Raw genomic sequence first — 55,085 nt, 5'->3', positions numbered from 1 at the left:
CATCACCAGCGACTTCGACCTCGGCTCCACCATGTCCGGCCTGGTCGGCTCCGCCACGCTGATCGGCATGTTCGTCGGCGGGCTCGTCTTCGGATACGTCACCGACCGCGTCGGCCGGCAGAAGGTCTACCTCTTCGACATCGCCGCCTTCATCGCGCTGTCCGTGGCGCAGTACTTCGCGCCGGACGCCTGGACGCTGACCCTGCTCAGGTTCGCGATGGGCATCGCCATCGGCGCCGACTTCGCGATCGCCGGCACCATCGCCTCCGAGTTCGCGCCACGCAAGTCACGCGGGCCGCTGCTCGTCGTCATGGTCACCATGTGGTCCGTGGGCGCGGCGACCGCCTACGTCGTCGGCTATCTGATGCTGCGCTCCGGCATGGACGACTGGCGCTGGATGCTGGCGAGCAGCGCGATCCCGGCCGCGCTGATCCTGCTGCTGCGCTTCGGCACACCCGAGTCGCCGCGCTGGCTGATGAGCCAGGGGCGGACCGACGAGGCCCGGCAGGTCGTACGCCAGATGCTCGGCCCCGACGCCGACCTGGGCGACCTGGAGGCCGAGACCACCACCCGCACCCGCTACGCCGACATCTTCCAGGGCGTCTATCTGCGCCGCACGATCTTCGTCGGCACCTTCTGGGCCTGTCAGTTGCTGCCCATCTACGCCATCACCACCTACGAGCCGACGATCCTGACCTCGCTCGGACTCGACCACGGCGACACCGCCTACCTCGGCTCGGTGGCGCTGCAGATCTTCTACATCCTGGGCTCGCTGTCCGGGATCCTGTTCATCAACAAGGGCCGCAGACCACTGCTGTTGTGGAGCTTCGCACTGTCCGCAGTACCGCTGCTGGTGCTGTCGATACTCGCCGATCCGGGGCCCGCGGCCGTGATCACGCTGTTCGCGGTGTTCGGCCTCGCGTCGTTCTCCAGCCAGTGCCTCCAGGCGATCTACCCGTCCGAGCTGTTCCCGACCGGCGTGCGCGCCACCGCCAACGGCTTCGCCACCGGCGCCAGCCGTATCGGCGCCGCCGTCGGCACCTGGGGCGCCCCTGTGGTGCTCGGCCACAGCACCCGGCTCGCCATGTTCCTCGGCGCGCTGATCTGCGGCCTGGGCTGGCTGGTGTCGTACCGGCTCGCCCCGGAGACCAGCGGCAAGAGCCTCGCCGAGGCCAGCGGGGACGGGAGCGACGTCCCGCCGGCCGGACTGTCCACCGTGAAGGAGCTTTCGTGAGCCCGTCGCCCTCCTCGGTCCTCGTCATCGGCGGTGGCGTCGTCGGACTGGCCTGCGCGCACCACCTGGGCCGGGCCGGCCTCACCGTCACCGTCCTCGAACGGGACCGCCTCGGCAGCGGGGCCTCCCGCGGCAACGCCGGCGAGATCTGCCCCGACCTCGTCGAACCGCTCGGCGCCCCGGGCGTCGCCGCCAAGGCGCTGACCGGCGTGTTCCGCCCGGACAGCCCCTTGTGGATCAACCCGGTGCCGAGCCTGCCGCTGCTGCGCTTCCTGACCCGGCTCGGGCTGCACAGCACGGCACGGCACCACACCGCCGGGGCCACCGCGCTCGCCGCTCTCGCCGAGGACACCTTCGGGATGTTCGAGGAACTGGAGGCGCTCGGCGTGGACGGCGGGGCCGGGAAGGACGGCTTCCTGTTCGCGTACCCCTCGCAGAAGGAGGCCTCGCACGGGCTGGCGGGCTTCCGCCGGCTCGACGCCCCGCTCGCGCCCGAGGGGGTGCTGCGTGGCGCGGCGCTGGCCGAGGCGGAGCCCGCGCTGGGGACCGCAGCGCGCGCCGGGTTCCTGGTGGAGCGTCAATGGGCCGTGGATCCGGGGCAGTTCGTGGACACGCTGGCCGAGCGGCTGCGGCGGGACGGGGCCGAGCTGGTCGAGGGCGCCCGGGTGACGGCCGTACGGGACGGGGCGGGGCGCGTCGAGGTCCGTACGACCGCGGGGACCTTTGAGGCCGACGCGGTGGTGATCGCCGCGGGCGTCTGGTCGAGGGAGGTGTGCGCCTCGCTCGGCATACGGATCGAGGTCGCCGCCGGGAAGGGCTACAGCTTCTCGGTGCCGGCCGAGACCCTGCCGCGGCGGCTGGTCCATCTGGGCTCGGCGAAGGCCGTGCTGGCACCGCTGGGCGAGGGGGTGCGGGTCGCCGGGACGATGGAGTTCGACCGGGACCCGGACCGCTTTCGGCGGGGCCGCGTGGAGGCGCTGGTGGCGGCCGCGCGGCCGTATCTGCCCGGGGCCGACTGGGAACGCCGGGAGCAGGAGTGGATGGGCCCGCGCCCGATGACCCCCGACGGCCTGCCCCTCATCGGCCCGCTACCGGGCCGCCCCCGCGTCCTGCTCGCCACCGGCCACAACATGCTGGGCCTGATGCTGGCCCCGGCGACGGGACGGCTGGTGGCGGGTCTGCTCACGGGGTCCGCGGACCCGGGCCTCGCGGCGAGGTTCGCACCTGGCAGATGGGTCTGCCGGACCTAGCCGTCCAGGCCGAGCAGCGCCGTCCTCAGGGGCAGCATCGGCTCCTCGGGGATGGCCGGGGGCTCCTCGCCGTGGCCCGTGTGCGTGGGCGGCACCGTACGCAGGCCCCCTATGCCCCTCCATGGCCCACTTGGCGTCGGTCGGCGGCAGCGACAGCGTCATGCGTCGCCCGTCCGCGAGGGTGGCTTCGAGCTTGGCCGGGTCGTCCGCCTGCATGGCAACTCGCTTCCGTCGCACACCGGGAAGATCATGCGTTCGACATGGAAGACGGACGGGCGCACGCGATAGTTCCCGCCGAGCGATCGAGCCACCGAGCCGCCGAGGAATCCATCACGGGCCCCGCGTCGCCCCGGGGCCCGACCGGCCCGCCTCGGGGTCCCGGAACGGCCTGTCTAGGCCCGCTCCTTCAGCGCCTGCTCGATCGTGCGCATCACCTCGTCCAGCGGGGCGTCCGTCCTGGCCACCGTCACCAGCACCTCGCCCTGCGAGGCCACGGACGCCGGTGCCGTGCGGGGCGTGGTCTCCCGGCCCGCCCCGATGCCCGAGCCGAAGGTCCTGCGGACGATCGCGAAGGCGTGGTCGAGCTGTGCCTCCACGTCGCCCTGGCCGCCGGCCCGCAGCCAGCGCCGCAGGACGTGGTTGTGCGCCGTGACCACGGCGGACGCGGCCACCTCCGCGAGCAGCGGGTCGTCGTTGGCGTCGTCGTCATGGGCGTGCTCGTCGAAGTGGCCGAGGAGGTAGCGGGTGAAGAGGCGCTCGTAGCGGGCCACCGACGCGATCTCGGCCTCGCGCAGGGTGGGCACCTCGCGCGTGAGCTTGTAGCGGGCGACCGAGATCTCCGGCCGGGCCGCGTACATCCGCATGACTTCCTTGATGCCACGGCACACCGTGTCGAGCGGGTGCTCATGGGCGGGGGCGGCGTTGAGCACCGCCTCCGCGCGGACCAGCGTGTCGTCGTGGTCGGGGAAGATCGCCTCTTCCTTGGAGCGGAAGTGGCGGAAGAAGGTGCGGCGGGCGACCCCGGCCGCGGCCGCGATCTCGTCGACGGTGGTCGCCTCGTACCCCTTGGTCGCGAACAGCTCCATCGCCGCGGCCGCCAGCTCGCGGCGCATCTTGAGCCGCTGGGCGGCCGCGCGACTGCCTGCGGCACTTTCCGGCGCGTCGGGCGTGGCTGAGGTACGTGAGGACTTGGCGGGCTGGGACATGACCCGAACGTACTGCATGTGCGCAGCTTGATGCGCATGCACGGGGTTTCCCCCGCCCTTGGAGGGCGGGGGAGTGCCGGGTTCCGCAGGCGGGACCGGGCCGTGCCGGACGGCCGGGGCGGAGCTGCCGGGGTCCAGCAGCCCGCCCCATTCCTGACCGTCTCTGAACCAGTCGCCGGGACGTCCCTTACCGCCGGGCATATTCGCGGAAGCCGCGGCCCGTCTTGCGGCCGAGGCAGCCCGCGGCCACCAGGTGCTCCAGGAGCGGCGCCGGAGCCAGCCCCGGGTCGCGGAACTCGCGGTGCAGGACCTTCTCGATCGCGAGGGAGACATCGAGCCCGACGACGTCCAGCAGCTCGAACGGGCCCATCGGGTAGCCGCCGCCCAGCTTCATCGCGGCGTCGATGTCGTCGAGCGTGGCGTAGTGCTCCTGCACCATCTTGATCGCGTTGTTCAGGTACGGGAACAGCAGCGCGTTCACGATGAATCCGGCCCGGTCACCGCAGTCGACGGCGTGCTTCCGGATCGTCCCGCAGACCTCGCGGACCGTGGCGTGGACGTCGTCGGCGGTCAGGACCGTGCGGACGACCTCGACCAGCTTCATCGCCGGCGCCGGGTTGAAGAAGTGCATGCCGATCACGTCCTGCGGACGCGAGGTGGCCCGGGCACAGGCGACGACGGGCAGCGAGGAGGTGGTGGTCGCCAGCACCGCGCCCGGCTTGCACACCTTGTCCAGCGTCGCGAACAGCTGCTGCTTGACCTCCAGGTCCTCGGCGACCGCCTCGACGGCCAGATCGACGTCGGCGAACGCGTCGTAGGAACCCGCCGCGGTGATCCGGTCCAGGGTCTGCGCGGCGGCCTCGGCGGTCATCCGCCCCTTGTCGACAGAGCGAGAAAGGGACTTGCCGATACGGGCCTTCGCGGCCTGTGCCTTCTCCGCGCTGCGGGCCGCCAGCACCACCTCGTACCCGGCCTTGGCGAAGACCTCCACGATGCCGGAGGCCATGGTGCCGGAGCCCGCGACACCCACGGAGCGGACCGTGCGGCCGGGGGTCAGGGCGGCGCCGTCCAGTGGCGTCAGCGCGTCCCGCACGACGGTGGCGCTGCCGGGGGCCTCGTAGGTGTAGAAGCCGCGGCCCGACTTACGGCCCGTCAGGCCCGCCTCGCTGAGCTGCTTGAGGATCGGCGCGGGGGCGTGCAGCCGGTCCCGGGACTCGGCGTACATGGCGTCGAGGACCCGGCGCGCGGTGTCGATGCCGATCAGGTCGAGCAGCGCCAGCGGGCCCATGGGCAGGCCGCAGCCAAGACGCATCGCGGCGTCGATGTCCTCGCGAGAGGCGTACTTCGCCTCGTACATCGCGGCCGCCTGGTTGAGGTAGCCGAACAGCAGCCCGTCGGCGACGAAGCCGGGCCGGTCGCCGACCGCGACGGGCTCCTTGCCGAGGTCGAGGGCGAGGTTGGTGACGGCGGACACGGCCTGCGGCGCGGTCAGCACCGAGGAGACGACCTCGACCAGCCGCATCGCGGGCGCCGGGTTGAAGAAGTGCAGCCCGAGCACCCGCTCGGGACGGGCAGAGTCGGCGGCGAGCCGGGTGACGGACAGGGCGTTGGTGCCGGTCGCCAGGATCGTCTCGGGGCGCACGATCCCGTCCAGCTCACGGAAGATCTGCTGCTTGATCTCGTACGACTCTGGAGCCACCTCGATGACCAGGTCGGCGTCGGCCGCGGCCCGCAGATCGGTGGAGGTGCGGACGCGGGCGAGGATGTCCGCGCGCTCGTCCTCGGTGAGCCGGCCGCGCTCCACGGCACGGGCGGTCGAGGACTCCAGGGCGGCGACGGCCTGGGCGGTCGCGGCCTCGCTGATGTCGATGCCGACGACCTCGCGGCCGGCCTTGGCGAGAACCTCGGCGATGCCGGTGCCCATGGTGCCGAGGCCGACGACGGCGACGGTCTTGAGCGGGGACAGAGGGGTGTCGGACAGGGGAGTGGCCATCGCGGGACTCCAGGAATGAGGGTGACGACTGGGAGCGCGCCCGGCCGCGCACAGGAAGCGCGTCGGGTGCGGAGAAGGAGAATGAGTGCGGGTGTTGCCGGGCTGACTGGCGCACACGCCCGGTGCCGTCACCGAGAGCGCGCACACGCCTCGGGGAACGGCGGATCCGACCGGCCCTGTCCCGGAGCCGAGTCGTACTGAGGTACACGAGGTACCGAACCGACAACACTCGTAGCGGCTGCGTCACCAGGCCGCTGCAAGGAAATCCACGAGTGGGTGACTCGCTCTTATGAGCTTAACCGGTGGGTAACGAGCGCGCCAGACCTCGTCTTTGTGATGTAGGTCCCGCGAAGCGCGCCTCGTTGCATACGCTCGCCCTCATGGACGAAGAGTTGCGATCACTCACGGAGCGTTTACGGCAGGAGGCCGGGGCGTCGGCCTGGTACGACCGTCTCGTGGCGACCGGCGACGTCGATGAGCTGGCCGAGGTGCTCACCGCGCCGGGACAGCCGCTGTGGGCCAGGGAGCTGGCCGCGTTCCGGCTGGGCCTGGCCGGGGACCGGCGGGCCTTCGAGTCCCTCGTCCTGCTGCTGAACCACCGTGACCCCGAGCGCTGCGTCTCCGCCGCCCATGCCCTGGCCCGCCTCGGCGATCCGCGCACCGCCCGCGCGGCCGCCGCCCTCGCCACCAACGAACTCCGCGTCGCCTACGCCCTGCACCCCGTCCGGCTCCTGGTCGAACTGCGCGCCCCCGAGGCCGTCCCCGCCCTGATCACCACCCTGGAGCGCCGCCTGCGCCCGCACGACCCCTACCGCCGGGTGGCCCTCGCCTGTGTGGAGGGCCTCGGCACCCTGGGCGACGCCCGCGCCAGACAGGTCCTCAACGAGTCCCTGGCCCACCCCGCCCTCGCGGAGGCGGCCGTACGGGCCCTGGCACGGATCCCCCGGCAACGGTGACCCGTCAGGCGCCGGGCAGCTCCCGCGCGTACCGCACCTCCGGCACGCCGACCCCGTCCACCTCGAACGGCTCCTCGGCACCGTCCGCCGCGAAGCCCGCCCGCTCGTAGAAGCGCCGCGCGCCGGCGTTGTCCTTGAGGACCCACAGCAGCATCCGGGCATGCCCGGCGGCCGTGCAGCGGAGCACCGACTCCTGGAGCAGGGCGTCGCCGATGCCGCCGCCGTACCGCCCGGGGTCGACATAGATGGCGTACAACTCGGCGTCCCCGGTGCGCACTTCGCCGTCCCGGTACGGGCCGTGGCAGGCCCAGCCCACGATCTCGCCGTCCCGCTCGGCGACGAGGTTCACCACGCTGCCGTCGGCCCGCGAGAAATGGGTGCGGCGGCGCTCGGCCTCCTCGGCCACGTCCAAGGCGTCCAGATAGGACTGCGGTATCAGACCCCGGTAGGCGCTGCGCCAGCCGCCGATCCGGATCTCGGCGACACGGTCGCAGTCGGCCAGGGTCATGGGGCGGATCCGTATGCGGTCGTCGTTCATGAAGGGACCTTAGGCAAGCCGCCCCAGGGCGTGCGCGTCATTAACCGGGCAGTACCGCGTACGCCTCCACCTCCATCAGACACTCCGGCCGCACCAGCCCGGCGACCCACACGGCCGATGCCGCGGGCAGCCGGTCGTCGGGTATGTGCTCGGCGCGGGCCGCGCGGATGGCCGGCATATGGGCTGTGTCCGTGACGAAGTAGGTGAGTTTGACGACGTCGTCGAAGGTCGCCCCGGCCGCGGCCAGACAGCGCCGCAGATTCTCGAAGACCTGGCGGGCCTGGGCCGCCGCGTCACCTTCGCCGACGACCTCGCCGTCCTCGTCGAGGGCGAGCTGGCCGGAGACGGCGACGAAACGGCCCGTGCCGAGCACGACATGGGAGTACTGCGCGGCGGGGGCGACCCCGTCGGGGGCGGGAATCCTGGTCAGCTCACTCATGCGTCCATCGTGGACCATGGCACTGACAACGCCCCCGACGGGCCGCGCCACGCTCGGGCGTTCAGTGCCGGAAGCCGAGCAGCCCGTGCAGTTCGGCGCCGCGCGACGCGGTCGACGCCTTGGTGCTCAGCGGCTTCGGATCGGGCTGCGCCTCGCACACCGCGTCGACCGTGCCCTCGCCGCGCGGCACGGTGCCGTCGGCCAGATACGCCGCGAGGTGCTTGTCCAGGCAGGTGTTCCCGCCCAGCGTGATGGCGTGGTTGCCGCCGCCCCGCTCGACCACCAGGCTGGAGCGGGCCAGCTGCCGATGGACGGTGACGGCGCCCGGATACGGGGTCGCGGCGTCGTCGGTCGCCTGGAACAGCAGTATCGGCGGCACCTTGTCGTTGGCGATGTCCACCGAGCGCAGCGAGTTCGTCGGCCAGAACGCACACGGCGCGTTGTACCAGGCGTTGTTCCAGGTCATGAACGGCGCCTTCACGTACACCGCCCAGTTGTCCCGCCGCCACCGGTCCCAGTCCCGCGACCAGGCGGCGTCCCGGCACTGCACCGCCGTGTAGACGCTGTAGCCGTTGTCGCCGGACGCGTCCACGGCGCCGAAGTTGTCGTACGCCTCGATCAGCGGCTCGGCGTCCTTCTTGTTCGCATACGCCGCGAACGCCTCGGCGAGGTAGGGCCAGTAACCGTTGTAGTAGCCGCCGGGAACGAAGGTGTCCTCCAGCTCGGAGGCGCCCACCTTCCCGCCGGCCGGCTTCTTGGCCAGGGCCGCCCGCATCGCGTACCACTTGGCCTCGACCCGCGCGGGATCGGTGCCGAGCCGGTAGGTCGCGTCGTACTTGGCGACCCAGGCCAGGAAGGCGCGGTGCCGGTCGTCGAAGGCGACGTCCTGGGCGAGGTTGTCCTCGTACCAGACGCCGGTCGGATCGACGACCGAGTCCAGGGCCGCGCGCCGCACCCGCTGCGGGAAGAGCTTGGCGTAGACCGCGCCCAGGTAGGTGCCGTAGGAATAGCCGAAGTAGTTGATCTGCCGGGCGCCGAGTGCCGCGCGGATGCGGTCCATGTCGCGTACGGCGCTGATCGTGTTGATGTACGGCAGTACGTCCGCGTGCTTGCGGGCGCATCCCCGTGCGAAGGACTGGACGCGCTGGAGGTTGGCCCGCTCCAGCCGCGGTGTGCGCGGTACTGAGTCCGGGCGCACCGGGGCGAAGTGGCCCGGCCTGCAGTCGAGGGCGGGCGTGCTCCTGCCGACGCCGCGGGGGTCGAAGCCGATGACGTCGTACTGGGCCGCCACGGACTCGGGCAGCGCGGAGGCGACGAATCCGGCGAGCGTGAGCCCGCTCGCGCCCGGGCCGCCCGGGTTCACCAGCAGGGGGCCCTGGTACTTCTTCGCGGTGTGCGGGACGCGGGACAGCGCGAGGGTGATCTGCCGGCCGTGCGGGGCGTCGTGGTCGAGCGGCACCTTCAGGGACGCGCACTGGAGCGTCGGGTAGTTCTCGGTGCCGCATTTCTTCCAGGCGAGGGGCGCGGCGTGCGTGGCGTTCGCCTGGGCGGGGACGGCCGTGATGGTCCCGGCCACGAGGGCGGCGGCGCCGCACAGCACGGCTGCGCGTTTTCTCATGGGTCCTCCCAGGACGGAGGGATGCGGACCGCGAGAGCCACGGCCCTGGCCGCATCGTCCCGGAAAGGGCGCCCGGAAGGACTCGTTCTGGCAAGACTTGACCCGATTGGGTCGAGGTGTGCGCTCTAACGCGCTTGGTAACGCTCTTAGATGAGCGAGAGTTGCGTAGGTTCGGTCATCGCGGGCTCGGCCGACGGCACCGGCTCGGGTTCGGCGATCCGCCGGGGCATCCCCGCGCGCGTGGGCCCGATCCCGTACTCCTGCGCCAGCTCATGCACCTGACGGGTGATCCGGCGCTGATACCACTTCGGGGCGTAGGCCCCTTCCGCGTACAGCCGCTCATAGCGGCGCACCAGATGCGGGTGCTCACGCCCCAGCCACGCCATGAACCACTCCCGGGCCCCGGGCCGCAGATGCAGCACCAGCGGGGTGACGGACGTCGCCCCGGAGGCGGCGATCGCCCGCACGGTGGCCCGCAGTTGGGCCGGATGGTCGCTCAGGAACGGAATCACCGGTGCCATCAGCACCCCGCACCCGAGGCCGTGCTCACTCAGCGTCCGTACGACGTCCAGGCGCCGCTCCGGGGCCGGCGTACCCGGTTCCACGGTGCGCCACAGCTCCGGGTCGGTGAAGCCCACGGAGACCGAGATGCCGACGTCGGTCACCTCGGCGGCCTGCTTCAGCAGCTCCAGGTCGCGCAGGATCAGCGTGCCCTTGGTGAGGATCGAGTAGGGGTTGGCGTGGTCCCGCAGGGCGGCGAGGATCCCCGGCATCAGCCGGTAGCGGCCCTCCGCCCGCTGATAGCAGTCGACGTTGGTGCCCATCGCTATGTGGTCGCCCTGCCAGCGGCGCGAGGACAGCTGGCGGCGCAGCACGTCCGGGGCGTTCACCTTGACCACGATCTGGGAGTCGAAGCCGAGGCCGGTGTCGAGGTCCAGATAGCTGTGCGTCTTGCGGGCGAAGCAGTACACGCACGCGTGCGTGCAGCCCCGATAGGGATTGACCGTCCATTCGAACGGCATGCGCGAGGCCCCCGGCACCCGGTTCAGGATCGAGCGGGCCCGGATCTCATGGAACGTGATCCCGGCGAACTCGGGCGTGTCGAACGTACGGGTGACCACCGCGTCCGCGCCGAACAGCGCGGAGTCGGCACGGCTGTGGTCGGACTCCAGGGTGAGGTTCTCCCAGCGCATGAGGCCTCCTCGGTAGCACTGCCCACAGAATAGAACACATGTTCCCTTGATCGTGCGTGGAGTGCGCCAGACTTTGTGAGGGGTCCGAGGCTGACTGGTCAGGAAGGGTGTCCAGGCCGTGTCGGCGGTGTGGCGGGAGGTGCACTCAGCGCCTGGTCTCGTACCTGGTCAGCAATAGGCCGTCGGGGAACGTCCGGGTCTCGATCAGGTTCAGGTTCACCCAGTTGTCCAGGGCCGTGAAGAACGGCGTGCCGCCGCCCACCAGGACCGGATGGGTGACGATCGCGTACTCGTCGATCAGCCCGGCCCGCATGGCCGCCGCGGCGAGTGTGGCACCGGCGATGTCCATGGGGCCGCCGTCCTCGGCCTTGAGCCTGGTGATCTCGGTGACCGCGTCGCCGGTGAACAGACGGGCGTTCCAGTCGACCGGGACGGTCTTGGAGGAGAACACCACCTTCGGCATGTCCCGCCAGCGGCCGGCGTACTCGATCGTCGCCGGTGTGGCACCCGGCTGCTTGTCGGCGGTCGGCCAGTGGGAGCTCATCCCCTCCCACAGCTTGCGCCCGTACAGCGCCAGGCCCGTCGCGGCCACCCGGTCGGACCACCACTGGAACAGCTCGTCGCTCGGCACGCTCCAGCCGAGGTCGTCGCCGGGCGCGGCGGTATAGCCGTCCAGGCTCATGTTCATGGCGAAGGTCAGTTTCCGCATCGCGTCAGCCTCCAGTGAGTCGGTATTCGGCGTACAGACCAGCACATCGCGCGAAAGTCATCGGTCAGGCCACACCGAGGTCCGGTCGACCACCACACCGAGCGGATGCTCCGTACGGATTCGATTTCGATCACTGTGCGATCGCTTCGGAGAGCGGAACGGGACCCCGATTTGGGCGGGGTGGGAGCGGAGTGGTTGGCTTGCTCCAGCCCCCGAGAATTCAGGTCCTGGAGGAAGTCAATGGCGCAGGTCGAGGCCACTACGGAGCGGGTCGTCGCGGCGGACGCGGAGAAGGTGTTCGACGCCCTCGCCGACTACACCGGCACCCGGCAGAAGCTGCTGCCCGAGCACTTCAGCGAGTACGAGGTGCGCGAGGGCGGCGACGGCGAGGGCACCCTCGTCCACTGGAAGCTCCAGGCCACCAGCAAGCGCGTGCGCGACTGCCTCCTGGAGGTCAGCGAGCCCACCGACGGTGAGCTCGTCGAGAAGGACCGCAACTCCTCCATGGTCACCACCTGGCGGGTCACCCCGGCGGGCGAGGGCCGGTCCCGGGTCGTCGTCACCACCACCTGGCAGGGCGCCGGCGGCATCGGCGGCTTCTTCGAGAAGACCTTCGCCCCCAAGGGCCTCGGCCGGATCTACGACGCACTGCTCGCCAAGCTCGCCACCGAGGTCGAGAAGTAAGTCCCCGGTGTTCGGGGGTCCTTGGCCCCCTCACCGGTTCGAGTGGAACTCCGCCGTGTCCGGGACGGCGCCGTAACTCGCCGTGCTTGCTCGTAGTTGTCGCTTAATGCGGGAAATGTGAGCAGGTACGGCGAGGGGAGCGGTACGTGGGCGGCACGGCTTTGGTGCAGGACGAGACTCTCGCCGCACCCCCTCCACCGGCACCGCCCCAGGACGCGGAGAGCCAACTGAGCCCGCGCCGGATCCGGTTGGTCTTCTTCGGGCTGATGCTCGCGCTGCTGCTGGCCGCGCTGGAGCAGATGATCGTCGCCACCGCGCTGCCGAAGATCGTCGGCGAGCTGCACGGCCTGGACCGGATGTCCTGGGCGATCACCGCCTACCTCCTCACCGCCACCATCGGCCTGCCGATCTACGGCAAGCTCGGCGACCTCCTCGGCCGCAAGGGTGTCTTCCAGTTCGCGATCGTCGTCTTCGTCGTCGGCTCCGCGCTCGCCGGTCGGGCCGAGACGATGGACCAGCTGATCGCCTACCGCGCCGTCCAGGGCATCGGCGCGGGCGGGCTCATGATCGGCGTCCAGGCGATCATCGCGGACATCGTGCCGCCCCGCGAGCGCGGCCGCTTCATGGGCCTGATCGGCGCCGCGTTCGGCCTCGCCTCCGTCGCCGGGCCCCTGCTCGGCGGCTACTTCACGGACCACCTCTCCTGGCGCTGGTGCTTCTACATCAACGTCCCCTTCGGCCTGGTCACCCTCGCCGTCGTCGCCGTAGTCCTGAAACTGCCGAAGCCCAAGACCAGGGCCCGGCTCGACATCCTCGGCTCCCTGCTCCTGGCCACCGCATCCACCTGCCTGGTCCTGCTCACCAGTTGGGGCGGCACAGAACACGCCTGGGACTCCCGCACGATCCTCGGCCTCGGCGCCGGAGCGGCCGTATCCACCGCCCTCTTCCTCGTCGCCGAGCGCTTCGCCGTCGAACCCCTCATCCCGCTACGGCTGTTCAGGGACTCCGTCTTCAACATCACCGGCCTGGTGGGCCTCGTGATCGGCGTCGCGCTCTTCGGTGCCGCCAGCTATCTGCCGACCTTCCTGCAGATGGTCGACGGGGCCACCGCCACCGAGTCCGGCCTGCTGATGCTCCCGATGATGGGCGGCATCGTCGGCGCCTCCATCGTCTGCGGCCAACTCATCAGCCACACCGGCCACTACCGGATCTACCCCATGCTCGGCAGCGCCCTCTCGGCGCTCGGCATGTGGCTGCTCTCCCGCTTGGAGATCGACACACCCCGGCTGCACTACAGCATCTGGATGGCCGTGCTCGGCACCGGCATCGGCATGGTGATGCCGGTCCTGATCCTCGCCGTGCAGAACTCCGTGCGCCCCGCCGACCTCGGCACCGCCACCAGCGCCAACAACTACTTCCGCCAGATCGGCGGCAGCGTCGGCGCCGCGATCTTCGGCACCCTCTTCGCCGCCCGCCTCACCGACGCGCTGGCCGAACGGCTCCCGGCGCACGCGGGCGCGGACCTGCCCGACCCCGAGTCCATCACCCCGCAGCTCGTCCACACCCTGCCCCCGGCGCTGCGCGACGCCTACATCCAGGCCTACGCCGACGCCATGCCGAGGATCTTCCTGCTCCTCGTGCCGGTGCTCGTGCTCGGCCTGCTCATCGCCTGCTTCCTCAAGGAGGAACCCCTCGTGGCTCACAACGCCCCGGCCCCGGACACGGAACCGGTGCCGCTGAACAGCCCGATCCCCGCGGCCCGTTCACCGCGTACGGCCGAAGTCCCGGTCCGCGGCACCGTGCTGCACCCCGACGGGACCTTCGTGTCCCACGCGGCCCTCACCCTCATCGACGTCGCCGGGCAGCAGGTCGGACGCGGCGGAAGCGGCGGCGACGGACGGTACGCGCTGGCGACGCCCGGCCCGGGGGCGTACGTCATGATCGCCGCGGCGGGCGGCCACCAGCCGCAGGCCGTCACCGTGACCGTCGGGGAGCGCCCCGTCGAACTGGACATCGTCCTCGGCGGCGCCGGACGCCTCGCCGGGAGGGTGCTCACCCCGGACGGCACACCGGTCGACGCGACCGTGACGCTCACCGACATCCAGGGCGAGGTCGTCGCCACCACCCGCAGCGGGTGCGAGGGCGGCTATGTCATCACCGAACTCGTCGCCGGTGAGTACACCCTCGCCGCGAGCACGCCCGCCTTCCGCCCCGCCGCCGTCCCCGTCACCGTCAAGGCGGCCCGCGAGACCCGCCAGGACATCGAACTCGCAGGCGGCGCCCTGCTGCGCGGCACCGTGCGGGCCGGCGGCGGACGCCCCGTCGAGGACGCGCGCGTGACGCTCCTCGACGCGGCGGGCAATGTGATGGACACCCTCACCACCGGACCCGACGGCACCTTCCGTTTCGTCGATCTGTCCACCGGCGAGTACACCGTCATCGCCACCGGTTACCCGCCGGTCGCCACCGTCCTCCAGGTCGCCGGCGGAGGCCGAACGGAACGCGATCTTCAGCTCGGTCACGAGGACTGAGCCGCTCCGACCGCACCCCCGCTGTCCTGCACGGACACCACACGGGCGGACAACTCGGCACCCGCGCGTGCCGTCTTGATCCCGCCCCATCAATTCCCGTATTGCCGCACATCATCACGGCCGGGCGCCGTACGGTGGTGGGGGCGCGCAGATCTTGCGGAGCCTTGGGGAGAGAGGGCCTGGGCCATGGACCGTGGCACCGACAGGGACGGCGCGGAGACGGAACCCGCCGCGTCCGGACGCATCCCGCTCGCCGTGGTCGTCGTGGACCGCGAGGGACTCGTCTCCCACTGGAGCTCCGGCGCACGCCGGTTGTTCGGCGCGTCCAAGGAAGAGGCGCTCGGCCACCCCGCCGTCGATCTGCTGCCCGTCTCCGGGGCGCTGCCCGAGGACGACGACGTGTCGCCGTACGGGGCCTACGGGGCGTACGACGGACTGGGCCACGATCTTGAGACGTCCCTGGACGGACGCCTGTACTACCCGGCGGCCGGGCGCGCCCGTCTCACCGTCCCCGAGCGTGATCGCGTCGACGTGCTCTGGTGGGCCTACCCGCTGACGGGACCCGGCCCGGAGCGGCTGCTCGTGCTCGGCGCCGACGTCGGCCGGCTCCGCCAGGACAGCCATGACGACCCCGGCTTCGAGCGCGTCGCCCCCGCGTTCGCCCTGCACACCGACTTCCCCGGCGCCGAGGAACTCGCCCGCAGGCTCCCCGAGATCCTGCCCAGCATGAGCGTCGAGGAAGGCGCCCGGATCGTCGGCCAGATCCTCGAACTGGGCTATCCCGTGCTGGAGTTCAGCCAGAACGAACGAGTGCCCGTCACCCCCGACTGGGGAGTGCCCCGGCGCGTCGAGCGCAGGGCCCGTCGCGAGCGTGCCGCCAGAGCCGCCGCCGAAGGCCTGCCGTTAGCGGAGGAATACGCCGACGAGGGCGAGGACCTCGAATACGCCGCCGTACGCGAACACCTGGAGTTCCTCAACGAGGTCAGCGGCCAGATCGGCACCTCCCTCGACCTGTCGCGCACCATCATCGAGGTCAGCAAGGCCGTCGTACCCCGCTTCACCGATGTCGCAGGCACCTATCTGCGCGAACAGGTCGTCGCCGGTGAGGGATTCCCCGACGGTGTGCCCGACACCACCACCATGTGGCACCGGGTCGCCGTCGAGCACACCGACGAACCCGGCCGCTGGGACGACGTCGTACCGGTCGGCGAGGCCATGCCCTTCCCGGCGCACACGCCGTTCTTCCAGTGCATGACCAGCGGCGAGCCCGTCCTCGTGCCGCGCATCAGCGAGCAGATGGGCCACGCCATCGCCTCGCAGTTCGAGAAGCGCGACATCCGGCCGCTGATCACGGGCCGCTCCATGCTGGTCGTACCGCTCAAGGCACGCAATGTCGTGCTCGGCTTCATGATCCTGCTGCGGCACCCGGAGCGGGTCGAGTTCAACGACATGGACCGCGTCACCGGCGCCGAACTCGCCGCCCGCGCGGGCCTCGTGCTCGACAACGCGCGTATGTACACCTACCAGGAGAGCGTCGCCGAGACCCTCCAGGACAGCATGCTGCCGCACATACCGCCACGCATGGCGGGCTGCGACATCGCCACCCGCTATCTGCCGGGTACGTTGCTGGGCCGCGTCGGCGGCGACTGGTTCGACTCCGTGAAACTCCCCGGCGCCCGCACCGCCCTCGTCGTCGGCGACGTCATGGGCCACGGCCTCAACTCGGCCGCGATGATGGGCCAGTTGCGGACGGCCGTACAGACCATGGCCGCCCTCGACCTGCCGCCCGCCCAGCTCCTGCGCAACCTCGACGACCTCGCCCAGCGCCTCGGCGACACCTACCTCGCGACCTGTCTGTACGCCGTCTACGACCCCATCGTCGGCGAACTCCACCTCGCCAACGCCGGGCACATCCCGCCCGTCCTGGTCCGCGCCGAGAACGGACGCAGTGAGTTGCTCGACCTGCCCACCGGTGCGCCGATCGGCGTCGGCGGGGTGCCCTTCGAGGCGGTACGCGTGCGTGTGGAGCCCGGCGACCGGATCGTGATGTGCACCGACGGTCTGGTCGAGGTGCGCGGCGAAGACATCGGTGTCGGGCTCGCGACCCTCAGCGAGTCGGCCGCTCACCCGGCGGCGTCCATGGACGACGCCTGCGACAGCGTCATCCGCGCCCTCAACACTCGCGGCGGCCGCAAGGACGACGTGGCCCTGCTGATGGCCCGCCTCAACGGCATCGAGCCGCAGGACGTCGCGGAATGGCGGCTCGGCCTCGACCCCATGGAGGTCGGCCGGGCCCGCGCGGTGGTCCGTGAACAGCTCCACGACTGGGGCCTCGCCAGACTCGCCGACCCCGCCGAGCTGATGGTCAGCGAACTCGTCACCAATGCCGTACGGCACTCCCACAGTCGCCCCGTCGAGCTGCGCCTCGTGCGGGGCGACACGCTGTTGTGCGAGGTGGATGACGACGACCACGAGCTGCCGACCCTGCTCAACGCCGGGCTCGACGACGATGCCGGGCGCGGGCTGCGCGTCGTGAGTACGCTCGCCCGCGAGTGGGGCACGAGCCGGACGAGCGCCGGAAAGACCGTCTGGTTCGAACTCACACTCCCGCGCCGGTGACATCCCCGCCCCCAAAGGGCGTACGACGGCGTAAGAGTGTCGAATGCGGAGTGAAGGTATGCGCCGCGCGCTTGTGGCCGAATCCGGGCCGCGATAGACCGTACTCGCCCGTCAGTTGACGACGGGTCGGCCATCGCTACCTGGGGAGCAGGTCATGAGCGTGACGAGTCGGTACCGGGAGGCCTGGGAGGGCTTCTGGAGTGAGGCCCCCGAGGAACAAGGGGCGGTGTTCTGGGACGCGGAGCCGGCGCTGACCGCCGGACGCCATCTGGCCCTGTTCGAGGCGCACCTGGCAGATCCGGGCCTGCCGCTGGTGGACCTGGGCTGCGGCAACGGCACCCAGACCCGATTCCTCGCCGACCGCTTCACCCGCGTCATCGGCGCCGACCTCTCGGCCGCGGCCCTCGACCACGCCCGTCGCGCCGACCCGGCCGGACAGGCCGCGTACCGGATGTTCGACGCCGTGGAGAAGGCCGAGGCGGAGACGCTGCACGCCGAGCTCGGGGACACCAACATCTATATGCGGGGCGTACTGCACCAGGCCGAGCCCGAGGACCGGCAGCTGATGGTGAACGGCATCGCCACGCTGGTCGGCGAGCGCGGCCGGGCCTTCCTCGTCGAACTCTCCGAGTCCGCCAAGCCGGTACTCCTCGGCCTCGCGCAGAGCCCGTCGGGACCGCCGCCCAAGCTCGCACCGATCTTCCGGCACGGCATCGCCCCCGGCGAGGTCGCCGACGAGGCGGTGCCCGAGTATCTGCACGCGGCGGGGCTGACGGTCCTCGCGAGCGGCGAACTGCCGCTGATCACCACGGAGTACGCGCCGGACGGCACGCGGATCGAGCTGCCGTCGAAGTGGGTGGTGGCGGGGCGGGCGGTGTAGAGACGGCGGTGGCCCTCAGGGCGTCCTGAGGGCCAACTCGCCTTGCTCATCTATTAGTTGGTGCTACGGCCTTTTCGGTACGCCGTCCAGCCCGCGGCGAGCAGCAGCGCCGCGATCGCGGCGACGGAGAACACCGTCACGCCGGTCGAGGCGAGGCTGCCCCCACCGGCGGGGGAGGCTGCTGTGCCGGTGCCGCCCGCTGTATCTGTACCGGCACCGGAGCCCGTGTCGCCGCCTCCCGCGTCGCCGGAACCGCCGCCGTCGCCGTCATCGGTGTCCACCGGGTCCTGTCCGACGAAGCTGACCGGGACCTTGACGTCCTGGGAGCGGTCGCCGGAGAGGGTGTGGTCATTGCGGGTGGCCATGACGCAGGTGGACTTGAAGCAGTCGGTGTACTCGTCCTTGGCGTCCACGGTCAGCTCGACCTCGAAGGAGCCGCCCGCGCCGTACGGGATCGCCAGCTCCTCGCCGTAGTCCGGCGGGTCGGAGGAGATCCACGCGGAGGAGTGCGAGCCGCCGGTCATGTCGACGCCGCCGACGCACGGCGTGGGCAGTTCGCCGTCGCCGTTGTCGACGCAGAGGGCGACGTAGATGCCCTTCTTCGTGTCGTATCCGGTGCCGGTGATCTTCAGGGTCTGGTTCTCGGTGGCGAGGTTGTTGACCGGGGTGACGGTGAGTTTCTGGCCGTTGGGGCCGGTCTCCGTGTTGGAGCCGGAGGGCTTGCCGCCGCTTCCGGGTGTCTGCCCGCCGCCTGCCGCCTCTGTGACCGTCAGGGTGATCGGTGAAGTGCGGGTCGAGCCAAGGGAGTTCGTGAACTCGGCGCGATAGCGGTAACCGTCCTGCGTCGCCTTCGCGGTGAAGGAATACGCGTTCTTCGTCGCGCCGTCCACTGTCGACCAGGTCTGGCCGTCGTCGGGGCTGACCTGCCAGCGCACCGTGGGCTCCGGGGCGCCCTCGGCGGAGGCGACGAGGGTGACCTTGTCGCCGGGTGCGACGGACTGGTCGGTGGGGGACTGGATGACCTTCGGGGAGACACGGCGGTCGAGTTTGACGACCTTGCTCTCGGCCTGGTCGGTGACGTAGACGGAGGTGGCACCGGGGGCGACGGCGACGCCCGCGTAGGCGCCGGCGCGGTTGCCGGGCAGGGCGACGGGTTCGGCCGCCTGCCGTGCGGTGGCGCTGTCGTAGACCTCCAGTGCGCCGACGCCGTCCGCGCCGTCCTCGGCGGTGCCCCAGTCCTCGCGCAGCACGAAGGCCTCGCCGGTGGCCTTGTCGAAGGCCATGGCTGTGGCGCGGTCCTTCCCGGTGAGCTTGGCCAACTGCTTGCCGTCCTTGTCGAGGACGAGGACGTCGTAGGAGCTGCCCACCCAGACGTTGCCGGTCTTCGGGTCGGTCTCTACGAAGTAGACGGCGGCTGAGGGGAGTTCGGCGGTGGCGGTGACGGCGAGCGTGTCCGTGTCGACGCGGTACAGCTTGCCGCCCGCGGCATCCGCCGACCAGGCGACGCCTCGCTCGGTGTCCACGCCGAGGATACCGCCGCCGGGCAGGGTGGCGGTCCTGCGGACCGTGCCGGTGGCGGTCTCGACCTCGGAGAGTACGGCGCCCTGGGCGACCAGTGTCGTGGCGGCATCCGTGCCGGGGCCGACGCCGGTGACCGTGCCGCCGGTCAGCCACACGCCCTTCGCCTCTGTGTCGCCGGCCTTCGCGGTGCCCAGGCCGCGCAGGGGGTAGTGGAAGGCGACGCCGTCACCGGCCAGCGGGGCGGCGATCCAGCGAACCACGCGGGGCGCGAGAGTGCCGCCCGCGCCGGGGGCCTGCTGGACATGGCCGAGAGCCTTGCCGTCCTTCGGGTCGATGGCGTACAGGCCCTGTTCGGCGACGTCCGCCGTGTCGGGGATGTTGTCCGAACCCACGTACAGATTCCCCGAGTCGGGGTGCAGGAGCAGGTCCAGCGGGCGGCCGGCGGTGGTGAACTCGGCGGCCCGCGCGTAGCCGACGGTGCCCGGCGGCACGTCCACACCGTCGCCGCCGTCACCGCCGCCGGGGGCCTGGCCCTCGAAGGTGACGGGGATGCGGACGTCCTGGGAGCGGTCGCCGGGGCTGCGGTGGTCGACGCGGGTGACGACCGAGCAGGTGACCTTGGTGCAGTCGAGGCTCGCGTCCTTGGCCTTGACTGCGATCTCGACGTCGAAGGTGCCGCCGGCGCCCCAGGTGACGGCCAGGTCGCCCGCGTACGGGTCGCCCTCCGGGACGATCCACTGCGAGGCGCTGCCGGTGCCGCTCTGGTCGGCGCCGCCGAGGCACGGGGTGGGCACGCGGTTGTCGCCGTTGTCCTTGCACAGGGCGACGTAGATGGCCTTCGTCGCGTCGTAGCCGGAGCCGGTGACGTGGAGCGTCTCTCCCTCGGGGTCGAGGTTCGCGGAGGCGGAGACGGTGAGTTTCTGGCCGTCCTTGCCGAGGGCGGTCCTCGGGGTGTCGGCGGCCCGCGCGGTCGAGCCGACGGCGACGGAGGCGGCCACGAGCGCGGCGGCGCCCAGGAGCGCCGCCGGTCGTCTGTGCTGCATGGGAGTTCCTCCGGTCACTGGAAGGTGATCGGCACGTGGACGTCGTACTTGCGGTCGTTGCTGTCGAAGTGGTCCGCGCGCGTCACCACCGCGCACTCCACGTCCTGGCCGCAGACGCTGCCGTCGTCGAGGGTGGCCTTGACGAAGATCTGCACGCTGAAGCTGCCGCCCGAGCCGAACTTGGAGCTGTTGGCGAACGTGCCGCCGAAGGTGTTGTTGACCCAGTGCGAGGCGCCGGTGGAGCCGCTCTGGTCGGCGCCGCCCAGGCAGGGGGTCGGCTTGTTCGCGCCCTGCGCCCCGTCGACCACGCAGAGGCTGACGTAGATGCCCTGGCTCGGGTTGTAGCCGGTGCCGGAGACGCTGATGACCTGGCCCGCGGTGGCGGCGGTGGCGGGGGCGGTGAGCGACAGGTTGTACGTCGTGCCGCCGTCGGTGACCGTGCGGGTCGAGGTGGCCGCGGAGGCGGATGTGGCCAGACCGAGGGTCAGGGCGGAGGCGGCCACGACGGTCAGGGCGGCGCGGGTGGCGGTCATGGATCTCATGTGGGGCCTTTCCAGGAGTGGTTGGAGGTTGGATACGGGAGTGGTCAGGGGGCGTCGGCGCGTACGTCGAACTCGGCGACGGCCTTCCGTTCGCCGGTCACCGTGTAGAGCTCGACCGTGTGGGCGCCCTCGGCGGCGCTGTCGTACACCGGGAATTTCTGGGAGATCCGGCCGGTGTCGTCGGCCTGTGCCTGGTACCGGGTGTCCTGGTCGATGGCGACGAGGACGATCTCGCCGGGGGTGAATCCCGAGCCGGTGACGGTCTGTTCGGTGCCGGGGGTGAGGTCGGCGGCGGTGACGGTCGCGGCGGGTTTCTGCGGTTGTTTCGGGGCGACAGGGGCCGGAGAGGGCGTCTCGATGGCGGGCGGCTCCGTGGCGGGCACGCCCTCCGTGGCGACCGTCACATCGAGCAGCCCCAGGTCATCGCCCTCCGCGAACGACTCCCCGCTCCACTGCGACAGCAGCCGCGCGCCGTCGTCCGTGAGGGACGCCCGCAGACCGGTCCAGGTCACCCCGGTCGGTCGTACGACGGGCTCGGTGCCGTTCGTCGTCACCTCGGCGAGTGCGAGCTCGCGTGCCCGGCGGTCGGTGACCGTGCGGGCGTGGAGGGTGGCGTCGCCCTCGTTCAGGCGCAGTCGTAGGCCGCCCAGCGTCAGGGGCGGGATCGAGGAGGTGGACGCGGTGAACCGGGTCGCGCCGCCCAACCCGACGTCCATGGCGCCGGTTTCGGGATCCGCGCTGCCGTCCGTGGCCGGGAACCAGGTGCGGTCCGTGGATTTCCGTACGGCGGGTTCGGTCACGTCGATCGACAGGCCGGGGTCGGTCGTCGTCCAGTTCAAGTAGCCGTCGGAGATCGTGCGCGGGAACGGCTGCTCGTCGACGGCCTGCGCCGCACCGGGGCACAGCAGCGCGGCGAGCAGGGTGCCGCCTGTCACGGCCGCGGCGCCGGGTCTCTTCGTGGTCTTCAAGTCGCCCTCCGGAACGAGAGGTTGGTGAAGTGTCAGCCTGTGTGCGTGGCGGCCCGGCGCCTGCGTGCCCACAGCCAGGTCCCGGTACCGGCCGCGATCAGGCCCGCAGCTGTGACCCCGGCCGTGAGGGCGATGGAGCCGGTGCTGGCGAGGGGGCCGTCGGACGCCTTTTCGTCACCGCCGGTCGTGCTCGCGGCGGCCGTCGCGGTCGGCGTCGCCTTGGAGCCGGAGTCTGCGACCGCGCCCTCGCTCTTGCCGAAGCTCACCGGAACGCGCACCGTCTGGCTCTGATCCCCGCCCCGCGTATGGTCGTTGCGGGTGATGACCGCGCAGGTCACACCGGACTTGGTGCAGTCCGTGTTGGCGTCCTTGGCACGCACCTTCAACTGCACGCTGAACGAGCCTTTGTGGCCGCTGCCTCCGTACGGTTTCGCCAACCCCTCTCCGTACGAGGGCGGGTTGGAGGAGATCCAGGCGGATGCCCCCGACTCACCGGACATGTCCACTCCGCCCACGCAGGGCGTCGGGGTCTTCCCGGCGCCGTTGTCCACGCAGAAGGCGACGTAGACGCCCTTCTCGGTGTTGTAGCCGGAGCCGGTCACGGTCACCGTCTCGCCGCCTGCGGCCAGTCCCGAGGACTTGGAGACGGTGAGTTTCTGGCCCTCGGGGCCCGTCGCCGAGCCACCCGCCGCAGAGGCCGACCCGGTGGCCGACAGCAGCAGGGCCGCGGCGCCCGTGAAGGCGAGCAGCGGTCCAACTCCCCCTCGGTGCAAGCCACTTGCCCACGCCATGGAATACCCCCAGCCATGCGAATTAAGGTAAGCCTAACCTAAACTATTGCCTGCTTGTGTGTCAGGAGAGAGAGGACGGAAAACGCATGCGTGTATCCCGGAGATCCCTTGTCGCCCTGGGGTTGGCGCTCGCGCTGCTCACCGGTGCCTGCGGCGGCGGGAGCGGTGGCTCCTCGGCGGCCGACGCGTCACCCGCCTCCGCGAGCGCGCGGGCCGCCGCGGCCGAGAAGCAGCTCGCGAAGAACACCCTCGTACCGCTCGAAGGCGCGCCGCCCACACCGGAGTTGCCGGTCACCGTCGACTCCTCGGACGGGCGGCAGGTGACCGTCGAGGACGCCTCGCGGATCCTGCCGCTCAACGGCGGTGTCGCCGAGATCGTGTTCACGCTGGGCCTCGGCGACCGGGTCGTCGGCCGGGACATCACCGCCACCTTTGCCGAGGCGAAGAAGCTCCCGCAGGTCACCAAGGCGCACGATGTGAGCGCGGAGAGCGTGCTCTCGCTGCGTCCGACGGTCGTGCTGGCCGACACCGACACCGGCCCCGCCGAGGCCATCGACCAGATCCGCGACGCCGGTGTCCCCGTCGTCGTCCTCGACCCGGCCACCAAGCTGGCCGACGTCACCACCCGCACCACGCGCGTGGCCGAGGCCCTCGGCGTCCCCGAGGCCGGCAAGGCCCTCAACAAGCGCATGAGCGACGAACTCGCCGCCGCCCGCGCCGCCGTGCCCAAGGGCAGCAAGCCCAAGGTCGCCTTCCTGTACATGCGCGGCAGTGCGGCCGTCTATCTGATCGGTGGGAAGGGCTCCGGCGCCGACTCGCTCATCGAGGCCGCGGGGGCGGTGGACGCGGGCAAGGGCGCCGGTCTGGACAAGCCGTTCACGCCGATCACCAGCGAGGCGCTGGTGCGGGCGCGGCCGGATGTGATCCTGATGATGACCAAGGGACTGGAGTCCGTGGGCGGCGTCGACGGCCTGGTGAAGATCCCCGGGATCGCCGAGACCCCGGCCGGGATGGACCGCCGGGTGGTCGACATGGAGGACGGGGTGCTGCTCGGGTACGGGCCGCGGACGCCGTTGGTGATCGACATCCTGGTGGATCGCATCCATCAAAGATGAGACGCCCAGGTCATGGGCATCCGCAACGCGCTCGCCTACCCGGGGGACACGCTCAGCCGTACGGCCGCCATCCACAAGATCCTGGACTCGGGCGCCGGTCCCCTGATCGCCGTACGTCTGAACATCCTCACCCGCAAGAGCCTCGGCGGCCTCCAGACCGACCTCTCCGGCCGCGTCCTGGACGCCTCCGGCGTTCCGATCGCCGGGCTGTACGCCGCCGGTGAGGTCGCCGGCTTCGGCGGGGGCGGCGTCCACGGCTACCGCTCGCTGGAGGGCACCTTCCTCGGCGGCTGCCTCTTCTCCGGCCGCACGGCGGGACGGGCGGCGGCCGCGGCCACCGCGAGCTGAGAGCGGGGCCTCACGGTTCGGTCGGCACACACATCGTCAGGACACCTCGTGGCCGGGTACGAGGGCGGGATCCGCCACCTCCGGGCGCTCCGCCCAGAAGGCCGGTGCCAGCAGGCGCCACGTGACCATGAGGATCACGCCCGCGAGGGTGATGCCGATGCCGATGACCAGCGGCGGGCCGAGCCCGAACCAGGAGACGCCGCTGTAGGAGTTCGCGGGGTCCGACATGTCGCTGATCGACTCGACAAGCAGCCAGACCAGCAGTCCGGCGCCGACCAGTGGGCCGAGGCCGATGAGCAGGAAGTTGTGGACGCTCTCGGTGAGATGGCGGCGGTAGTAGACCGCGCAGGCGGCGCCCGTGAGCGCGTAGTAGAACGCGATCAGCAGCGACAGCGCGGTCAGCGAGTCGAACAGGGCGTTCTCGCTGATCTGGCGCACCACGACGTACCAGGCGATGGCGATGGCGGCCACCCACCACGTGGACACGTCGGGGGTGCGGAACCGGGTGTGGATGTGCCCGAAGTGCGCCGGCAGCGCGTGCCGGCGTGCCATGGACAGCGCGGTGCGCGAGGCGGGGATGATCGTCGTCTGGGTCGAGGCGAGGCCGGAGGTGGAGACCGCCAGCAGGACGACCCAGTCCCAGCCGCCCATGGCCTCGTCGGCGAGCAGCGCGAAGATGAACTCCTCCTCCCCGGCGTTCTCCGCCAGATACGCCGGTCCCGCGTAGGCCACGACCGCGTAGGCGACCGCCACGTACGTCACCAGCAGGATCACCGTCGACCACACGGCCGCCTGGCCGGGAGCGGTGGCGGAGTTCTCGACCTCCTCGGTGAGGTTCACCGCCGATTCCCAGCCCCAGTAGATGAACACGCCCAGCAGCAGACCCGCCGTCAGTTCGGCGCCGCCCGCCCCGAAGGGATCCAGCCAGCTGAACGCCGGATCGACGGAGTCGAGCGAACCGGTCCCGGCGTAGACCCGGTAGATCGCCACCACGGCGAACGCGAGCAGGCAGGCGACCTGCGCGAGGATCAGGATGTTCTGCACCTTGGCCGACACCTCGGTGCCGATGACGCACACGGCCGTCATCACCAGGATGAGCAGCACCGTCAGCGTCTCGCGCACCAGCTCGTTGTCGACCCAGCTGTCGAGGCCGAACGCGAGCAGCGCGAACGTCACCGCGACGTCCGCGAGCGAGCCGACCACCAGGACGCCGGTCATCGTGATGGCCCAGCCGCCGAGCCAGCCGGCCCATGGGCCCATCGCCCGGGTGACCCAGGAGAACGTCGTCCCGCAGTCCTGGTCGACCCGGTTGAGGTAGTAGAACGCCGACGCGATCAGCAGCATCGGGACGAACGAGGCGAGCATGATGCCGGGGGCGTAGACACCGACGAGCGCCACGACCGGGCCGATCGCCGCGGCCAGCGAGTACGCGGGCGAGGTGGAGTTGAGCCCGATGACGAGCGCGTCGACGAACCCGATCGCGTCGGCCTTCAGCCCTTCCGGCGGGCGGGTGTCCTCGGTGGCCTCGGCCATGCTGCCTCACTTCGGTCGTACGTGACCTCATGAAACAGGCAGGCGTGGGGCCCGCCCCGCCTTCGCTGTCCGGTCGCGGGATGTATCACCCGTGTGCCCGGTCAGCCGTCGGCGGGGCTCGGTGCCGTGGCGAGGGCGGCCAGCGCCTCCGCGTCCCGCGGACCGGGCGCCGTGGCGTCCAACAGCCCGTGCGCCCGCAGGAACTGGGCCGCCGCGATGCCCCACGGCAGCCGCAGCCCGGCCTCCGCGAGGAGATCGGTGCGGGCCAGCATCGTCGCCGCGGGGCCGGTGCGGACGCCGGACGGGGTCAGCAGCGCCGCGTCGTCCGCCCAGCGCAGCGCGAGGTCGACGTCATGGGTGGCCATGACGACCGTGGTGCCGCTCGCGCGCAGCCCGCCGAGGGTGGTGAGCAGCCGCTCCTGCCCATCCGGGTCGAGCCCGGCGGTCGGTTCGTCCAGGATCAGCACGCGCGGCCGCATCGCGACGGCCCCGGCGATGGCCGTGCGCTTGCGCTGCCCGTACGACAGCAGATGCGTGGGCCGGTCGGCCAGCGCGGCGATGTCCAGTGCGGTGAGCGCCTCACCGACCCGCGCCCGCACCTCGGCGTCGGCCAGACCGAGGTTGAGCGGGCCGAAGGACACGTCCTGGGCGACGGACGCGGCGAACAGCTGATCGTCGGGATCCTGCACCACCAGCTGCACGGTCGTCCGCAGCCGGGTCAGCCCCTTGCGGTCGTAGGTCACCGGCGCCCCCTCGACCGTCAACCGGCCGTCGCGCGGCTTGAGTCCACCGCTGAGCAGCCGCATCAGCGTGGTCTTACCACTGCCGTTACGCCCCAGCAGCGCCAGCGCCCGCCCCTCACGGACGTCGAAGTCGAGACCACTGAGCACGACGGGGCCGTCCTCGTAGGCGTAGGAGGCGCCGCGCAGGGCGACCAGGGCCGTGGGCTCGCTCATGGCAGGGCCCTTTCCATTACGAGAGTGAGGGCGGCCAGCGTTGCGAGCAGGGCGCAACTCGCGGCCGTGAAGCGGACGGAGACCTTCGCCTCGGGTACCAGGACGCGCAGGGTGCCGTCGTAGCCGCGCCCGGCGAGCCCGGCGTGGAGCCGGGTGGCCCGGTCGAATGAGCGCACGAAGGCGGTCGCGCCGAGTCCGGCCAGTGAGCGCCAGGTCGCGGCGCGGGTGGTGTGCCCCAGCCGGGCCGCCTGGGCGTCCCGCACCCGGCGCATCGAGTCGAGGAGCAGGAAGCTCATGCGGTACGTCACCAGAGCGACGTCCACTACGGGCGCGGGTACGCCCGCCTTCACCAGACGGGGCAGCAGGTCCGACATCGGCGTCGTGAACGCGAACAGCAGCACCCCGAGCGAGGCCGCCGAGGTGCGCAGCAGCAGTTCACCGGCGCGCAGCGGTCCGTCGTCGGCGAGGGACACGAAGCCCTGGGGCCCGCCGACCTGGACCAGCAGCGTGGCCGCGCCGGTCACACAGAAGCCGAGCGGCACGCGATACGCCCGCCACAGCCGCCGCCCGGGCACACCCGCCGGGCCCAGCAGCACGGTCAGCGCGGTGACCAGGACCAGCGCCGCGCCCGGCCAGGGCGGCAGGGAGATCGCGAGCACGGTGAGGCCGAGTCCGAGCACGGCCTTGTCCACGGGGTGACGGCGGCGCCAGCGACTGCTGTGCGCCGCCGCGTCGATCGGCAGCACGCGTCAGACCTTGTCGGCCTTCGGTTCCTCGCCGACCCGCTCCAGCGCCCGCCGCTCGCCCTGCTTCCTGCCCCGGTGCAGCCCGAAGTAGTAGGCGAGGACACCGGCGCCGAGGGCCGCCTGGAGGGAGAACAGGGCCGACTCGATCTCACCGGACGGCGGCTCGTACAGCGGCGAGAACCACGGCTCGTAGTCCGGCTCGATCTCGGTGATCGCCGTCTCCGCCTCACCGTCGGCGCCCGTGAACGGCTCCTCCTTGTGGTCGCCGAGACCGAGCGCGAGCGGCAGCACGGCGAGCGCTACCACGACGAGCAGCAGCAGAATGTTGATCTTGGTGTTCTTCTTCATCGGGCCACCGCCTCGGTCTCGTCGCGCGACCCCTGCCTGCCGAGCAGCACACCCAGCCGGGTCAGTTCCCCCTTGCTCGACTGCACCAGCAGCCGCATCACCAGCACCGTCAGCAGGCCCTCGCTCACCGCGAGCGGGATCTGGGTGATGGCGAAGATGGAGCCGAACTTGCCGAGCGCGCCCATGAATCCGCTGCTCGGGTCGGGGAAGGCGAGCGCCAGCTGGACGCTGGTGACGCAGTAGGTGGACAGGTCGGCGACGAACGCGCCGAAGAAGACGGCGATCATCAGCGGCACGTCGTAGCGCCGCAGGAGCCGATAGATCGCGTATCCGGCCCACGGTCCCACGATCGCCATCGAGAAGGCGTTGGCGCCGAGCGTGGTCAGGCCGCCGTGCGCGAGCAGCAGCGCCTGGAAGAGCAGGGTGATGGTGCCCAGGACCGCCATGATCGGCGGCCGGAACAGGATCGCGCCGAGCCCCGTGCCGGTGGGATGCGAGCAGCTGCCGGTCACCGAGGGCAGCTTCAGCGCGGACAGGACGAAGGTGAAGGCCCCGGACGCGCCGAGCAGCAGCGTGCTCTCGGGATGCTCCCTGACCTCACGGGTGAGTGACCGTACTCCGTGGACGACGAACGGCGCGGACGCGACGCCCCAGGCGACCGCGTGCGCCGGCGGGAGGAAACCCTCGGTTATGTGCATGGCTCAGCAGACCCTCTCCAGCACCTCGTGGATGGTTGACGCGCCTTGGCCGGTCTCCTGGCTGACGGGTACCACACGCCCGAGCTCCGCCTTCCCGGGTCACAAGGACCCAGTGGCTGCCCGCGAGGGCCGGAGCCGGACTTCCCGATTCACAGTGGCGAGGGCCGCACCGGCATCACACCGGATTTCCCGTTCACCAAGGCGTGGTGACAGTAGTGCCCGTACACGCCGGCTGACAAGCACGCCTCGGGGGCGTGAAAGTGGCGTTCGTCCGCTTCGTGGCGGGTCCCCGCGCGGGCGCGTAACGTGAATCACCATGAAGATCCTCATCAGCGCCGACATGGAGGGCGCCACCGGCGTGACCTGGCCCGCCGACGTGCTGCCGGGGACGCCGCAGTGGGAGCGGTGCCGGGGAATGTTCACCTCGGACGTCGACGCCGCGGTGCTGGGGTTCTTCGACGGCGGCGCCGACGACGTCCTCATCAATGAGGCGCACTGGACCATGCGCAATCTGCTGCTCGAACAGCTCGACGAGCGCGCGCAGATGCTCACCGGCCGCCACAAGGCGCTCTCCATGGTCGAGGGCGTGCAGCACGGCGACGTGGATGGCATCGCCTTCGTCGGCTACCACGCGGGCGCCGGCATGGAGGGCGTCCTCGCGCACACCTACCTCGCGAACCAGATCACCGGCGTGTGGCTGAACGACGTACGCGCCAGCGAAGGCCTGCTGAACGCGCACGTCGTCGCCGAGTATGGCGTGCCCGTCGTGCTCGTCACCGGCGACGACGTGGCCTGCGAGGACGCGCTCGGGTACGCGCCCGAGGCGCTGAAGGTCGCCGTCAAGGACCATGTCTCGCGGTACGCCGCCGTGTGCCGTACGCCCGCCAGGACCGCCGCCGACATCCGTGCGGCAGCGAAGGAGGCGGCCCGGCTGGCGGTCCGTCAGGAGCCGGTGAACGGTGGACCGTTCACGGTCGCGGTCGAGTTCGACGCCGAGCATCTCGCGATGGCCGCCACCGTCGTCCCGGGCGTCGAACGTATCGGTGAGCGCAAGGTGGCGTACACCAGCGAGCGGATGTACGAGGGAATCCGTACCTTCAAGGCGGTCACCACGATCGTCTCGGCCGCGGTGGAGGAGCAGTATGGCTGACGAGCAGGCACTGGACGAGGTCGTCACTTTCACGTCCGACCTCATCCGCATCGACACGACCAACCGGGGCGGCGGTGACTGCCAGGAGCGCCCCGCCGCCGAGTACGCCGCAGCGCGGCTCACCGAGGCGGGCCTGGAACCCACCCTGCTGGAGCGCACCAAGGGCCGTACGAACGTCGTCGCCCGTATCGAGGGCACCGACCCTTCGGCGGAGGCGCTGCTGGTGCACGGTCATCTCGACGTCGTACCAGCGCAGGCCGGCGACTGGAGCGTGCACCCCTTCTCCGGGGAGATCCGCGACGGCGTCGTGTGGGGCCGGGGCGCGGTCGACATGAAGAACATGGACGCGATGATCCTGGCCGTCGTCCGGGCCTGGGCACGGGAGGGCGTACGGCCCCGCCGGGACGTCGTGATCGCGTTCACCGCCGACGAGGAGGCCAGCGCCGAGGACGGCTCAGGCTTCCTCGCCGACCGGCACGCGGCGCTGTTCGAGGGCTGCACCGAGGGCATCGGCGAGTCCGGCGCCTTCACGGTCCACGACGGCAGCGGCAGGCAGCTCTATCCGCTGGCGGCCGGGGAGCGCGGCACCGGCTGGGTCAAGCTCACGGCACGCGGACGCGCCGCGCACGGCTCCCGGCCCAACCGGGAGAACGCGGTGACCCGGCTCGCCGCCGCCGTCACCCGCATCGGCGCCCACGAGTGGCCGATCCGCCTGACCCCCACGGTCCGCGCCGCCCTCATCGAACTCGCCGCGCTGTACGGCCTCGACGCCGACCTTGACGACGTCGACGGCCTGCTGGCGAAGCTCGGCCCCACGGCCAAGCTGGTGGAGGCGACCGTCCGCAACAGCGCCAACCCGACCATGCTGGAAGCCGGTTACAAGGTCAACGTCATTCCGGGGGAGGCCGTGGCCTACGTCGACGGCCGCTACCTCCCCGGCTTCGAGGACGAGTTCCGCGCCACCATGGACGCACTCACCGGGCCGGACGTGGACTGGGAGTTCCACCACCACGAGGTGGCGCTCCAGTCGCCGCTCGACTCACCGACGTACGCCCGGATGCGCGCCGCCGTCGAGGAGTTCGCACCCGAGGGCGACGTGGTGCCGTACTGCATGCCCGGCGGCACCGACGCCAAGCAGTTCTCCCGGCTCGGCATCACCGGCTACGGCTTCTCGCCGCTGAGGCTGCCGGAGGGCTACGACTACGGGGCCATGTTCCACGGCGTCGACGAGCGCGTGCCCGTGGAGGCGCTGCGCTTCGGCGTGCGGGTCCTCGACCGGTTCCTGCGCGCGGCCTGAGCGGGGTGGGGAAGACAGTGCGGACCCTGGCGTACGGTTCCTGGTCCTCGCCCATCGACGCGGCCGTCGCCGCCGCGCACGAGGGACTGCCCGAGTACGTGGGCTTCGTCGGCGACGAGGTGTGGTGGATCGAGCCACGGCCCACGGAGGGCGGCCGGCGCACCCTGGTGCGGCGCCGGGACGACGGCCGTGAGGAGCCGGTGCTGCCCGCGCCGTGGAATGTGCGCAGCAGGGTCGTCGAGTACGGCGGACATCCATGGGCCGGTGCGGTGGTCGACGGTCGGCCGCTCGTCGCCTTCGTCGATTTCGCCGATCAGCGGCTCTACTTGTACGAGGAGGGCGGCGAGCCGCGTCCGCTCAGTCCCGTGTCAGAGGTGGGCGGTGGACTGCGGTGGGTGGAGCCGCAGTTGCGCCTCGACCTCGGTGAAGTGTGGTGCGTGCTGGAGGAGTTCATCGGGCCTTCACCGACCGATGTGCGACGGGTCCTGGCCGCCGTACCGCTCGACGGCTCGGCCGCCGACGACCGGGGCGCCGTACGTGAACTCACCGATGGGCGGCACCAGTTCGTCACCGGGGCCCGGATCTCGCCCGATGGGCGGCGGGCGGCGTGGCTCGCCTGGGACCATCCGCGGATGCCGTGGGACGGGACGGAGCTGCTGGTCGCCGATGTCGGTACGGAGGGTGTGTTCGGTGACGTCTCTGTCGTCGCCGGGGGTCCTGACGAGTCGATCGCCCAGGTCGACTGGTCGGCGGACGGGCGGCTGCTGTACACGAGCGACCGCGGCGGCTGGTGGAACCTCTACCGGGACGGCGTACCCCTCTGCCCGCGCGAGGAGGAGTTCGGCGGGCCGCTGTGGAAGCTCGGCCTGCGCTGGTTCGCCCCGCTGCCGGGCGGCCTCGTCGCCGTCGTGCACGGGCGGGGCACGACGGCCCTCGGGATTCTGGACCCCGAGACCGGTGAGATCGTCGACGCTGCGGGACCCTGGACCGAGTTCGCGCCCACGCTCGCGGTGAGCGGGGAGCGTGTCGTGGCCGTCGGGGCCAGTCCGCGCAGCGCCTACGAGGTGGTCGAGCTGGACACGCGGACCGGCCGGACCCGGGTCGTCGGAGCCGCGCACGACGACGCCGTGGACCCCGCCTACTACCCCGAGCCGCAGATCCGCACCTTCACCGGGCCCGCCGGGGACGAGATCCACGCCCACATCTACCCGCCCCACAACCCGGGCTGTGTCGCCCCCGCCGACACCCCGCCGCCGTACGTCGTCCGGGCGCACGGCGGCCCCACCGACCGGGCGCCCCTCGTGCTCGACCTGGCCATCGCCTACTTCACCTCGCGCGGCATCGGCGTCGCGGAGGTCAACTACGGGGGCTCCAGCGGATACGGCCGGGAGTACCGGGACCGGCTGCGCGAGCAGTGGGGCGTGGTCGATGTGGAGGACTGCGCGGCCGTCGCGCTCGCCCTCGCCGACGAGGGCACCGCCGACCGCGACCGGCTCGCCATCCGGGGCGGCAGCGCGGGCGGCTGGACCACGGCCGCGTCCCTCACCACGACCGACGTCTACGCCTGCGGCACGATCCTGTATCCGATCCTCGACCTGGCCGCCTGGGGCACCGGCGAGACCCATGACTTCGAATCGCGCTACCTGGAGTCCCTGGTCGGCCCGCTCGCCGAAGTCCCGGCGCGCTACGCCGAACGCTCGCCCACCGCCCACGCCGACCGCCTCACCGTGCCGTTCCTGCTGCTCCAGGGCCTGGACGACGTGATCTGCCCGCCCGCCCAGTGCGAACGGTTCCTCGCCCGCATCGAGGGGAGCAGGGTGCCGCACGCCTACATCGCCTTCGAGGGGGAGGGCCACGGCTTCAAGCGGGCCGAGACGATGATCCGCGTCCTGGAGTCCGAACTCTCCCTGTACGCCCAGGTGTTCGGGCTCAACCCGCCCGGGATCCCCAAACTGGAGCTCGCCAAGTGAACGATTCCGTCGGGCCGCTCGTCCGTCCGTCCCGACTCGCCCCCGGCGCCCGCGTGGCCGTCGTCGCGCCGAGCGGCCCCGTGCCCGAGGAGCGCCTGGAGGCCGGGCTGGACGTGCTGCGCGGCTGGGACCTCGACCCGGTGATCGCACCCCATGTGCTGGACCGGCACCGGGAACTGGACCACCTCGCGGGCACCGACGCCGACCGCGCCGCCGATCTCCAGCGCGCCTGGTGCGACCCTGCCGTGGCCGCCGTGCTGTGCGCCCGGGGCGGCTATGGGGCCCAGCGCATGGTCGACCTCCTCGACTGGGAGGCGATGCGGGCGGCCGGGCCCAAGGTGTTCGTCGGCTTCAGCGACATCACGGTGCTGCACCAGGCCTTCGCCACGAACCTGGGCCTGGTCACGCTGTACGGCCCGGCGGCGGCCGGGGTCGACTTCATCAAGAACGCCCGCGCGCAGGAGCACCTCAAGGCCACGCTCCTCGACCCGGAGACGGTCCGTGTGATCCCCTCCGACGGCACGGCCATGGTGCCCGGGCGGGCCCGGGGCGTCACCCTCGGGGGCTGTCTGAGCATGCTCACGTCCGATCTCGGCACACCGCACGCCTGGACCGGTGCGCGAGGCGGACTGCTGCTCATCGAGGACGTCGGCGAGCAGCCGTACCGCATCGACCGGATGCTGACGCAACTCCTGCGCGCGGGGTGGCTCGACGGGGTCGCCGGGATCGCGCTCGGGTCCTGGGCGGGGTGCGGTCCGTATGACGCGGTGCGCGCGGTTCTGGTCGACCGGCTGGGTGGTCTTGGCGTGCCCGTGGTGGAGGAGTTCGGCTTCGGGCACTGCGAAGGGGCGTTGACGATGCCCTTCGGCGTGCGGGCCGAACTCGACGCCGAGGCGAGGGAGTTGGCGCTGGACGTGCCCGCGCTGCGCTGAGCGCCCTGCACTGAATTTCCGTCAGGAAACCCTCCTTCACGGTGATTGACCCCGTCTGACACGTGTCACACCATGACAACCGGCCGGTACTTACTGGTCGGTATGCAGGGTCGTCCTCGGTTTCCTTCAGTGCGTGCCTCAGTGTGGAGGTCCTCCGTGTCCCGTCGTGATGCCCGTCGTGTGTCCAGATTCCGAACCCCGCTCGCACTCGCTCTCGGCGCCACGCTCACCGCACCCCTCGCCCTCTCCGCACCGGCCGCAGCCGCCGCGACCGGCGAGTACACCGTCACCGCGCTGAAGTTCACCGTCCAGGCGGGCGGCCGGACCTGCACGGTCGACGCCGATCTGTACCGGCCCGCCGGCGCGGACCGTGCCCACCCCGCCCCCGCCGTCGTCACCACCAACGGCTTCGGCGGCAGCAAGAACGACGGCTCCACCAATGTGGTGGGCGAGGCATTCGCCCGGCGCGGCTATGTCGCCCTCGTCTACTCCGGCCTCGGCTTCGGCAGGACCGGCTGTCTGATCGCGCTCGACGACCCCGCCATCGACGGCGTCGCCGCCTCCCGCCTGATCGACTTCCTGGGCGGCGGACGAGCCGCCGACGACGGCACCAGGGCCGACTACGTCACCCTCGACGCCCCCGGCGACCCGCGCGTCGGCATGGTCGGCGGTTCCTACGGCGGCGCCGTCCAGCTGGCCACGGCCGCCGTCGACCGGCGCCTCGACGCACTGGTGCCGATGATCACCTGGAACGACCTCGCCTACTCCCTCGACCCGAACAACGCCCTCGGTAGCCGCCATGTCCCCGGCGCCTTCAAATGGCAGTGGGCCAACGGCTTCTACCTCATCGGCGAGGGCCAGCCCCTGCTGGAGGCCAACCTCGCCCCCTCCCGCATCAACTCCATCGCCTGTCTGCACTTCGTCACCAAGGCCTGCGACACCATCCGCACCCTCAACTCCGGCCGCTACCCGGCGAAACAGACCGCCGACCTGCTCGCCTACGCCCGCAGCGTCTCCCCGGTGTCCTACCTGCACCGGGTCAAGGCACCCACCCTCCTCGTCCAGGGCCAGGCCGACAGCCTCTTCAACCTCAACGAGGCGACGGCGACGTACCGGACGCTCAAGGCGCAGGGCACCCCGACGAAGATGATCTGGCAGTCCTGGGGCCACAGCGGCGGCCGCACCGACCCGGCCTCCGGCGAACTCAACCTCGGACAGGGCAACTTGGAGACCAGCTACGTCGGCCGCCGCGTCCTCGCCTGGTTCGACCGCTATCTGCGCAAGGAGAGGGTCGACACCGGACCGGCCTTCGCCTACTACCGCGACTGGATCACGGACCCGGACCACACCTACGCCACCGCCGACCGCGTCCCCACGCCCACCCGCACGCTCTACCTCTCCGGCGACGGCAAGCTCGTCGACAACCGCCGCAAGGTGACCCGCGGCAGCCGTACGTACACCAACTGGCTCGTCCCCACCAGCCACTCGGAGAGCTCGCTCGCCGCGCTCATCGGCCTCCCCGACCCGGCGCCGTACGACACCCCGGGCACCCACCTCGGCTGGACAAGCGAGCCGCTCGCCCGCACCACCGACGTCGTCGGCGCGCCCCGGGCCACGCTGCGGGTCGTCTCCCCGAAGGCCGAGCGGACCCAGCACTCCGGGGACGCCGCCGACAAGCTCGTCCTGTTCGCCAAGCTCTACGACATCGCGCCCGACGGCACCCGGACGCTGGTGCACCGGCTGGTGGCACCGGTGCGTGTGCCCGACGTCACGAAGAGTTTCACCGTGACGCTGCCGGGGATCGTGCACCGGTACGAGCAGGGGCACCGGCTGGGCTTCGTGATCGCGGCCAGTGACGACGCGTACTTCGGGAACCGGGGGATCAAGCCGGTGACGGTGGTCAGCTCGCCGCGCGACACGGGTGTGCTCCAGCTCCCGGTGGTCGACTGAGCGCCCCGCCGGGCCGCTCACCGTGCGTGATCGCTCCTTCGGGAGCATGCTTGGTGGTATGACCGCGAAGACGTCGGAGAAGGGGACGCGGGCCGGCGGGAAGCGGGGTGGCCTGGCCGGGGCGATGACCCCTGCCAGGATCACCATGCTGGTGCTCGCCGTCCTCGCCCTGATCTTCATCTTCGAGAACACCCGCGAGACCGAGATCCGGCTGCTGGTCCCCCTGGTGACGATGCCGCTGTGGCTGGCGCTGCTTGCCATGGGCGTCATCGGTGCGCTGTTCGGCGCCTATTTCATGGGCCGGCGGCGGTGACGCGCCGTAGGGTGGCGCAATGCCGCACCCCGTGTCCCGCTATCTCGCCGAAGGCCCCCGCGTAGGCATACGCCACTTCACCCATGAGGACGGTGGCGAGTTCACGGCGCGCGCCCGCGAGAGCAAGGAACTGCACCACCCCTGGCTCTTCCCGCCGGACAGCGCCGCCGCCTACGCCGCCTATGCCGGGCGGCTGATCGAGGATCCGACCAAGGCGGGGTTCCTGGTCTGCGCGAAGGACGACGGCGGGGGGATCGCCGGGTTCATCAACATCAACAACATCGTCGAGGGCGCCTTCCAGAGCGGCGCCCTCGGCTACGGCGCCTTCGCCCACGCGGCCGGGCGCGGCCTGATGCGGGACGGTCTCGGCCTGGTCGTGGGCCACGCCTTCGGACCGATGCGGCTGCACCGGCTGGAGATCAACGTCCAGCCGGCCAACACCGCCTCCATCGCCCTCGCCCGCACCTGCGGCTTCCGCCTGGAGGGCTTCTCGCCGGGCATGCTCTTCATCGACGGGGCCTGGCGCGATCACGAACGGTGGGCGATCACCGCCGAGATGCGGGCTTGAAGTTGATCTTCATGGTGTCGAGGTCCGTGACCGTCGACCTCAGTTCACCGAAGCCGTAGCCCAGCTCCCGCAGCGCGCGCTCGGCCCGGTCCTCGGCGATCGCCCCGGCCATCTCGTCGCCGTCGGCCGCGTCGGAGACCACGACATAGCGCATCGAGAAGTGCTTGAGCGGGGACGGCTCGTAGGTGAGCGATCCCTCCTCGGTGAACCGCATGCTGGTCATGCCGTGCTCCCCGGCCTCGGCGAGCAGCCGTGCCCTGGCCTCGTCGGTGAGCCCGTCCCAGGTGCCCCGGACGATCACCCGGTAGGTGTGCTGCTCGCTCATGTGCCCGCTCCCGTGTATTGCGATTGAGGGTCGACTGTACGTCCGCGAGGATGGAGCGCATGCGGAATATCGTCGTGCTCGACGCCCCCTCCAACCTGGGCCTGCGCCCGCCCGCCCCCGGCACCGTGCCCGGCTGCTACAAGCTGGCCGGGGCCCTGCGGGAGCAGCGGATCGTGCAGCGGTTGCGTGCGCTGGAGGGCGGGGTCGTGGTGCCGCCCCGGTACGACCGGGGGGAGTGGCGGGAAGGGGACGGCGTCTTCAACGCGGCCGCCCTAGCCTCCTACACCCGCAAGCTCGCCGACCGCATCGAGGGGCATGTGCGCGCCGGGGACTTCCCGCTCGTGCTCGGCGGCGACTGCTCGATCAACCTCGGCGCGGCCCTCGCGCTGCGCCGCGTCGGCCGGTACGGGCTGGCCGTGGTGGACGCCTCGCCCGACTTCCGGCACCCGGGCAACTCCGAGCGGGTCGGTGCGGCGGGTGGCGAGGAGGTCGCGCTCGCCACCGGGCGCGGGCAGGAGGACCTGACGGACCTGGAAGGGCTGCGGCCCTATCTGCGGGACGAGGACGTGCGGTACTTCGGCATCCGCGACTGCTTCGAGGAGGAGCGCGCCGAACTCGCCGACCTGAAGATCCCCACGGTGACCGTCGGTGAGCTGCGCGAATGGGGCGCCGAGGCTCTGGCCACCGCCACCCGGCAGACCTTCGAGATTCCGGAGCTGGACGGCTTCTGGGTGCACCTGGACGCCGACGTCCTCGACCCGTCCGTCATGCCCGCCGTGGACAGCCCCGACCCGGACGGCCTCACCCCCGACGAACTGGTCGCGGTGCTACGGCCGTTGCTGGCCTCCGCGCACTGCGTCGGCCTCAACGTCACCATCTACGACCCCGACCTGGACCCGGAGGGCACGGCCGGGGCGCTGCTTACCGACGTCGTGGTGACGGCCCTGGGCTACGCCTGACGGTCCGCGTACTCGTAGATCGCGCCGTCCGGGTGCATCGCGATCAGATTGCGCCCGGCGGGAGTCGCCACCGGCCCGGCGACGATGTGCGCGCCCATCTCGCTGAGCACCTGGCGGGCCTCCTCGACGTCCTTCACGGCGATCGTCGCGGCCACCTTGCGCAGCACCTCCAGCTCGGCCGCGGGGCCGCTCATCAGCAGGAAGCAGCCGACCGCGGCCACCTGCACCCCACCGCGCTCGAAGCGGAGGGCTGTGCCGCCCGCGAGGCGTTCGTAGAAGGGGACCGCGGCCTCCAGGTCATCGACGCACACGCGCAGCGTGGCTCCCAGAATGTCCATGCGGGAAGCCTAGTTGGGCACGGCCGGATACGGAGATCGTTTCACGCGATCCCCGCACTCCCCGTTAGCCCGATGCGGGCAGGGGTACCCGGCGCGCATGGATCGCTTGGATCATCTTGAGCATCTGGACAAGCAACTGGTCGACGAGCTGGCGCAGGTGGCGCGGGAGACCGTGCGCGACGAGCTGCGCCGGCAGCGGCGCCGGGCCGTGCTGTACGCCGGTTCGGGAGCCCTCGCCCTGTACGCGGGCGCGGCCCTCGCACTCGCCCTGGGGCTCGGACTCGCCGTCGGCCTGCCCGACTGGGCGGCGGCGCTGATCACCGCGGTGATCCTCGGTGCGGTGGCGTACCTGCTGCGCGGCGCGGCGCGGCCGACGACGGACGCGGCGGAAACCACCCCGGGCCGCACCCTCGGCGGCACCGCGCCGAGCGCCCCGCCGGGCGGTCTCGGCCTGCCGTACCCGCCGATGCCGCCCGGACCCCCGGAGGCGGGCGCACCCGACACCGCGGGGACGTGGACGCCGCACCCCGACGACATCGACCCCGAACAGCCGCACCACCGGGCGTGACCAGACGCGCCGACCGCGGCCGACGGCCCTGCCGAAGTACGGCGGGGCCGTCGTCGTGACCGAGGCCGGCGGCGGCGTGGGCCGGGGGACGGCCCTCCGCCTTCGCCGCGCGGGGGGACTGGGTCGCCCTGCTCGCCCGGGGGCGCGAGGGCCTCGTCGCGACGGCGGACGACGTGCGGACGGCCGGCGGCGAGGCCCTCGCCGCCGCCGGTGGACATGGCCGACGCCAAGGCCGCCCTCGCCCGCCGCTGAGACCCGCCCGCCGCCGTCAGGCGACCCGGTACCGCTCCATCTCCTCCGTCCGCAGCGTCAGCCCGTGGCCGAGGCCGTGGACCGGGGTGATCGTGCCGCCCGTCGGGTCGAGGGCGCCGGTGAAGAGCAGGTCCTCCAGGCGGACATGGTCGTGGAACCACTCGATGTGCCGCAGGTTGGGGATCGCGGCCGCCGCCGCGGCGTGGGCGTGCGGGGCGCAGTGGGCCGAGACCTCCAGACCGTGGGCCTGGGCGAGGGCGGCGGCGCGCAGGAAGTCCGTCAGACCGCCGCAGCGGGTGGCGTCGATCTGGAGGCAGTCGACCGCGCCCGCGGCGATCATGCGGGCGAAGTACGGCAGGTCGTAGCCGTACTCACCGGCCGTGACATCGCACGGCAGGCTGTCGCGGACCAGTCGCAGCCCTGTGAGGTCGTCCGAGGGAACCGGCTCCTCGAACCAGCCGACGTCGTGCTCGGCGAGCGCGTGGCCGACGCGGACCGCCTGTTTGCGGGTGTAGGCGCCGCCCGCGTCCACGTACAACTCCGCCTCGGAACCGATCACTTCGCGTGCCGTGCGCACCCGGTCCAGGTCGCGCGAGGCAGCGTGGCCCCGGTCCTCGCCGATCTTGATCTTCACGCGCGGAATGTGCTGACCGTGCACCCAGCCGTTGAGCTGCGCGGCCAGATGCTTGTCGTGGTACGTCGTGAAGCCGCCGCTGCCATAGACGGGGACGCGCTCCCGGCAGACGCCCAGCAGCCGCGCCAGCGGCAGTTCCAGGAGCCGGGCCTTGAGGTCCCACAGGGCGATGTCCAGCGCCGATATCGCGCACGCGGCGACGCCTGGCCGGCCCGCGTTGCGGACCGCGCGGCACATCGCGTCGTGCGCCGCCGGGATGTCCAGGGCGCCGCGGCCCTCGATCAGCGCCGCGAGATGGTCGCGCAGGAAGTCACCGACCGCCGCCGGGCCGTACGTCCAGCCGGTGCCGGTCTCGTCGCCCGAGCTCACCTCGGCGATCACGACGGTCGTGGAGTTCCAGCTCAGGGTGCCGTCCGCCTCGGGGGCGTCGGTGGGCACCGTATAGACGGAGACGACGGGCAGACGGAGTTTCATCGCGCCGGTCCGTCCCCCGCCGTGCTTGCCGTGACCTGGCCGTACGCGGACATGCGGGACACCTCCGGGACTGCCGCCGTGGCGGCGCGGACGGATCGGCGTCCGGGTACCCGCAGGCACCGCGGGAAACCGCGCCGGCCAGGGCCGTGGAGCAAAGGCCAGGGGGTGGCGGGCCGACGTTTGGCGGTCCCCGCCCGGGGGACGCGGAAGACTCCCGAGGTACGCGACAGCGTCGGAGGCGCACCGTGAGTCGACCCCGCATCGTGATCGTCGGCGCCGGATTCGCCGGGTACCGGGCGGCCCGCGTCCTGTCCCGGCTCACCCGGCACAAGGCCGACGTCACCCTGCTGAACCCGACCGACTACTTCCTGTATCTGCCGCTGCTGCCCCAGGTCGCCGCGGGCATCCTGGAGCCACGCCGGGTGACCGTCTCGCTGACCGGGACGCTGCCGGACGTCCGGCTCGTGCTGGGCGAGGCCGACGCCGTCGATCTCGACGGGAACACCGTGCGCTACACCGGCCCCGAGGGCGACAGCGGCACCCTGCCCTATGACCGGCTGATCCTCGCAGCGGGCAGCGTCAACAAGCTGCTGCCCATCCCCGGCGTCGCCGAGCACGCGCACGGCTTCCGCGGTCTGCCCGAGGCGCTGTATCTGCGCGATCACGTGACCCGGCAGATGGAACTGGCCGCCTCGGATCCCGAGAGCCGATCCACGCGCTGCACCTTCGTCGTGGTCGGCGCCGGATACACCGGGACCGAGGTCGCCGCGCAGGGCAAGCTCTTCACCGACTCCCAGGTGCGGGGGCGTCCCCTGCGGCCGCGCTGGCTGCTGCTCGACATCGCCGAGCGCGTCCTGCCCGAGCTGGACGAGAAGCTGTCGCGCACGGCGGACCGGGTGCTGCGGCAGCGGGGCGTCGAGGTGCGGATGGGGACCTCCGTGAAGGAGGCCACGCATCGCGGGGTGCTGCTGACCGACGGCGAGTTCGTCGACACCCGCACCCTGGTGTGGTGCGTCGGCGTACGGCCCGATCCGCTCGCCGAGTCGCTCGAACTGCCCCTGGAGAAGGGCAGGTTGCTCGTCGACCCCTACCTCCAGGTACCGGGCCGGCCGGGGCTCTTCGCCGCCGGGGACGCGGCCGCCGTGCCCGATCTGGAGAAGCCCGGCGCGTACACGCCGATGACCGCCCAGCACGCCTGGCGGCAGGGCAAGGCCGTCGCGCACAACGTCGCAGCCTCCCTGGGCCTGGGGGAGCGGCGCGTCTACCGCCACCGCGACCTCGGCTTCGTCGTCGACCTCGGCGGCGTCAAGGCCGCCGCCAACCCGCTCGGCATCCCCCTGTCCGGAGTGGCCGCGGGCGCGGTCACCCGCGGCTACCACCTCGCCGCGCTGCCCGGCAACCGCGTCCGCGTGGCCGCCGACTGGCTCCTGGACGCCGTACTGCCCCGCCAGGCCGTCCAGTTGGGCCTCGTACGGTCGTGGTCGGTGCCGCTGGACACGGCCTCGCCCGAGCTGGCGCGGGTGCCGCACGGCGATGGCGGATCCGGACCGGCGGACAGCGTCCAGGACGCCGACGCCGCCGCTCACCCCGAACCCCCGGGCCCCGTCAGGCAGTCGGACCTCCCCGAGGGCCACGAGCCGCCGCCCTCCTCCGACGCCCCGGCCGTCCACAAACGGCGTCCCGACGACCTCGCGCACCCCGTCCCGGCGAAACCCGCCTCCCCGGAGGGAGACTCATGAACAGCGCCGAACTCACCGAGCTCGCCCAGCAGTTGAGGGTGGACAGTGTGCGGGCCTCCGCCGCCGCGGGGTCGGGGCATCCGACGTCGTCCATGTCCGCCGCCGAACTGATGGCCGTGCTGCTCGCACGGCATCTGCGCTACGACTTCGAGCGGCCCGCCCACCCGGGCAACGACCGGTTCGTGCTGTCCAAGGGGCATGCCACGCCCCTGCTCTACTCCGCCTACAAGGCCGTCGGCGCCATCGAGGACGGCGAGCTGCTCACCTTCCGCAGGATCGGCAGCCGTCTCGAAGGGCACCCCACCCCGCGCCGGCTGCCATGGGTGGAGACCGCGTCCGGCTCGCTCGGGCAGGGGCTGCCGATCGGCGTCGGTATCGCGCTGGCCGGGAAACGGCTGGAGCGCGACGGGTACCGCGTATGGGTCCTGTGCGGGGACAGCGAGCTCGCCGAGGGCTCCGTGTGGGAGGCCGCCGAGCACGCGGCGTACGAGCGGCTGGACCAGCTCACCGCCATCGTGGACGTCAACCGGCTGGGCCAGCGCGGCCCGACCCGGCACGGCCACGATCTCGACGCCTACGCCCGCCGCTTCCAGGCCTTCGGCTGGCACACCGTCGAGGTCGACGGACATGACGTCGACGCCGTCGACCGGGCGTACGCCGAGGCCGCGTCCACCACCGGACAGCCCACCGCCATCCTCGCCCGCACCCTCAAGGGCAAGGGCGTCAAGGCCGTCGAGGACCGCGAGGGAATGCACGGCAAGCCACTCCCCGACCCCGACGAGGCCATCGCCGAGCTCGGCGGACCGCGCGACGCACTCGTCCGGGTCCATGAGCCGCCCGCCGGCCGCATGCTGCACGCCGTACGCGCCGGGCACATCGAACTCCCCCGCTGGGAACGGGGTGACGACGTCCCCACCCGGGACGCCTACGGCAAGGCGCTCGCCGCCCTCGGCTCCGGCCGCGGCGACATCGTCGCCCTCGACGGCGAGGTCGGCGACTCCACACGCACGGAGTTCTTCGCCAAGGACCATCCCGACCGGTACTTCGAGTGCTACATCGCCGAGCAGCAGATGGTCGCGGCCGCGGTCGGGCTCGCCACCCGTGGCTGGGTGCCGTACGCCTCCACGTTCGCCGCCTTCCTCACCCGCGCCCACGATTTCGTGCGCATGGCGTCCGTCAGCGGCGTCGGCGTCAACCTCGTCGGCTCGCACGCCGGTGTCGCCATCGGGCAGGACGGGCCGAGCCAGATGGGCCTGGAGGACCTGGCGATGATGCGGTCCGTGCACGGCTCGACCGTGCTGTACCCGTGCGACGCCAACCAGACCGCGAGGCTCGTCGCCACCATGGCCGGGCTGGACGGCATCCGCTATCTGCGCACCTCGCGCGGCGCGAGCCCGGTGATCTACGGCCCCGACGAGGAGTTCCCGGTCGGCGGCAGCAAGGTGCTGCGCGCCGGGCACCACGACCGGCTGACCGTCGTCGCGGCCGGTGTCACCGTGCACGAGGCGCTCGCCGCCGCCGACGTCCTGGCCCGCGAGGGCATCCCCATCAGGGTCGTCGACCTGTACTCTGTCAAGCCCGTCGACCGGCTGACGCTGCGTCAGGCCGCTGAGGACACCGGCCTGTTGCTCACGGTGGAGGACCACCATGAGGAGGGCGGCCTCGGCGACGCCGTCCTGGACGCCTTCCTCGACGGGCGTCCGGTGCCGCGGCTGGCCCGGCTCGCCGTGCGCATGATGCCGGGCTCGGCGTCACCGGACGAGCAGCTGCACGCCGCAGGCATCGACGCCGCGACCATCGCCGCCGCGGGCAAGCTGCTGGTGGAGGAGGCGGTCGTACGGTGACCGGCGGGGCCACGAGGAAGGTGCGGGCGGGCCGCCGTACCGTCGAGGTCAAACGGGTCGACAAGGTGCTGTTCCCCGGCGGCGGGGGCGCGAAGGAGTACACCAAGGGCGACCTCGTCGACTACCACCGGTCCGTCGCCCCGTTCATGCTGCCCCATCTGCGGGGCCGCCCCCTGATGCTGGAACGGCACCCCGACGGGCTGGACGGGCCCGAGTTCATGCAGAAGAACACCCCGGAGCACTATCCGGAGTGGATCACCCGCGTCGAACTGCCCAAGGAGGACGGCACAGTCCGCCACACGGTCTGCGACGACACCGCGACCCTCCTGTACCTCACCGACCAGGCCAGTCTCACCCTGCACCGCTGGCTCTCCCGCACCAGCAGCCCCGACCACCCCGACCGGCTGGTCTTCGACCTCGACCCGGCCGGTGACGACTTCGGACAGGTCCGTGAGGCCGCCGGTCTCCTCGGCGAGCTCCTCGACGAGCTGGAGCTGCCCTCGGCGCCGATGACCACCGGCTCACGCGGACTGCACATCGTCGTGCCGCTGACGGGCCGTGAGGACTTCGACGAGGTACGCGAGTTCGCACGGGACGTCGCCGACAAGCTCGCCGCCGCCCACCCCGACCGCCTCACCACCGCCGCCCGCAAGAAGGACCGCGGCGAGCGCCTGTACCTCGATGTGCAGCGCAACGCCTACGCCCAGACGGCCGTCGCGCCCTACAGCGTCCGCGCCCGCCCCGGAGCCCCCGTGGCCACGCCGATCGCCTGGTCCGAGCTGGACGACCCGGAACTCCATGCGCGGCGCTGGACGATCACCGACGCCGTGGAGAAGGCGCGCACCGACCCGTGGGCCGGGCTGAGCCGCCGGGGCCGCGCTCTCGGACCGGCCCGGCGCAGGCTCGACGCGATGAGCGGCTGAAGAACCCGGACCCCTGTGTTTGACGGGCGTCTCTCGGGCCACTCGGCGCGGGAGGCGCCCATGAATGACCCACAGAGGAAACCCAGTTCACCCAGACAGCGGACAGACGGGCCGGACAAACGTCCGGCCCCCATGGTGGTCCTGCGACAGGCACGGACCCAGCTCGCCGAGTTCATCGGTGCGAACGCGGAGACGGTCACGTCCTTCGAACAGACGGAGGACGGCTGGAGCCTGGAGATCGAGGTCCTGGAACTGTCCCGCGTACCCGACACGATGAGCCTGATGGCGAGCTACCAGGTCGATCTGGACCGAGAAGGACATCTCACCGGATACCGGCGCGTGCGCCGCTACGAGCGTGGGCGTTCCGACGCACACAGGCGGGGCGGCCACTAGGCCGCCCGCCCCCGCCCAGCACCACGTCCCGAGACAAGGAGAGACGGCCCATATGACCGTTGTCCCGGCACAACAGTCCGGCGGAGGCGGCACCAGTGGCCTCTACGACGTGCTCGAACTGTTACTCGACAGGGGGGTGGTCATCGACGTTTTCTTAAGGGTCTCCCTCGTCGGCATCGAGATCCTCAAGATCGACATCCGGATCGTCGTGGCCAGCGTGGACACCTATCTGCGCTTCGCCGAGGCGTGCAACCGGCTCGACCTGGAGGCCGGGCCGCGCAAGGACCCGGGCCTGCCCGGCATGGTCGGCGAGATCACCGAGTCCGGAGCCGCCGAGACCATCTCCGATGCCTTCGCGCAGACACGCGAGGACGGCGAGCAGCGGCCCAGGCAGCGCGCCCGCAAGTCCTCGGCGTCACGCCGGAAGGAGGAGCAGGAATGAGTACGTATGTGTACGGCATCACCACGAGCTCGCACCCCGCGCTTCCGGCGGACATGGGCGGCATCGGTGAACCGGCCCGCCCGGTACGGGTGTTGAAACAGGGTGAGCTGGCCGCCCTCGTCAGCGACGCCCCCGAGGGGCTGCGCCCCAAGCGCAGGGAACTGCTCGCCCACTCCAACGTGCTCGCCGAGGCCGGCGCGGCCGGCTGCGTGCTGCCCATGCGGTTCGGCAGCGTCGCCCCCGACGACGACGCCGTCAGCTCCGTCCTGGCCGAACGTTCCGAGCACTACAGGGAACGCCTCACGGCCCTGGACGGCAAGGTCGAGTACAACGTCAAGGCGACCCACGCCGAGGAGGCCGTGCTGCACCGCGTGCTGGCCGGCAACCCGGAGATCCGGGCCCTGACTGAGGCCAACCGGCAGTCCGGCGGCGGCAGTTACGACCAGCGGCTGCACCTCGGCGAGATGGTCGTCGCCGCCGTCAAGGCCCAGGAGGCCGAGGACGCCACCGATGTGCGGCACACCCTGGAACCGGCCGCGGACGCCGTCAGCGTCGGCCCCGGCTCCAGCGGCTGGCTCGCCAATGTGTCCTTCCTGGTGGACCGCGACGGGGCCGGGACGTTCCTCACCGCGGTCGAACAGCTCCGCTCGGGCCATCCCCACCTCGAACTGCGCGTCAATGGCCCGCTGCCGCCGTACAGCTTCGTGGAGCCCGGCGCGGAGAGCGCGGGGGAGTGAGGCCGTGGGACTGATCGGAGAGGTGCTGCTGCTGCCGTTCGCCCCGGTGCGCGGCAGCGCATGGGTGATCGGACAGGTACTGAGCGAAGCGGAACGCATCCACTACGACCCGAACACCGTGCGCGCCGAACTGGCACGGCTGGAGGAGCGGCTGGCCGCGGGCGAGATCGACGAGGAGGAGTTCGACCGTCAGGAGGACGAACTGCTCGACCGGCTCGAGACGGGCCTGCGCGCGGGGTACGGCAACACTGACGGGACAGCATGATGAACACCACCGAGCAGGTGCCGGACCAGGGGATCGCCCCGACTTCCGAGGGTGACGAGGGTGTCACGAAGGGTGTCGTCCCCCATGAGGACGCGGTCGCGGAGGAGGGCGAGGAGGAGTACCAAGAGGAGGAGCACCGAGAGAACGAGGACGATGACGGGTACGCGGGCAGTGGGAGCCGGCGATGACCACATCCAGCAGGCTGCCGGAGCCCTTCGGCCAGGGCGGCGGCGCCAACCTCGCGGACATCCTGGAGCGCGTGCTCGACAAGGGCGTCGTGATCGCGGGCGACATCCGGATCAACCTGCTCGACATCGAGCTCCTCACCGTGAAGCTGCGGCTGATCGTCGTCTCCGTCGACAAGGCGAAGGAGATGGGCATCGACTGGTGGGAGGACGACCCGGCGCTGTCCTCCCGCGCCCACCGCAACGAACTGGCCAGGGAGAACGCCGAGTTGCGTGAGCGACTGGAACGGCTGGAGCAGCTGGCGCCCGCCGGGAAGGCCGCCCGTGGACAGGAGGAGGCCCCATGACCACTCTGCGCTACGTCTACGCCGTGTGCCGCCCCTTCCGCTCCGCCCTCCAGGCGCAGCTGACCGGGGTCGCGGGGGTGCCGCCCAAGCAGCTCACGCATCACGGCCTGGTCGCCGTCGTCAGCACGGTGCCCGAGGCGGACTTCGGCGAGGCGCCGCTGCGCGCCCACCTGGAGGACCTCGACTGGCTCACGGTCACCGCCCGTGCCCATCAGCAGGTCATCGACGCGCTCACCGCCGTCACCACACCGCTGCCGCTGCGGCTGGGCACCGTCTTCCGGGACGACAGCGGCGTACGGACCATGATGGAGGCGCGCGAGGAGGACTTCCGGCGGGTCCTGGACCGGCTGGAGGGCCGGGTGGAGTGGGGCGTCAAGGTGTTCGTGGAGAGGGAGCCCGCACAGGACGCCGAGCCCGGCCCGCCCGAGCACGGGGCGCAGTCGGGCCGTGACTATCTGCGCCGGCGCCGTATGCAGACCCGTGCCCACGAGGACGTATGGCAGCGGGCCACGGAATTCGCCGGACGGCTGCACGAGAAGCTTTCCGCGTTCGCCGAGGATTCCCGGCTGCACGCCCCGCAGAGCGCCGCCCTCTCCGGTGCCTCGGGACAGAATGTGCTCAACGCCGCCTATCTGGTGCCCCGCGCGGATTCCGAGGAATTCGTGGAACTGGTGGACCGGGAGAAGGACGACGCCCCCGGAATACGGGTCGAACTCACCGGGCCCTGGGCGGCGTATTCCTTCACCGGTGAGTTCGCGGAGGAGCCGGAGGTGGAGCGATGACCGTCGTCGAACGCCGTGAGGTCTCCCTCGTGGACCTGCTCGACCGGCTGCTCGCCGGGGGCGTGGTCGTCAGCGGGGACATCACCCTGCGCATCGCCGACGTCGACCTCGTGCGCATCGACCTGAACGCCCTGATCAGCTCCGTCAATGAGCAGGTCCCGTCGCCCTGGGGGGAGTTGGCATGACGTCACCGCGCAACCGGCTGGACCTGGACCCCGACACGGTCGAACGGGACCTCGTGAAACTCGTCCTGACGGTCGTCGAGTTGCTCCGCCAGCTCATGGAGCGCCAGGCCCTGCGCCGCTTCGACACGGGTGAACTGGACGAGGAGCAGGAGGAGCGGATCGGGCTGACGCTGATGCTGCTGGAGGACCGGATGGCCGAACTGAGGGAGCGGTACGGGCTGCGGCCCGAGGACCTGAATCTGGACCTCGGGCCGCTCGGACCGCTGCTCCCACGATGAGAACAGCTCACACTTCAGGCTTGCTCACGGCACAGGATCTCCCCGTGCAGGACGCTGAACCAGCCGTCGTCCCGCCGCCCCCACTCCCGCCAGGCCTCGGACACGGCCCGCAGTTCCCCGGGCGTCGCGTGCCCGCCTTCCGCGGCCCGCTCGGCATACGCCGACGCCAGTGTGCGATCCGCCCACAGCCCGCTCCACCAGGCCCGCTCCTCCGGCGTCGAGAAGGTCCAGGTGCTCGACGTCGCCGTGATGTCCGTGAGCCCCGCCCGCAGCGCCCAGGACTTCAGCCGGCGCCCGGCGTCCGGTTCGCCGCCGTTGGCGCGGGCGACGCGGCGGTAGAGGTCGAGCCAGTCGTCCATGCCCTCTGACGCCGGGTACCAGGTCATCGCCGCGTAGTCCGAGTCGCGGACCGCGATGAGACCGCCGGGCTTGGTGACCCGGCGCATCTCGCGCAGCGCGGCCACCGGGTCGCCGACGTGCTGCAGCACCTGGTGGGCGTGGACCACGCAGAACGTGTCGTCCGGGAAGTCCAGCGCGTGCACATCGCCGACGGCGAAGTCGACGTTCGTCAGGCCGCGTCCGTCGGCGGTGGCCCGGGCCTGCTCCAGGATCCCGGGCGCCCGGTCGACGCCGGTGACCCGGCCCTCGGGGACCAGTGCGGCCAGGTCGGCGGTGATCGTGCCGGGTCCGCAGCCGACGTCGAGGATCTGCATGTGCGGTTTCAGCGAACCGAGCAGGTAGGACGCCGAGTTGGCGGCGGTGCGCCAGGTGTGCGAGCGCAGCACGGACTCGTGGTGGCCGTGGGTGTACACGGCGGTTTCCTGTGCCTTCGACATGGCGACACCGTACGCCCGCATGTCGAATATTGAGACCCACGTTTCACCATGTGGACGGCAGGATGCCGGGCAGCGGACGGTAGACCGTCAGCGCCTCCGGCAGCTTCTCCAACGTCACCTCGCCCCCGACCTCGGTGACTTCACCGTCGTACGCGAGCAGCGCCCCCGGTGTGACACCCGTCAGACTCAGCCGGCCGACCTGGACCGCGGCATGGGCCGGCGAGCGGGTGAGCGGGCCCGCGACGGCGGCCGCGAGCAGGCGCAGCGCGGGGCGCCGGCCGCCGTGCACGACCCGTACGTCCAGCACCCCGTCCGCGAGATCGAGCCGGCGGGCGGGTGCCAGGCCCAGCCGGTGGTAGGTGCCGTTCCCGGCGAACAGCAGCCACAACGGGTGGGCACGGCCGGCGACCTCCGCGTGCAGCGGGTGGCGTTCGCCGCGCAGGACCCGCAGGGCCGCGAGCACCCCGGCGGGCCAGGCGCCGAGCCGGGGCGAGAAACGGTCGCGCTCGCGTACCAGCTCCGGATACACGCCCAGGCTGCACGTGTTGAGGAACAGCCCCTGCCGCCCGTCGCAGGTGAACCGGCCCACGTCCACGCGCACCGCCTCGCCGCGCCGCAGGGCCCGGCTCAGATCGCGTTCGTCCTCCACCCCCAGGTCATAGGCGAAGTGGTTCAGCGTGCCGCCGGGCAGCACCGCCAGCGGCAGCCCGTGTCGCAGCGCGACCTCGGCGGCCGCGTTCACCGTGCCGTCGCCGCCGCACACCCCGAGCACCCGGGCACGGGCCGCCGCCCTGCGCAACTCGGCCCGGATGTCGGCCGGTTCGCACTCGACGAGCTCGGCGCGCGGCAGCAGGTCCAGCAGCGCGTGCACCCGGTCGGCGGTGCCCGCCGCCCTGTTGGCCACCATGACCAGCCCCTCCCCGTCCTGCAGCGCCGGAACATCCGTACGGGGCCGGGCCGGCGGCACCAGCCGGTCACGCGTCGGCACCAAGCCCCGTACGGCGAACGCGGCACCCGCGCCCAGTGCCGCGCCCGCCAGCACATCGCTCGGGAAGTGCACGCCGGTGTACACCCGCGACAGCGCCACCGACCAGGCGATCGGCGCCACCGCCAGACCCCAGGCGGGCGACTCCAGGGCGACACCTGTGAGGAACGCCGCCGCCGACGCGGCATGCCCGGACGGGAACGACGTGGTGATCGGCTGCCGCTTCAGCTGCCGGACCAGCGGTACGGGATCCAGCACCGGGCGCGGGCGGCGCACCGACCGCTTGCCGACGGTGTTGATGGTCAGCGAGGCCAGGCTCAACGAGGCCAGGCCCCGCACCGCGGCATGGCGGGCCCGGGGCGTACGGCTGGCGGCGATCGCGGCGGCCGCCGCGAACCACAGCACCCCGTGGTTCGCACTCCGGCTCAGTCGCGGCAGGATCCGCTCGGCATACGGCCAGTGCTGCTCGGCGGCGAACTCGAACAGCCGCGAGTCGAGCGAGAGGAACCGGTCGCGCAGGGCATGCCTGCCGGGCTTGGGGACGGTGAGATCGACGTCTGGGCTCATACAGGGCTGGGTACCCTGAAGTGGCCGATCGCTGTCCGTCCGGCGGTGACCGACACACGGAGGAACCCGTACATGCGTCTGCTCCTCGTCCGCCACGGCCAGACCCCGACCAATGTGGACTACCTCCTGGACACGGCCGCCCCCGGCCCCGGCCTCACCGAACTCGGCGAACGACAGGCCGCGGCACTGCCCGCCGCACTGGCCGGCGAGGACATCTCGGCGATCTACGCGTCCACCCTGATCCGCACCCAGCTCACCGCCGCCCCGCTCGCTGCGGACCTCGGCCTCGGCGTGACCGTCCGTGACGGCATCCGCGAGGTCTCCGCGGGCGACCTGGAGATGCTGCCCGGTGACACGGAGGCGGGGCATGCCTACATGACGACGGTCTTCGCGTGGGCGGCGGGCGACACGGAGCTGCGGATGCCGGGCGGGGAGAGCGGCGCGGAGGCGCTCGGGCGCTACGACGCCGTGGTCGCCGAGGCGGCCGGCAGCGGAGCCGGGACCGTCGCCCTGGTCAGCCATGGCGCGGCCATCCGCATGTGGACGGCGGCACGGGCGGCGAACGTGGACGTGGCCTTCGCGGCGGCGCACCCCCTCGACAACACCGGCGTGGTCGTGCTCGAGGGGGCGCCCGAGGACGGGTGGAAGGTGCTGTCGTGGGCGGGGGCGGCGGTGGGTCCCGCGGGGGAGAGCGGGCCGACGGGGGAAGCGGTCTGACGGCGGCGGGTTCTGCCGCAATAAGCGTTTGCCCCGGCTCGCCCCCCGCCCGCACAATCCGCTGCATGGGACATCTGGAAGCCGCGCATCTCGAGTACTACCTCCCCGACGGGAGGGCGCTGCTCGGCGATGTGTCGTTCCGGGTGGGGGAAGGCGCCGTCGTGGCGCTGGTCGGGCCCAACGGCGCCGGCAAGACGACGCTGCTGCGGCTGATCTCCGGCGAGCTGAAGCCGCACGGCGGCACCGTCACCGTCGGTGGCGGACTCGGCGTGATGCGGCAGTTCGTGGGATCCGTACGGGACGAGACGACCGTGCGTGACCTGCTCGTGTCGGTCGCGCCGCCCCGGATCCGCGAGGCCGCGCGGGCCGTCGACACCGCCGAGCACGCCCTCATGACCGTCGACGACGAGGCCGCCCAGCTGAAGTACGCCCAAGCCCTCGCCGACTGGGCCGAGGCGCGGGGCTACGAGGCCGAGACGCTGTGGGACATGTGCACCATGGCCGCGCTCGGTGTGCCGTACGAGAAGGCGCAGTGGCGTCAGGTGCGGACCCTGTCCGGCGGCGAGCAGAAGCGGCTGGTGCTGGAGGCGCTGCTGCGCGGCACGGACGAGGTGCTGCTGCTCGACGAGCCGGACAACTACCTCGACGTGCCCGGCAAGCGCTGGCTGGAGGAGCGGCTGAAGGAGACCCGCAAGACGGTGCTCTTCGTCTCCCACGACCGTGAACTCCTCGCGCGCGCCGCGGAGAAGATCGTGTCGGTGGAGCCCTCGCCGGCGGGCGCGGACGCCTGGGTGCACGGCGGCGGCTTCGGCACCTACCACGAGGCCCGACAGGCCCGCTTCGCCCGCTTCGAGGAGCTGCGCAGACGCTGGGACGAGAAGCACGCCCAGCTGAAGAAACTGGTGCTGACACTGCGTCAGGCGGCCGAGAACAGCCCCGACATGGCCTCCCGCTACCGCGCCGCCCAGACCAGGCTGCGCAAGTTCGAGGAGGCGGGACCGCCGCCGGAGCCGCCGCGCGAGCAGGACATCAGCATGCGGCTGAAGGGCGGACGTACCGGCGTACGGGCCGTGACCTGCGAGAACCTCGAACTGACCGGACTGATGAAGCCGTTCTCGCTGGAGGTCTTCTACGGCGAGCGCGTCGCCGTCCTCGGCTCCAACGGCTCGGGCAAGTCGCACTTCCTGCGCCTGCTGGCGGGCGACGACGTGGCACACACCGGGGCCTGGAAGCTGGGCGCCCGGGTGCTGCCCGGCCACTTCGCGCAGACCCACGCGCACCCGGAGCTGATCGGCCGGACCCTGCTCGACATCCTGTGGAAGGAGCACGCCCAGGACCGGGGCGCGGCGATGTCCCGGCTGCGCCGCTACGAACTGACCCAGCAGGCCGAGCAGCCCTTCGACCGCCTCTCCGGCGGACAGCAGGCCCGCTTCCAGATCCTCCTGCTGGAGCTGGAGGGCGTCACCGCCCTGCTCCTGGACGAGCCGACCGACAACCTCGACCTGGAGTCCGCCGAGGCCCTGCAGGAAGGGCTGGAGTCCTTCCAGGGCACCGTGCTGGCCGTCACCCACGACCGCTGGTTCGCCCGCTCCTTCGACCGCTATCTGGTCTTCGGCAGCGACGGCCGGGTGCGGGAGACGGCGGAGCCCGTATGGGACGAGCGGCGGGTGGAGCGGGCGCGGTAGCGGAGGCCCGGCGCCCGAGGTGTTCGTACAGTGGATGCGAGAGCACGTCCGAACACGACGAGCGGGGCACCACGATGACCGGAGTCGACCCCGGCCGGCTGGACGACCAGCAGCTCATGAAGGAGCTGGAGACCATCCACCGGACGCGCCACGACACGCTGCTGTACGGCTCGAACGACGCGCTGCGGGCCCACAACGAACGGATGGCCCAGCTGGAGGGCGAGTATCTGCGCCGCAACCCGCGGCGCACCGTCGCCTCGGGCCGGACCCGTGACGGCGCCCGCGAGCGCACCCCGGGCGCGGATCCCGCCGGCTGACGTCCGGGTCACCCCTGCTCGCGGCCCCCGTCAGACCGTTTCCTTCGACGTCCTGGCGAACACGTCCAGGAACGTCTCGCAGAACGCCTTCAGATCGTCCGGCCTGCGGCTGGTGACCAGCCTGTTGGGGCCGTGGTCGCAGATCCGCACCTGCTCGTCGACCCAGGTGCCGCCCGCGTTGCGGATGTCCGTGCGCAGGCTCGGCCAGGAGGTCAGCACCCGGCCGCGTACGACATCGGCCTCCACCAGCGTCCATGCCGCATGGCAGATCGCCGCGACCGGCAGGCCCCGGTCGAAGAAGTCCCGCACGAAGGCGACGGCCTTGCGGTTGGTCCGCAGATAGTCCGGGTTCGCCACTCCGCCCGGCAGGACGAGGCCGCCGAACGACTCGGCCGACGTCTCGCCCACGACCTCCTGCACGGGGAACTTCTCCGCCTTGTCGAGATGGTGGAACGCCTGGATCGCACCCGGCCTGGTCGACACGAGCACCGGTTCGTGCCCCGCCGCCACCGCCGCCCGCCACGGGTCGGTGAGCTCGATCTGCTCGACTCCCTCGGGGGCGGTCAGAAAAGCGATACGCATGATCTCCGCACGTCCTTCCGCGGCGGCCCGGCCACGGGGCCCCGTGGCCGGGCGCTCGCCGCTCGTCGCTCGCTACTCGTCACTCGTTCGTCAGGGCCTCGGCCAGCTCCTGGACGTTGGCGTAGCGCCTGCCGCGCGGCAGCCGCTCCAGCGGCTTCACCAGCGCGTCGGGTGCATACCCGCGGCGCAGCTCGCCGATCAGCTCCCGGGGATTGGCCGGGAAGGCGCCACGGCCCAGGATCCGGGCCAGCTCCAGCCGGACCGTCGCCAGGTCGGCCGACGACGTACCCGGGGCCACCGGCCCACCCGCGACCTGCGGATCGTCCTCGGCGGACGGCTCCGGATCATGCCACTCCTCGGTGCGCGTGGGGTGCCCGGACCGCAGGAGTCCCTGGAGCTCGTGCTTCATCTCGTCGTCGCGGTGCACGCTCAGCCGGTCACTGCCTCGCTGCATGACTCCCTCCAGTTCTCGGTGCTGCGCACCGCGTACCCGATGAGTGGAGCCCGACACGGGGTTTGCATTCCCAAAGGCGGGTGACCCGGCCCTCACCCCCCGCGCGAACTGGGGAAGGACCAGGCCATGGCACTGCTCGCTGTGCTCCTCCCACTCCTGATGCTCGGCATCGTGCTGGCACTGGGACGCTACGAGGAACTGCTGCTCCCACGGGAGAAGGACGAGGACCGGCCCGAGGGGGCGGCGCTGGGCCACTGACCCGTCCCACGGCACGACGTTTCCATAACCGCTGGTTATGCTCCAAGGGCGGACGTCCACCACAGGCGGCACGAAGAGGCCGGTAGGGGACGTCGGTGAATGGAGCGACGAGGCATGGCCATAACGGATCGCGATCGACTGAACCCCGAAGGACTCCGCTATGCGCAGGCCGTCGCCGAGACCAGGTCGTTCAGCGCCGCCGCCCGGGCGTACGGCGTCACCCAGCCGGCCCTGTCCAACGGCATCGCCAAACTGGAGGAGCGCCTCGGCGGCAAGCTCTTCGACCGGTCACCGCGCGGAGTGACACAGACCGCGTTCGGCGCCCGGATCCTGCCCCTGATCGAGCAGGCCCTGGTCGCCCTCGACGCGGTGTCGG

57 protein-coding genes, 1 pseudogene and 1 riboswitch (2 of these 59 running past the window's edge) are annotated in these 55,085 nt (G+C 71.7%); of the genes and pseudogenes, 35 read left to right on the top strand and 23 right to left on the bottom strand.

What is annotated here, in order from left to right:
• Positions 1–1,234 carry the 3' portion of an MFS transporter gene (locus IE325_RS02530; RefSeq protein ID WP_190067964.1) on the top strand. The gene continues 122 nt to the left of window position 1, outside the view, so only the last 1,234 of its 1,356 coding nucleotides appear in the window; its start codon lies beyond the left edge, outside the window; its stop codon occupies positions 1,232–1,234.
• Positions 1,231–2,484, top strand: coding sequence for an NAD(P)/FAD-dependent oxidoreductase (locus tag IE325_RS02525; protein WP_190067963.1), 1,254 nt, complete (start codon positions 1,231–1,233; stop codon positions 2,482–2,484). The genes IE325_RS02530 and IE325_RS02525 overlap by 4 nt, the downstream gene beginning before the upstream one ends.
• Before the next feature lie 392 nt (positions 2,485–2,876).
• Here the strand turns inward: IE325_RS02525 and IE325_RS02515 are convergent, their stop codons facing one another.
• Both IE325_RS02515 and IE325_RS02510 read right to left on the bottom strand, forming a co-directional pair.
• Positions 2,877–3,689, bottom strand: coding sequence for a TetR family transcriptional regulator (locus IE325_RS02515; RefSeq protein ID WP_190067962.1), 813 nt, complete (start codon positions 3,687–3,689; stop codon positions 2,877–2,879).
• 187 nt (positions 3,690–3,876) lie between these two features.
• The gene (locus tag IE325_RS02510) at positions 3,877–5,682 is read right to left on the bottom strand and encodes a 3-hydroxyacyl-CoA dehydrogenase family protein (protein ID WP_190067961.1); all 1,806 of its coding nucleotides are present in this window, start codon (positions 5,680–5,682) and stop codon (positions 3,877–3,879) included.
• A gap of 380 nt (positions 5,683–6,062) precedes the next feature.
• On the opposite strand from IE325_RS02510, the gene IE325_RS02505 reads away from it, so the two are divergent.
• Complete coding sequence (locus tag IE325_RS02505) at positions 6,063–6,638, top strand: adenylosuccinate lyase (protein WP_190067960.1); 576 nt, start codon at positions 6,063–6,065, stop codon at positions 6,636–6,638.
• A 4-nt stretch (positions 6,639–6,642) separates the two neighbouring features.
• Here IE325_RS02505 and IE325_RS02500 read toward each other — a convergent pair whose 3' ends face one another.
• The 5 genes from IE325_RS02500 to IE325_RS02480 all read right to left on the bottom strand — a co-directional run bounded on the left by IE325_RS02500 (position 6,643) and on the right by IE325_RS02480 (position 11,135).
• On the bottom strand, positions 6,643–7,176 hold the full coding sequence (locus tag IE325_RS02500; RefSeq protein WP_190067959.1) for a GNAT family N-acetyltransferase: 534 nt from the start codon (positions 7,174–7,176) through the stop codon (positions 6,643–6,645).
• Between the two features lie 40 nt (positions 7,177–7,216).
• Positions 7,217–7,615, bottom strand: a complete 399-nt coding sequence (locus IE325_RS02495) for a RidA family protein (RefSeq protein ID WP_190067958.1) — start codon at positions 7,613–7,615, stop codon at positions 7,217–7,219.
• Positions 7,616–7,676: 61 nt separating this feature from the next.
• Positions 7,677–9,233: an alpha/beta hydrolase gene (locus tag IE325_RS02490; protein ID WP_190067957.1), complete on the bottom strand. Its 1,557-nt coding sequence runs from the start codon at positions 9,231–9,233 to the stop codon at positions 7,677–7,679.
• 146 nt (positions 9,234–9,379) lie between these two features.
• Positions 9,380–10,426 (bottom strand): Rv2578c family radical SAM protein, encoded by a 1,047-nt coding sequence (locus IE325_RS02485; protein WP_190067956.1) that lies wholly within the window; start codon positions 10,424–10,426, stop codon positions 9,380–9,382.
• Positions 10,427–10,571: 145 nt separating this feature from the next.
• Complete coding sequence (locus IE325_RS02480) at positions 10,572–11,135, bottom strand: dihydrofolate reductase family protein (protein ID WP_190067955.1); 564 nt, start codon at positions 11,133–11,135, stop codon at positions 10,572–10,574.
• A 240-nt stretch (positions 11,136–11,375) separates the two neighbouring features.
• On the opposite strand from IE325_RS02480, the gene IE325_RS02475 reads away from it, so the two are divergent.
• The 4 genes from IE325_RS02475 (at position 11,376) to IE325_RS02460 (ending at position 17,849) form a co-directional block, all read left to right on the top strand.
• Complete coding sequence (locus IE325_RS02475) at positions 11,376–11,819, top strand: SRPBCC family protein (RefSeq protein WP_190067954.1); 444 nt, start codon at positions 11,376–11,378, stop codon at positions 11,817–11,819.
• 146 nt (positions 11,820–11,965) lie between these two features.
• Positions 11,966–14,350 carry an MFS transporter gene (locus IE325_RS02470; RefSeq protein ID WP_190067953.1) on the top strand — a complete coding sequence of 795 codons (2,385 nt, stop codon included), beginning with the start codon at positions 11,966–11,968 and terminating at the stop codon, positions 14,348–14,350.
• A 186-nt stretch (positions 14,351–14,536) separates the two neighbouring features.
• On the top strand, positions 14,537–16,969 hold the full coding sequence (locus IE325_RS02465) for an ATP-binding SpoIIE family protein phosphatase (protein ID WP_190067952.1): 2,433 nt from the start codon (positions 14,537–14,539) through the stop codon (positions 16,967–16,969).
• 154 nt (positions 16,970–17,123) lie between these two features.
• Entirely contained in the window at positions 17,124–17,849 is a 726-nt protein-coding gene (locus IE325_RS02460) for a class I SAM-dependent methyltransferase (RefSeq protein WP_190067951.1), read from the top strand.
• Positions 17,850–17,902: 53 nt separating this feature from the next.
• Here IE325_RS02460 and IE325_RS02455 read toward each other — a convergent pair whose 3' ends face one another.
• From IE325_RS02455 to IE325_RS02440, 4 genes are read right to left on the bottom strand one after another with little or no spacing between them, the layout of a single operon-like run.
• Complete coding sequence (locus IE325_RS02455) at positions 17,903–20,413, bottom strand: immunoglobulin domain-containing protein (protein WP_190067950.1); 2,511 nt, start codon at positions 20,411–20,413, stop codon at positions 17,903–17,905.
• 14 nt (positions 20,414–20,427) lie between these two features.
• Positions 20,428–20,946 carry a hypothetical protein gene (locus tag IE325_RS02450; protein WP_373315073.1) on the bottom strand — a complete coding sequence of 173 codons (519 nt, stop codon included), beginning with the start codon at positions 20,944–20,946 and terminating at the stop codon, positions 20,428–20,430.
• Between the two features lie 53 nt (positions 20,947–20,999).
• Positions 21,000–21,923, bottom strand: coding sequence for an HtaA domain-containing protein (locus IE325_RS02445; RefSeq protein ID WP_190067948.1), 924 nt, complete (start codon positions 21,921–21,923; stop codon positions 21,000–21,002).
• A 32-nt stretch (positions 21,924–21,955) separates the two neighbouring features.
• On the bottom strand, positions 21,956–22,714 hold the full coding sequence (locus IE325_RS02440; protein WP_190067947.1) for a hypothetical protein: 759 nt from the start codon (positions 22,712–22,714) through the stop codon (positions 21,956–21,958).
• A gap of 86 nt (positions 22,715–22,800) precedes the next feature.
• Between IE325_RS02440 and IE325_RS02435 the strand changes: the two genes are divergently transcribed.
• Both IE325_RS02435 and IE325_RS02430 read left to right on the top strand, forming a co-directional pair.
• Positions 22,801–23,829, top strand: coding sequence for a heme/hemin ABC transporter substrate-binding protein (locus IE325_RS02435; RefSeq protein WP_190067946.1), 1,029 nt, complete (start codon positions 22,801–22,803; stop codon positions 23,827–23,829).
• A pseudogene (locus IE325_RS02430) lies at positions 23,830–24,177 on the top strand (FAD-binding protein); the annotation flags it as partial.
• A 36-nt stretch (positions 24,178–24,213) separates the two neighbouring features.
• On the opposite strand, the gene IE325_RS02425 reads toward IE325_RS02430, so the two are convergent.
• The 5 genes from IE325_RS02425 to IE325_RS02405 form a co-directional block, all read right to left on the bottom strand.
• Positions 24,214–25,710, bottom strand: coding sequence for an APC family permease (locus IE325_RS02425; protein WP_190067945.1), 1,497 nt, complete (start codon positions 25,708–25,710; stop codon positions 24,214–24,216).
• A gap of 101 nt (positions 25,711–25,811) precedes the next feature.
• A complete protein-coding gene (locus IE325_RS02420) occupies positions 25,812–26,666 on the bottom strand; it encodes an energy-coupling factor ABC transporter ATP-binding protein (RefSeq protein WP_190067944.1) in 855 nt (284 codons plus the stop codon).
• Complete coding sequence (gene cbiQ / locus IE325_RS02415) at positions 26,663–27,412, bottom strand: cobalt ECF transporter T component CbiQ (protein WP_190067943.1); 750 nt, start codon at positions 27,410–27,412, stop codon at positions 26,663–26,665. The genes IE325_RS02420 and cbiQ overlap by 4 nt, the downstream gene beginning before the upstream one ends.
• A gap of 3 nt (positions 27,413–27,415) precedes the next feature.
• Positions 27,416–27,760, bottom strand: coding sequence for an energy-coupling factor ABC transporter substrate-binding protein (locus IE325_RS02410; protein ID WP_190067942.1), 345 nt, complete (start codon positions 27,758–27,760; stop codon positions 27,416–27,418).
• A complete protein-coding gene (locus tag IE325_RS02405; RefSeq protein WP_190067941.1) occupies positions 27,757–28,458 on the bottom strand; it encodes an energy-coupling factor ABC transporter permease in 702 nt (233 codons plus the stop codon). The genes IE325_RS02410 and IE325_RS02405 overlap by 4 nt, the downstream gene beginning before the upstream one ends.
• A 30-nt stretch (positions 28,459–28,488) precedes the next feature.
• A riboswitch (cobalamin riboswitch) is annotated at positions 28,489–28,674 on the bottom strand.
• A gap of 100 nt (positions 28,675–28,774) precedes the next feature.
• Between IE325_RS02405 and IE325_RS02400 the strand changes: the two genes are divergently transcribed.
• The 7 genes from IE325_RS02400 (at position 28,775) to IE325_RS02370 (ending at position 36,638) form a co-directional block, all read left to right on the top strand.
• Positions 28,775–29,608, top strand: a complete 834-nt coding sequence (locus IE325_RS02400) for a M55 family metallopeptidase (RefSeq protein ID WP_190067940.1) — start codon at positions 28,775–28,777, stop codon at positions 29,606–29,608.
• The gene (locus tag IE325_RS02395; protein ID WP_190067939.1) at positions 29,601–30,905 is read left to right on the top strand and encodes a M20/M25/M40 family metallo-hydrolase; all 1,305 of its coding nucleotides are present in this window, start codon (positions 29,601–29,603) and stop codon (positions 30,903–30,905) included. Before IE325_RS02400 ends, IE325_RS02395 begins: the two co-directional genes overlap by 8 nt.
• Before the next feature lie 5 nt (positions 30,906–30,910).
• Complete coding sequence (locus tag IE325_RS02390) at positions 30,911–32,875, top strand: S9 family peptidase (RefSeq protein WP_190067938.1); 1,965 nt, start codon at positions 30,911–30,913, stop codon at positions 32,873–32,875.
• Positions 32,872–33,807 (top strand): S66 peptidase family protein, encoded by a 936-nt coding sequence (locus IE325_RS02385; protein ID WP_190067937.1) that lies wholly within the window; start codon positions 32,872–32,874, stop codon positions 33,805–33,807. Before IE325_RS02390 ends, IE325_RS02385 begins: the two co-directional genes overlap by 4 nt.
• Before the next feature lie 102 nt (positions 33,808–33,909).
• Positions 33,910–35,757: a CocE/NonD family hydrolase gene (locus tag IE325_RS02380; RefSeq protein ID WP_190067936.1), complete on the top strand. Its 1,848-nt coding sequence runs from the start codon at positions 33,910–33,912 to the stop codon at positions 35,755–35,757.
• Between the two features lie 58 nt (positions 35,758–35,815).
• A complete protein-coding gene (locus tag IE325_RS02375) occupies positions 35,816–36,070 on the top strand; it encodes a LapA family protein (protein ID WP_190067935.1) in 255 nt (84 codons plus the stop codon).
• A 19-nt stretch (positions 36,071–36,089) separates the two neighbouring features.
• On the top strand, positions 36,090–36,638 hold the full coding sequence (locus tag IE325_RS02370; RefSeq protein WP_190067934.1) for a GNAT family N-acetyltransferase: 549 nt from the start codon (positions 36,090–36,092) through the stop codon (positions 36,636–36,638).
• Here IE325_RS02370 and IE325_RS02365 read toward each other — a convergent pair.
• Positions 36,616–36,963: a DUF6204 family protein gene (locus IE325_RS02365; RefSeq protein ID WP_190067933.1), complete on the bottom strand. Its 348-nt coding sequence runs from the start codon at positions 36,961–36,963 to the stop codon at positions 36,616–36,618. The two genes, IE325_RS02370 and IE325_RS02365, sit on opposite strands and share 23 nt — an antisense overlap.
• A 59-nt stretch (positions 36,964–37,022) precedes the next feature.
• Here IE325_RS02365 and IE325_RS02360 point away from each other — a divergent pair, with 59 nt between their 5' ends.
• A complete protein-coding gene (locus IE325_RS02360) occupies positions 37,023–37,922 on the top strand; it encodes an arginase family protein (RefSeq protein WP_190067932.1) in 900 nt (299 codons plus the stop codon).
• Here the strand turns inward: IE325_RS02360 and IE325_RS02355 are convergent.
• Positions 37,913–38,260 carry a VOC family protein gene (locus tag IE325_RS02355; protein ID WP_190067931.1) on the bottom strand — a complete coding sequence of 116 codons (348 nt, stop codon included), beginning with the start codon at positions 38,258–38,260 and terminating at the stop codon, positions 37,913–37,915. The genes IE325_RS02360 and IE325_RS02355 overlap by 10 nt on opposite strands.
• Positions 38,261–38,357: 97 nt before the next feature.
• On the opposite strand from IE325_RS02355, the gene IE325_RS02350 reads away from it, so the two are divergent.
• Positions 38,358–38,828 (top strand): phage holin family protein, encoded by a 471-nt coding sequence (locus tag IE325_RS02350; protein ID WP_190067930.1) that lies wholly within the window; start codon positions 38,358–38,360, stop codon positions 38,826–38,828.
• 268 nt (positions 38,829–39,096) lie between these two features.
• On the opposite strand, the gene IE325_RS02345 is transcribed toward IE325_RS02350, so the two are convergent.
• A complete protein-coding gene (locus tag IE325_RS02345; RefSeq protein WP_190067929.1) occupies positions 39,097–40,188 on the bottom strand; it encodes an enolase C-terminal domain-like protein in 1,092 nt (363 codons plus the stop codon).
• 245 nt (positions 40,189–40,433) lie between these two features.
• Between IE325_RS02345 and IE325_RS02340 the strand changes: the two genes are divergently transcribed.
• From IE325_RS02340 to IE325_RS02285, 12 genes are read left to right on the top strand one after another with little or no spacing between them, the layout of a single operon-like run.
• The gene (locus IE325_RS02340; protein ID WP_190067928.1) at positions 40,434–41,927 is read left to right on the top strand and encodes an NAD(P)/FAD-dependent oxidoreductase; all 1,494 of its coding nucleotides are present in this window, start codon (positions 40,434–40,436) and stop codon (positions 41,925–41,927) included.
• The gene (locus IE325_RS02335) at positions 41,924–43,771 is read left to right on the top strand and encodes a transketolase (protein ID WP_190067927.1); all 1,848 of its coding nucleotides are present in this window, start codon (positions 41,924–41,926) and stop codon (positions 43,769–43,771) included. The genes IE325_RS02340 and IE325_RS02335 overlap by 4 nt, the downstream gene beginning before the upstream one ends.
• Positions 43,768–44,694 (top strand): non-homologous end-joining DNA ligase, encoded by a 927-nt coding sequence (gene ligD, locus IE325_RS02330; protein WP_190067926.1) that lies wholly within the window; start codon positions 43,768–43,770, stop codon positions 44,692–44,694. The genes IE325_RS02335 and ligD overlap by 4 nt, the downstream gene beginning before the upstream one ends.
• Positions 44,695–44,754: 60 nt before the next feature.
• Positions 44,755–45,087 (top strand): gas vesicle protein GvpO, encoded by a 333-nt coding sequence (locus IE325_RS02325; protein ID WP_190067925.1) that lies wholly within the window; start codon positions 44,755–44,757, stop codon positions 45,085–45,087.
• 52 nt (positions 45,088–45,139) lie between these two features.
• Positions 45,140–45,529 carry a gas vesicle protein GvpJ gene (gene gvpJ / locus IE325_RS02320; protein ID WP_190067924.1) on the top strand — a complete coding sequence of 130 codons (390 nt, stop codon included), beginning with the start codon at positions 45,140–45,142 and terminating at the stop codon, positions 45,527–45,529.
• The gene (locus tag IE325_RS02315) at positions 45,526–46,266 is read left to right on the top strand and encodes a GvpL/GvpF family gas vesicle protein (protein WP_190067923.1); all 741 of its coding nucleotides are present in this window, start codon (positions 45,526–45,528) and stop codon (positions 46,264–46,266) included. Before gvpJ ends, IE325_RS02315 begins: the two co-directional genes overlap by 4 nt.
• A gap of 4 nt (positions 46,267–46,270) precedes the next feature.
• A complete protein-coding gene (locus IE325_RS02310; RefSeq protein WP_190067922.1) occupies positions 46,271–46,531 on the top strand; it encodes a gas vesicle protein GvpG in 261 nt (86 codons plus the stop codon).
• The gene (locus tag IE325_RS02305) at positions 46,528–46,719 is read left to right on the top strand and encodes a hypothetical protein (RefSeq protein ID WP_190067921.1); all 192 of its coding nucleotides are present in this window, start codon (positions 46,528–46,530) and stop codon (positions 46,717–46,719) included. Before IE325_RS02310 ends, IE325_RS02305 begins: the two co-directional genes overlap by 4 nt.
• Positions 46,716–47,063, top strand: coding sequence for a gas vesicle protein (locus IE325_RS02300; RefSeq protein ID WP_190067920.1), 348 nt, complete (start codon positions 46,716–46,718; stop codon positions 47,061–47,063). The genes IE325_RS02305 and IE325_RS02300 overlap by 4 nt, the downstream gene beginning before the upstream one ends.
• Positions 47,060–47,845 (top strand): GvpL/GvpF family gas vesicle protein, encoded by a 786-nt coding sequence (locus IE325_RS02295; protein WP_190067919.1) that lies wholly within the window; start codon positions 47,060–47,062, stop codon positions 47,843–47,845. Before IE325_RS02300 ends, IE325_RS02295 begins: the two co-directional genes overlap by 4 nt.
• On the top strand, positions 47,842–48,030 hold the full coding sequence (locus tag IE325_RS02290) for a gas vesicle protein (protein ID WP_190067918.1): 189 nt from the start codon (positions 47,842–47,844) through the stop codon (positions 48,028–48,030). The genes IE325_RS02295 and IE325_RS02290 overlap by 4 nt, the downstream gene beginning before the upstream one ends.
• Complete coding sequence (locus tag IE325_RS02285) at positions 48,027–48,308, top strand: gas vesicle protein K (RefSeq protein WP_190067917.1); 282 nt, start codon at positions 48,027–48,029, stop codon at positions 48,306–48,308. The genes IE325_RS02290 and IE325_RS02285 overlap by 4 nt, the downstream gene beginning before the upstream one ends.
• A 14-nt stretch (positions 48,309–48,322) precedes the next feature.
• On the opposite strand, the gene IE325_RS02280 is transcribed toward IE325_RS02285, so the two are convergent.
• Together IE325_RS02280 and IE325_RS02275 are read right to left on the bottom strand one after the other, a co-directional pair.
• Complete coding sequence (locus IE325_RS02280; RefSeq protein ID WP_190067916.1) at positions 48,323–49,144, bottom strand: methyltransferase domain-containing protein; 822 nt, start codon at positions 49,142–49,144, stop codon at positions 48,323–48,325.
• 43 nt (positions 49,145–49,187) lie between these two features.
• The gene (locus tag IE325_RS02275) at positions 49,188–50,696 is read right to left on the bottom strand and encodes a bifunctional phosphatase PAP2/diacylglycerol kinase family protein (RefSeq protein ID WP_190067915.1); all 1,509 of its coding nucleotides are present in this window, start codon (positions 50,694–50,696) and stop codon (positions 49,188–49,190) included.
• A gap of 72 nt (positions 50,697–50,768) precedes the next feature.
• On the opposite strand from IE325_RS02275, the gene IE325_RS02270 reads away from it, so the two are divergent.
• From IE325_RS02270 to IE325_RS02260, 3 genes are all read left to right on the top strand, one after another.
• The gene (locus tag IE325_RS02270; protein WP_190067914.1) at positions 50,769–51,413 is read left to right on the top strand and encodes a histidine phosphatase family protein; all 645 of its coding nucleotides are present in this window, start codon (positions 50,769–50,771) and stop codon (positions 51,411–51,413) included.
• A 65-nt stretch (positions 51,414–51,478) separates the two neighbouring features.
• Positions 51,479–53,098: an ATP-binding cassette domain-containing protein gene (locus IE325_RS02265; RefSeq protein ID WP_190067913.1), complete on the top strand. Its 1,620-nt coding sequence runs from the start codon at positions 51,479–51,481 to the stop codon at positions 53,096–53,098.
• Positions 53,099–53,172: 74 nt separating this feature from the next.
• Positions 53,173–53,415, top strand: coding sequence for a DUF6158 family protein (locus tag IE325_RS02260; protein WP_190067912.1), 243 nt, complete (start codon positions 53,173–53,175; stop codon positions 53,413–53,415).
• Positions 53,416–53,445: 30 nt separating this feature from the next.
• Here IE325_RS02260 and IE325_RS02255 read toward each other — a convergent pair whose 3' ends face one another.
• Together IE325_RS02255 and IE325_RS02250 are read right to left on the bottom strand one after the other, a co-directional pair.
• Complete coding sequence (locus IE325_RS02255) at positions 53,446–53,997, bottom strand: type 1 glutamine amidotransferase domain-containing protein (protein WP_190067911.1); 552 nt, start codon at positions 53,995–53,997, stop codon at positions 53,446–53,448.
• A 79-nt stretch (positions 53,998–54,076) separates the two neighbouring features.
• A complete protein-coding gene (locus IE325_RS02250; RefSeq protein WP_190067910.1) occupies positions 54,077–54,451 on the bottom strand; it encodes a DUF2795 domain-containing protein in 375 nt (124 codons plus the stop codon).
• A gap of 126 nt (positions 54,452–54,577) precedes the next feature.
• Here IE325_RS02250 and IE325_RS46615 point away from each other — a divergent pair, with 126 nt between their 5' ends.
• Together IE325_RS46615 and IE325_RS02245 are read left to right on the top strand one after the other, a co-directional pair.
• Entirely contained in the window at positions 54,578–54,709 is a 132-nt protein-coding gene (locus tag IE325_RS46615) for a hypothetical protein (protein ID WP_268256324.1), read from the top strand.
• Between the two features lie 114 nt (positions 54,710–54,823).
• Positions 54,824–55,085: the 5' end (the start) of a LysR family transcriptional regulator gene (locus tag IE325_RS02245; RefSeq protein ID WP_190067909.1), read on the top strand. It continues 632 nt past the right edge of the window; the window shows 262 of its 894 coding nt (coding positions 1–262); its start codon is at positions 54,824–54,826; its stop codon lies beyond the right edge, outside the window.

It is taken from the genome of Streptomyces lanatus (assembly GCF_014655715.1).
In the GTDB taxonomy this organism is placed as follows: domain Bacteria; phylum Actinomycetota; class Actinomycetes; order Streptomycetales; family Streptomycetaceae; genus Streptomyces; species Streptomyces lanatus.
This window is presented reverse-complemented; position numbering and strand designations above follow the sequence as displayed.

Coding starts and splice junctions, on each gene's coding strand:
- IE325_RS02495 (WP_190067958.1), bottom strand. CDS start 7,615: ATGAGTGAGCTGACCAGGATTCCCGCCCCCGACGGGGTCGCCCCCGCC.
- IE325_RS02410 (WP_190067942.1), bottom strand. CDS start 27,760: ATGAAGAAGAACACCAAGATCAACATTCTGCTGCTGCTCGTCGTGGTA.
- IE325_RS02325 (WP_190067925.1), top strand. CDS start 44,755: ATGAATGACCCACAGAGGAAACCCAGTTCACCCAGACAGCGGACAGAC.
- IE325_RS02480 (WP_190067955.1), bottom strand. CDS start 11,135: ATGCGGAAACTGACCTTCGCCATGAACATGAGCCTGGACGGCTATACC.
- IE325_RS02255 (WP_190067911.1), bottom strand. CDS start 53,997: ATGCGTATCGCTTTTCTGACCGCCCCCGAGGGAGTCGAGCAGATCGAG.
- IE325_RS02395 (WP_190067939.1), top strand. CDS start 29,601: ATGGCTGACGAGCAGGCACTGGACGAGGTCGTCACTTTCACGTCCGAC.
- IE325_RS02490 (WP_190067957.1), bottom strand. CDS start 9,233: ATGAGAAAACGCGCAGCCGTGCTGTGCGGCGCCGCCGCCCTCGTGGCC.
- IE325_RS02450 (WP_373315073.1), bottom strand. CDS start 20,946: ATGACCGCCACCCGCGCCGCCCTGACCGTCGTGGCCGCCTCCGCCCTG.
- IE325_RS02405 (WP_190067941.1), bottom strand. CDS start 28,458: ATGCACATAACCGAGGGTTTCCTCCCGCCGGCGCACGCGGTCGCCTGG.
- IE325_RS02455 (WP_190067950.1), bottom strand. CDS start 20,413: ATGCAGCACAGACGACCGGCGGCGCTCCTGGGCGCCGCCGCGCTCGTG.
- IE325_RS02355 (WP_190067931.1), bottom strand. CDS start 38,260: ATGGACATTCTGGGAGCCACGCTGCGCGTGTGCGTCGATGACCTGGAG.
- IE325_RS02305 (WP_190067921.1), top strand. CDS start 46,528: ATGATGAACACCACCGAGCAGGTGCCGGACCAGGGGATCGCCCCGACT.
- IE325_RS02380 (WP_190067936.1), top strand. CDS start 33,910: ATGCAGGGTCGTCCTCGGTTTCCTTCAGTGCGTGCCTCAGTGTGGAGG.
- IE325_RS02295 (WP_190067919.1), top strand. CDS start 47,060: ATGACCACTCTGCGCTACGTCTACGCCGTGTGCCGCCCCTTCCGCTCC.
- IE325_RS02265 (WP_190067913.1), top strand. CDS start 51,479: ATGGGACATCTGGAAGCCGCGCATCTCGAGTACTACCTCCCCGACGGG.
- IE325_RS02420 (WP_190067944.1), bottom strand. CDS start 26,666: ATGAGCGAGCCCACGGCCCTGGTCGCCCTGCGCGGCGCCTCCTACGCC.
- IE325_RS02285 (WP_190067917.1), top strand. CDS start 48,027: ATGACGTCACCGCGCAACCGGCTGGACCTGGACCCCGACACGGTCGAA.
- gvpJ (WP_190067924.1), top strand. CDS start 45,140: ATGACCGTTGTCCCGGCACAACAGTCCGGCGGAGGCGGCACCAGTGGC.
- IE325_RS02375 (WP_190067935.1), top strand. CDS start 35,816: ATGACCGCGAAGACGTCGGAGAAGGGGACGCGGGCCGGCGGGAAGCGG.
- IE325_RS02425 (WP_190067945.1), bottom strand. CDS start 25,710: ATGGCCGAGGCCACCGAGGACACCCGCCCGCCGGAAGGGCTGAAGGCC.
- IE325_RS02510 (WP_190067961.1), bottom strand. CDS start 5,682: ATGGCCACTCCCCTGTCCGACACCCCTCTGTCCCCGCTCAAGACCGTC.
- IE325_RS02275 (WP_190067915.1), bottom strand. CDS start 50,696: ATGAGCCCAGACGTCGATCTCACCGTCCCCAAGCCCGGCAGGCATGCC.
- IE325_RS02435 (WP_190067946.1), top strand. CDS start 22,801: ATGCGTGTATCCCGGAGATCCCTTGTCGCCCTGGGGTTGGCGCTCGCG.
- IE325_RS02440 (WP_190067947.1), bottom strand. CDS start 22,714: ATGGCGTGGGCAAGTGGCTTGCACCGAGGGGGAGTTGGACCGCTGCTC.
- IE325_RS02365 (WP_190067933.1), bottom strand. CDS start 36,963: ATGAGCGAGCAGCACACCTACCGGGTGATCGTCCGGGGCACCTGGGAC.
- IE325_RS02515 (WP_190067962.1), bottom strand. CDS start 3,689: ATGTCCCAGCCCGCCAAGTCCTCACGTACCTCAGCCACGCCCGACGCG.
- IE325_RS02270 (WP_190067914.1), top strand. CDS start 50,769: ATGCGTCTGCTCCTCGTCCGCCACGGCCAGACCCCGACCAATGTGGAC.
- IE325_RS02465 (WP_190067952.1), top strand. CDS start 14,537: ATGGACCGTGGCACCGACAGGGACGGCGCGGAGACGGAACCCGCCGCG.
- IE325_RS02260 (WP_190067912.1), top strand. CDS start 53,173: ATGACCGGAGTCGACCCCGGCCGGCTGGACGACCAGCAGCTCATGAAG.
- IE325_RS02485 (WP_190067956.1), bottom strand. CDS start 10,426: ATGCGCTGGGAGAACCTCACCCTGGAGTCCGACCACAGCCGTGCCGAC.
- IE325_RS02360 (WP_190067932.1), top strand. CDS start 37,023: ATGCGGAATATCGTCGTGCTCGACGCCCCCTCCAACCTGGGCCTGCGC.
- IE325_RS02315 (WP_190067923.1), top strand. CDS start 45,526: ATGAGTACGTATGTGTACGGCATCACCACGAGCTCGCACCCCGCGCTT.
- IE325_RS02345 (WP_190067929.1), bottom strand. CDS start 40,188: ATGAAACTCCGTCTGCCCGTCGTCTCCGTCTATACGGTGCCCACCGAC.
- IE325_RS02280 (WP_190067916.1), bottom strand. CDS start 49,144: ATGTCGAAGGCACAGGAAACCGCCGTGTACACCCACGGCCACCACGAG.
- IE325_RS02335 (WP_190067927.1), top strand. CDS start 41,924: ATGAACAGCGCCGAACTCACCGAGCTCGCCCAGCAGTTGAGGGTGGAC.
- IE325_RS02505 (WP_190067960.1), top strand. CDS start 6,063: ATGGACGAAGAGTTGCGATCACTCACGGAGCGTTTACGGCAGGAGGCC.
- IE325_RS02460 (WP_190067951.1), top strand. CDS start 17,124: ATGAGCGTGACGAGTCGGTACCGGGAGGCCTGGGAGGGCTTCTGGAGT.
- IE325_RS46615 (WP_268256324.1), top strand. CDS start 54,578: ATGGCACTGCTCGCTGTGCTCCTCCCACTCCTGATGCTCGGCATCGTG.
- IE325_RS02350 (WP_190067930.1), top strand. CDS start 38,358: ATGGATCGCTTGGATCATCTTGAGCATCTGGACAAGCAACTGGTCGAC.
- IE325_RS02500 (WP_190067959.1), bottom strand. CDS start 7,176: ATGAACGACGACCGCATACGGATCCGCCCCATGACCCTGGCCGACTGC.
- IE325_RS02250 (WP_190067910.1), bottom strand. CDS start 54,451: ATGCAGCGAGGCAGTGACCGGCTGAGCGTGCACCGCGACGACGAGATG.
- IE325_RS02370 (WP_190067934.1), top strand. CDS start 36,090: ATGCCGCACCCCGTGTCCCGCTATCTCGCCGAAGGCCCCCGCGTAGGC.
- IE325_RS02290 (WP_190067918.1), top strand. CDS start 47,842: ATGACCGTCGTCGAACGCCGTGAGGTCTCCCTCGTGGACCTGCTCGAC.
- IE325_RS02475 (WP_190067954.1), top strand. CDS start 11,376: ATGGCGCAGGTCGAGGCCACTACGGAGCGGGTCGTCGCGGCGGACGCG.
- IE325_RS02300 (WP_190067920.1), top strand. CDS start 46,716: ATGACCACATCCAGCAGGCTGCCGGAGCCCTTCGGCCAGGGCGGCGGC.
- IE325_RS02400 (WP_190067940.1), top strand. CDS start 28,775: ATGAAGATCCTCATCAGCGCCGACATGGAGGGCGCCACCGGCGTGACC.